General features: G+C 65.0%; 58 protein-coding genes and 1 rRNA gene (2 of these 59 running past the window's edge). 32 read left to right on the plus strand and 27 right to left on the minus strand.

The window, feature by feature from the left end; all coding sequences use genetic code 11:
• Window positions 1-991 carry the 5' portion of an MATE family efflux transporter gene (locus NED97_RS10510; RefSeq protein WP_252486998.1) on the minus strand. The gene continues 521 nt to the left of window position 1, outside the view, so only the first 991 of its 1,512 coding nucleotides appear in the window; the start codon lies at window positions 989-991; its stop codon lies beyond the left edge, outside the window.
• A gap of 97 nt (window positions 992-1,088) precedes the next feature.
• Window positions 1,089-1,490, minus strand: a complete 402-nt coding sequence (locus NED97_RS10515) for a universal stress protein (RefSeq protein WP_252486999.1) — start codon at window positions 1,488-1,490, stop codon at window positions 1,089-1,091.
• Between the two features lie 160 nt (window positions 1,491-1,650).
• Between NED97_RS10515 and NED97_RS10520 the strand changes: the two genes are divergently transcribed.
• The 6 genes from NED97_RS10520 (at window position 1,651) to NED97_RS10545 (ending at window position 7,910) form a co-directional block, all read left to right on the plus strand.
• A complete protein-coding gene (locus NED97_RS10520; protein WP_252487000.1) occupies window positions 1,651-2,856 on the plus strand; it encodes a DegT/DnrJ/EryC1/StrS family aminotransferase in 1,206 nt (401 codons plus the stop codon).
• A gap of 118 nt (window positions 2,857-2,974) precedes the next feature.
• Window positions 2,975-4,387 (plus strand): NAD-dependent epimerase/dehydratase family protein, encoded by a 1,413-nt coding sequence (locus NED97_RS10525; RefSeq protein ID WP_252487001.1) that lies wholly within the window; start codon window positions 2,975-2,977, stop codon window positions 4,385-4,387.
• Between the two features lie 490 nt (window positions 4,388-4,877).
• Window positions 4,878-4,999: ribosomal RNA gene (gene rrf / locus NED97_RS10530) — 5S ribosomal RNA — on the plus strand.
• 419 nt (window positions 5,000-5,418) lie between these two features.
• A complete protein-coding gene (locus tag NED97_RS10535) occupies window positions 5,419-5,859 on the plus strand; it encodes an ester cyclase (RefSeq protein ID WP_252487002.1) in 441 nt (146 codons plus the stop codon).
• Window positions 5,860-5,932: 73 nt separating this feature from the next.
• A complete protein-coding gene (locus NED97_RS10540) occupies window positions 5,933-6,436 on the plus strand; it encodes a pyridoxamine 5'-phosphate oxidase family protein (RefSeq protein WP_252487003.1) in 504 nt (167 codons plus the stop codon).
• A gap of 61 nt (window positions 6,437-6,497) precedes the next feature.
• Window positions 6,498-7,910, plus strand: coding sequence for an FAD-binding oxidoreductase (locus NED97_RS10545; protein ID WP_252487004.1), 1,413 nt, complete (start codon window positions 6,498-6,500; stop codon window positions 7,908-7,910).
• Between the two features lie 46 nt (window positions 7,911-7,956).
• Here the strand turns inward: NED97_RS10545 and NED97_RS10550 are convergent, their stop codons facing one another.
• Window positions 7,957-8,358, minus strand: a complete 402-nt coding sequence (locus NED97_RS10550; protein ID WP_252487005.1) for an RDD family protein — start codon at window positions 8,356-8,358, stop codon at window positions 7,957-7,959.
• 681 nt (window positions 8,359-9,039) lie between these two features.
• Here NED97_RS10550 and NED97_RS10555 point away from each other — a divergent pair.
• Window positions 9,040-9,849: a class I SAM-dependent methyltransferase gene (locus NED97_RS10555; RefSeq protein ID WP_252487006.1), complete on the plus strand. Its 810-nt coding sequence runs from the start codon at window positions 9,040-9,042 to the stop codon at window positions 9,847-9,849.
• A 501-nt stretch (window positions 9,850-10,350) separates the two neighbouring features.
• Here the strand turns inward: NED97_RS10555 and NED97_RS10560 are convergent.
• The 7 genes from NED97_RS10560 to NED97_RS10590 all read right to left on the minus strand — a co-directional run bounded on the left by NED97_RS10560 (window position 10,351) and on the right by NED97_RS10590 (window position 14,772).
• Window positions 10,351-11,118 (minus strand): ABC transporter permease, encoded by a 768-nt coding sequence (locus tag NED97_RS10560; RefSeq protein WP_252487007.1) that lies wholly within the window; start codon window positions 11,116-11,118, stop codon window positions 10,351-10,353.
• Between the two features lie 53 nt (window positions 11,119-11,171).
• A complete protein-coding gene (locus NED97_RS10565) occupies window positions 11,172-11,834 on the minus strand; it encodes an ABC transporter ATP-binding protein (RefSeq protein ID WP_252487008.1) in 663 nt (220 codons plus the stop codon).
• Window positions 11,835-12,218: 384 nt separating this feature from the next.
• On the minus strand, window positions 12,219-12,641 hold the full coding sequence (locus NED97_RS10570) for a VOC family protein (protein WP_252487009.1): 423 nt from the start codon (window positions 12,639-12,641) through the stop codon (window positions 12,219-12,221).
• Between the two features lie 270 nt (window positions 12,642-12,911).
• On the minus strand, window positions 12,912-13,196 hold the full coding sequence (locus tag NED97_RS10575) for a type II toxin-antitoxin system RelE family toxin (protein WP_252487010.1): 285 nt from the start codon (window positions 13,194-13,196) through the stop codon (window positions 12,912-12,914).
• On the minus strand, window positions 13,189-13,473 hold the full coding sequence (locus NED97_RS10580) for a ribbon-helix-helix domain-containing protein (protein ID WP_252487011.1): 285 nt from the start codon (window positions 13,471-13,473) through the stop codon (window positions 13,189-13,191). The genes NED97_RS10575 and NED97_RS10580 overlap by 8 nt, the downstream gene beginning before the upstream one ends.
• Before the next feature lie 103 nt (window positions 13,474-13,576).
• On the minus strand, window positions 13,577-13,903 hold the full coding sequence (locus tag NED97_RS10585) for a chorismate mutase (RefSeq protein WP_252487012.1): 327 nt from the start codon (window positions 13,901-13,903) through the stop codon (window positions 13,577-13,579).
• Entirely contained in the window at window positions 13,900-14,772 is an 873-nt protein-coding gene (locus tag NED97_RS10590; RefSeq protein WP_252487013.1) for a shikimate kinase, read from the minus strand. The genes NED97_RS10585 and NED97_RS10590 overlap by 4 nt, the downstream gene beginning before the upstream one ends.
• A 141-nt stretch (window positions 14,773-14,913) precedes the next feature.
• Here NED97_RS10590 and NED97_RS10595 point away from each other — a divergent pair, with 141 nt between their 5' ends.
• Window positions 14,914-15,345 (plus strand): DUF5796 family protein, encoded by a 432-nt coding sequence (locus NED97_RS10595; RefSeq protein WP_252487014.1) that lies wholly within the window; start codon window positions 14,914-14,916, stop codon window positions 15,343-15,345.
• Window positions 15,345-15,590 (plus strand): DUF7508 domain-containing protein, encoded by a 246-nt coding sequence (locus tag NED97_RS10600; RefSeq protein WP_148858990.1) that lies wholly within the window; start codon window positions 15,345-15,347, stop codon window positions 15,588-15,590. The genes NED97_RS10595 and NED97_RS10600 overlap by 1 nt, the downstream gene beginning before the upstream one ends.
• Before the next feature lie 18 nt (window positions 15,591-15,608).
• Here the strand turns inward: NED97_RS10600 and NED97_RS23100 are convergent, their stop codons facing one another.
• Window positions 15,609-15,743, minus strand: a complete 135-nt coding sequence (locus NED97_RS23100; RefSeq protein ID WP_013880488.1) for a DUF7128 family protein — start codon at window positions 15,741-15,743, stop codon at window positions 15,609-15,611.
• Window positions 15,744-15,852: 109 nt separating this feature from the next.
• On the opposite strand from NED97_RS23100, the gene NED97_RS10605 reads away from it, so the two are divergent.
• Window positions 15,853-18,054: an AAA family ATPase gene (locus NED97_RS10605; protein WP_252487015.1), complete on the plus strand. Its 2,202-nt coding sequence runs from the start codon at window positions 15,853-15,855 to the stop codon at window positions 18,052-18,054.
• Between the two features lie 292 nt (window positions 18,055-18,346).
• Here NED97_RS10605 and NED97_RS10610 read toward each other — a convergent pair whose 3' ends face one another.
• The 3 genes from NED97_RS10610 to NED97_RS10620 all read right to left on the minus strand — a co-directional run bounded on the left by NED97_RS10610 (window position 18,347) and on the right by NED97_RS10620 (window position 22,639).
• The gene (locus NED97_RS10610) at window positions 18,347-19,096 is read right to left on the minus strand and encodes a protein sorting system archaetidylserine decarboxylase (RefSeq protein ID WP_252487016.1); all 750 of its coding nucleotides are present in this window, start codon (window positions 19,094-19,096) and stop codon (window positions 18,347-18,349) included.
• Between the two features lie 147 nt (window positions 19,097-19,243).
• A complete protein-coding gene (locus tag NED97_RS10615) occupies window positions 19,244-22,069 on the minus strand; it encodes a DEAD/DEAH box helicase (protein ID WP_252487017.1) in 2,826 nt (941 codons plus the stop codon).
• A 72-nt stretch (window positions 22,070-22,141) separates the two neighbouring features.
• Window positions 22,142-22,639: a hypothetical protein gene (locus NED97_RS10620; protein ID WP_252487018.1), complete on the minus strand. Its 498-nt coding sequence runs from the start codon at window positions 22,637-22,639 to the stop codon at window positions 22,142-22,144.
• Between the two features lie 196 nt (window positions 22,640-22,835).
• Between NED97_RS10620 and NED97_RS10625 the strand changes: the two genes are divergently transcribed.
• From NED97_RS10625 to NED97_RS10635, 3 genes are all read left to right on the plus strand, one after another.
• A complete protein-coding gene (locus NED97_RS10625; protein ID WP_252487019.1) occupies window positions 22,836-22,988 on the plus strand; it encodes a hypothetical protein in 153 nt (50 codons plus the stop codon).
• Between the two features lie 3 nt (window positions 22,989-22,991).
• Window positions 22,992-23,948, plus strand: a complete 957-nt coding sequence (locus NED97_RS10630; RefSeq protein WP_252487020.1) for a PGF-CTERM sorting domain-containing protein — start codon at window positions 22,992-22,994, stop codon at window positions 23,946-23,948.
• A 121-nt stretch (window positions 23,949-24,069) separates the two neighbouring features.
• Window positions 24,070-24,333 (plus strand): helix-turn-helix domain-containing protein, encoded by a 264-nt coding sequence (locus NED97_RS10635; protein ID WP_252487021.1) that lies wholly within the window; start codon window positions 24,070-24,072, stop codon window positions 24,331-24,333.
• 15 nt (window positions 24,334-24,348) lie between these two features.
• Here the strand turns inward: NED97_RS10635 and NED97_RS10640 are convergent, their stop codons facing one another.
• Window positions 24,349-24,702, minus strand: coding sequence for a thioredoxin family protein (locus NED97_RS10640; RefSeq protein ID WP_252487022.1), 354 nt, complete (start codon window positions 24,700-24,702; stop codon window positions 24,349-24,351).
• Between the two features lie 240 nt (window positions 24,703-24,942).
• Here NED97_RS10640 and NED97_RS10645 point away from each other — a divergent pair, with 240 nt between their 5' ends.
• The 3 genes from NED97_RS10645 (at window position 24,943) to NED97_RS10655 (ending at window position 27,334) form a co-directional block, all read left to right on the plus strand.
• Window positions 24,943-25,263: a phage terminase large subunit family protein gene (locus tag NED97_RS10645; RefSeq protein WP_252487023.1), complete on the plus strand. Its 321-nt coding sequence runs from the start codon at window positions 24,943-24,945 to the stop codon at window positions 25,261-25,263.
• 244 nt (window positions 25,264-25,507) lie between these two features.
• On the plus strand, window positions 25,508-26,863 hold the full coding sequence (glnA, locus tag NED97_RS10650; RefSeq protein ID WP_252487024.1) for a type I glutamate--ammonia ligase: 1,356 nt from the start codon (window positions 25,508-25,510) through the stop codon (window positions 26,861-26,863).
• Window positions 26,864-27,025: 162 nt separating this feature from the next.
• Window positions 27,026-27,334, plus strand: a complete 309-nt coding sequence (locus NED97_RS10655) for a hypothetical protein (RefSeq protein ID WP_252487025.1) — start codon at window positions 27,026-27,028, stop codon at window positions 27,332-27,334.
• Window positions 27,335-27,358: 24 nt separating this feature from the next.
• Here NED97_RS10655 and NED97_RS10660 read toward each other — a convergent pair whose 3' ends face one another.
• The 4 genes from NED97_RS10660 to NED97_RS10675 all read right to left on the minus strand — a co-directional run bounded on the left by NED97_RS10660 (window position 27,359) and on the right by NED97_RS10675 (window position 31,551).
• Window positions 27,359-27,661 (minus strand): hypothetical protein, encoded by a 303-nt coding sequence (locus tag NED97_RS10660; protein WP_252487026.1) that lies wholly within the window; start codon window positions 27,659-27,661, stop codon window positions 27,359-27,361.
• A gap of 65 nt (window positions 27,662-27,726) precedes the next feature.
• On the minus strand, window positions 27,727-28,518 hold the full coding sequence (locus tag NED97_RS10665; protein ID WP_252487027.1) for a metallophosphoesterase: 792 nt from the start codon (window positions 28,516-28,518) through the stop codon (window positions 27,727-27,729).
• Window positions 28,519-28,528: 10 nt separating this feature from the next.
• Window positions 28,529-30,280: a hypothetical protein gene (locus NED97_RS10670; RefSeq protein WP_252487028.1), complete on the minus strand. Its 1,752-nt coding sequence runs from the start codon at window positions 30,278-30,280 to the stop codon at window positions 28,529-28,531.
• Window positions 30,277-31,551 (minus strand): Single-stranded DNA binding protein, encoded by a 1,275-nt coding sequence (locus NED97_RS10675; RefSeq protein WP_252487029.1) that lies wholly within the window; start codon window positions 31,549-31,551, stop codon window positions 30,277-30,279. The genes NED97_RS10670 and NED97_RS10675 overlap by 4 nt, the downstream gene beginning before the upstream one ends.
• Before the next feature lie 126 nt (window positions 31,552-31,677).
• On the opposite strand from NED97_RS10675, the gene NED97_RS10680 reads away from it, so the two are divergent.
• Window positions 31,678-31,887, plus strand: a complete 210-nt coding sequence (locus NED97_RS10680) for a hypothetical protein (protein ID WP_252487030.1) — start codon at window positions 31,678-31,680, stop codon at window positions 31,885-31,887.
• Window positions 31,888-31,923: 36 nt separating this feature from the next.
• Entirely contained in the window at window positions 31,924-32,589 is a 666-nt protein-coding gene (locus NED97_RS10685; RefSeq protein WP_252487031.1) for a 2,5-diamino-6-(ribosylamino)-4(3H)-pyrimidinone 5'-phosphate reductase, read from the plus strand.
• A 69-nt stretch (window positions 32,590-32,658) separates the two neighbouring features.
• Here NED97_RS10685 and NED97_RS10690 read toward each other — a convergent pair whose 3' ends face one another.
• Complete coding sequence (locus tag NED97_RS10690; protein ID WP_252487032.1) at window positions 32,659-33,027, minus strand: MFS transporter; 369 nt, start codon at window positions 33,025-33,027, stop codon at window positions 32,659-32,661.
• A 111-nt stretch (window positions 33,028-33,138) separates the two neighbouring features.
• Between NED97_RS10690 and msrA the strand changes: the two genes are divergently transcribed.
• Window positions 33,139-33,672: a peptide-methionine (S)-S-oxide reductase MsrA gene (gene msrA / locus NED97_RS10695; RefSeq protein WP_252487033.1), complete on the plus strand. Its 534-nt coding sequence runs from the start codon at window positions 33,139-33,141 to the stop codon at window positions 33,670-33,672.
• A gap of 129 nt (window positions 33,673-33,801) precedes the next feature.
• On the opposite strand, the gene NED97_RS10700 is transcribed toward msrA, so the two are convergent.
• The gene (locus tag NED97_RS10700; RefSeq protein ID WP_252487034.1) at window positions 33,802-34,041 is read right to left on the minus strand and encodes a DUF7127 family protein; all 240 of its coding nucleotides are present in this window, start codon (window positions 34,039-34,041) and stop codon (window positions 33,802-33,804) included.
• Window positions 34,042-34,234: 193 nt separating this feature from the next.
• Here NED97_RS10700 and NED97_RS10705 point away from each other — a divergent pair, with 193 nt between their 5' ends.
• The 4 genes from NED97_RS10705 to NED97_RS10720 all read left to right on the plus strand — a co-directional run bounded on the left by NED97_RS10705 (window position 34,235) and on the right by NED97_RS10720 (window position 38,243).
• A complete protein-coding gene (locus NED97_RS10705; RefSeq protein WP_252490612.1) occupies window positions 34,235-34,660 on the plus strand; it encodes a CBS domain-containing protein in 426 nt (141 codons plus the stop codon).
• Window positions 34,661-35,009: 349 nt separating this feature from the next.
• Window positions 35,010-35,774: an ABC transporter ATP-binding protein gene (locus tag NED97_RS10710; RefSeq protein WP_382206624.1), complete on the plus strand. Its 765-nt coding sequence runs from the start codon at window positions 35,010-35,012 to the stop codon at window positions 35,772-35,774.
• Window positions 35,764-37,014 (plus strand): ABC transporter permease, encoded by a 1,251-nt coding sequence (locus NED97_RS10715; RefSeq protein WP_252487035.1) that lies wholly within the window; start codon window positions 35,764-35,766, stop codon window positions 37,012-37,014. The genes NED97_RS10710 and NED97_RS10715 overlap by 11 nt, the downstream gene beginning before the upstream one ends.
• Window positions 37,011-38,243 (plus strand): ABC transporter permease, encoded by a 1,233-nt coding sequence (locus tag NED97_RS10720; RefSeq protein WP_252487036.1) that lies wholly within the window; start codon window positions 37,011-37,013, stop codon window positions 38,241-38,243. Before NED97_RS10715 ends, NED97_RS10720 begins: the two co-directional genes overlap by 4 nt.
• A 45-nt stretch (window positions 38,244-38,288) precedes the next feature.
• Here NED97_RS10720 and NED97_RS10725 read toward each other — a convergent pair whose 3' ends face one another.
• Window positions 38,289-38,642 carry a winged helix-turn-helix domain-containing protein gene (locus tag NED97_RS10725; RefSeq protein WP_252487037.1) on the minus strand — a complete coding sequence of 118 codons (354 nt, stop codon included), beginning with the start codon at window positions 38,640-38,642 and terminating at the stop codon, window positions 38,289-38,291.
• Window positions 38,643-38,744: 102 nt separating this feature from the next.
• Between NED97_RS10725 and NED97_RS10730 the strand changes: the two genes are divergently transcribed.
• The 3 genes from NED97_RS10730 (at window position 38,745) to NED97_RS10740 (ending at window position 41,715) form a co-directional block, all read left to right on the plus strand.
• Complete coding sequence (locus tag NED97_RS10730) at window positions 38,745-39,434, plus strand: cob(I)yrinic acid a,c-diamide adenosyltransferase (protein WP_252487038.1); 690 nt, start codon at window positions 38,745-38,747, stop codon at window positions 39,432-39,434.
• An 89-nt stretch (window positions 39,435-39,523) separates the two neighbouring features.
• Complete coding sequence (locus tag NED97_RS10735; RefSeq protein ID WP_252487039.1) at window positions 39,524-40,273, plus strand: ABC transporter ATP-binding protein; 750 nt, start codon at window positions 39,524-39,526, stop codon at window positions 40,271-40,273.
• A complete protein-coding gene (locus NED97_RS10740) occupies window positions 40,270-41,715 on the plus strand; it encodes a hypothetical protein (RefSeq protein ID WP_252487040.1) in 1,446 nt (481 codons plus the stop codon). Before NED97_RS10735 ends, NED97_RS10740 begins: the two co-directional genes overlap by 4 nt.
• A 168-nt stretch (window positions 41,716-41,883) precedes the next feature.
• Here the strand turns inward: NED97_RS10740 and NED97_RS10745 are convergent, their stop codons facing one another.
• Window positions 41,884-42,054 (minus strand): hypothetical protein, encoded by a 171-nt coding sequence (locus tag NED97_RS10745; protein WP_252487041.1) that lies wholly within the window; start codon window positions 42,052-42,054, stop codon window positions 41,884-41,886.
• A 177-nt stretch (window positions 42,055-42,231) separates the two neighbouring features.
• Here NED97_RS10745 and NED97_RS10750 point away from each other — a divergent pair, with 177 nt between their 5' ends.
• The 3 genes from NED97_RS10750 to NED97_RS10760 all read left to right on the plus strand — a co-directional run bounded on the left by NED97_RS10750 (window position 42,232) and on the right by NED97_RS10760 (window position 47,685).
• Window positions 42,232-45,294, plus strand: coding sequence for a PAS domain S-box protein (locus NED97_RS10750; protein ID WP_252487042.1), 3,063 nt, complete (start codon window positions 42,232-42,234; stop codon window positions 45,292-45,294).
• Window positions 45,295-45,561: 267 nt separating this feature from the next.
• Complete coding sequence (locus NED97_RS10755) at window positions 45,562-45,897, plus strand: DUF5789 family protein (RefSeq protein ID WP_252487043.1); 336 nt, start codon at window positions 45,562-45,564, stop codon at window positions 45,895-45,897.
• 186 nt (window positions 45,898-46,083) lie between these two features.
• Entirely contained in the window at window positions 46,084-47,685 is a 1,602-nt protein-coding gene (locus NED97_RS10760) for a cobyric acid synthase (RefSeq protein WP_252487044.1), read from the plus strand.
• A gap of 36 nt (window positions 47,686-47,721) precedes the next feature.
• On the opposite strand, the gene NED97_RS10765 is transcribed toward NED97_RS10760, so the two are convergent.
• Entirely contained in the window at window positions 47,722-48,111 is a 390-nt protein-coding gene (locus NED97_RS10765) for a CopG family transcriptional regulator (protein ID WP_252487045.1), read from the minus strand.
• A 159-nt stretch (window positions 48,112-48,270) separates the two neighbouring features.
• Here NED97_RS10765 and NED97_RS10770 point away from each other — a divergent pair, with 159 nt between their 5' ends.
• A complete protein-coding gene (locus tag NED97_RS10770; protein WP_252487046.1) occupies window positions 48,271-48,522 on the plus strand; it encodes an MTH865 family protein in 252 nt (83 codons plus the stop codon).
• A gap of 282 nt (window positions 48,523-48,804) precedes the next feature.
• Complete coding sequence (locus NED97_RS10775) at window positions 48,805-50,832, plus strand: bacterio-opsin activator domain-containing protein (RefSeq protein ID WP_252487047.1); 2,028 nt, start codon at window positions 48,805-48,807, stop codon at window positions 50,830-50,832.
• Window positions 50,833-51,021: 189 nt separating this feature from the next.
• On the opposite strand, the gene hutH is transcribed toward NED97_RS10775, so the two are convergent.
• Window positions 51,022-52,656, minus strand: a complete 1,635-nt coding sequence (gene hutH, locus NED97_RS10780) for a histidine ammonia-lyase (RefSeq protein ID WP_252487048.1) — start codon at window positions 52,654-52,656, stop codon at window positions 51,022-51,024.
• A 92-nt stretch (window positions 52,657-52,748) separates the two neighbouring features.
• Here hutH and NED97_RS10785 point away from each other — a divergent pair, with 92 nt between their 5' ends.
• Window positions 52,749-53,102: a hypothetical protein gene (locus NED97_RS10785; RefSeq protein WP_252487049.1), complete on the plus strand. Its 354-nt coding sequence runs from the start codon at window positions 52,749-52,751 to the stop codon at window positions 53,100-53,102.
• 89 nt (window positions 53,103-53,191) lie between these two features.
• On the opposite strand, the gene hutI is transcribed toward NED97_RS10785, so the two are convergent.
• Both hutI and hutG read right to left on the minus strand, forming a co-directional pair.
• Entirely contained in the window at window positions 53,192-54,451 is a 1,260-nt protein-coding gene (gene hutI / locus NED97_RS10790) for an imidazolonepropionase (RefSeq protein WP_252487050.1), read from the minus strand.
• On the minus strand, window positions 54,448-55,119 hold the 3' portion of the coding sequence (gene hutG / locus NED97_RS10795) for a formimidoylglutamase (RefSeq protein ID WP_252487051.1). Its footprint extends 345 nt past the window's final position; only the last 672 of its 1,017 coding nucleotides appear in the window; its start codon lies off the right edge, out of view; its stop codon occupies window positions 54,448-54,450. Before hutG ends, hutI begins: the two co-directional genes overlap by 4 nt.

Genomic DNA, 55,119 nt, shown 5'->3' on the forward strand with positions numbered 1-55,119 from the left:
CGCCGCCGCCGAGTTCCTGGCCGACGAGGCTCGAGGCAGCCAGCCCGAAGCCCCAGCCAGGGGTGTTCATCAGCCCCCAGATACGTCGGGCGATGACGTAGGCGGCGACGACCTGCGGGCCGAAGAGCGCGACGATGGCGAGCATCGGGAACTCGGCGATCGTCCAGACCGACTTCGTCCCCAGCACGGGGAGGCCGATCGTTGTCAAATCCCGGACGGTCTCCGCGTGGAAGTAGCTCCCGAAGGGGTCGATGCTGACCGGGAACGTGCCCACGCCGGGGAGCCAGCCCGCGACGAGCCCCAGGGCGAAGGTCGCGGTGACGACGACGTTCGCGAGGACGGTTCCCATCGCCGCGCCGGCGACGCCCAGTCCGAGCCCGAAGATGAGAATCGCGTTGAGCGCGATGTTGGCGACGGCGCCTCCCGCGCGGACGATCATCGGCGTCCAGGCGTCGTCCATCCCGACGAACGTGCGGCTGCCGATGAGGTTGAGACCGGCGAAGGGAATGCCGAGACCGACGATCTGCAGGTACGTCGCGCCCAGATCGATCGTCTCGGGATCGTTACCGATTAGCGAGATTAGCTCGGCCGGATAGGTCCAGAACACGGCCGTAACCGGCAGCGTGAGGAGGATGACCAGAACGGTACTGCAGCGGACGGCCTGTCCGAGCGAATCGAACGATTCGGCGCCGTAGCGCTGGGAAACGAGCGCGATCGTCCCGCCGGCGACGCCGCCGCCGATGGCGAAGGCGAGCCCCCAGAACGGCGAGGCGAAGCCGACGCCGGCGATCGCCGTGGAGCCGACTGCGACGCCGACCATCGCGACGTCGACGGCGTTCTTCGACATCCGCGCGAGCCCGGTGACGACGCGGGGCCACGCGAGGTCCGTCGTACGCTGCGCTCGCTCGGCCTCGATCAGGCCGAGACGGGCAAGCGCGAGCCCGATCCAGAGGATAACCAGCCGGATCGGGTTGGGAACGCGACGAACCACGAGAATCGAGTGTCCGTAACCAGGCCCGATAAAAAGGCCTTCTCGAGCCGGCAGAGGGATCCGGTTTCGAATCGATACACGCTACCGACTCGCACGCTCACTCGACGACGAGCACGGGTCGCGAGGACTCCGTCGCGACCTGGCTGGAGACGCTCTTACGAAGGAATCGTTCGAGACCCCGGTTTCGACCCATAACGATGAGGTCGACGTCCTGTTCGTCGGCGTAATCGAGAATCGCACGGTGACGAAGCCCGTGGGTGACCGTCGTTCGAACGTCGTCGACGTCCGCCTCGCTCGCGCGTGAAGCGACGTACGACACCGCTTCCTCGCCCGCAGGCTCGAGGTCGTCGAAGTCCATTCCGGGCGCGATTTCGGCCGAGTTGATGACGTACAGTGCGTGCAGCGTCGCGTCGTGGACGCGCGCGAGTTCGATCGCCTCCTCGATCGCTCGCTCGGTGTTCTCGCGGCCGTCCGTGGGGATCAGAATCGCGTCGTACATGGGAAGACGTTCGACGGGAACGAACAAAAGCGTCCAGCCGACCGTCGCCCGTTGGCGGGTGCGAAACGGTCGGTAGGCGGCGGACGCCCGATCGAAACCACCGCGTTCGAACGGGTAGCGGACAGCTACTTAATTCAGCGGTTCGTGAACGAATTTCCCGATGAGCGACGAAATCCCGTTGTTCGAAATCGCCTGGGACGAACGTGACGTAAAGAACGCGGTCGACTCGATCACGCGCGGCTCGTTCTGGGCCAACGGTCCCTACATCGAAGAGTTCGAATCCGGTCTCGAGGCCTATCTCGGCGTCGAACACGCGGTGACGGTCAACTCCGGGACGACGGCGCTGGTCGCTGCCCTCGAGGCTCACGGAATCGGGGAAGGCGACGAGGTCATCGTCCCCGCATTCACGTTCATCGCGACGGCGAACGCCGTTCGCCTCGCCGGTGCGCGACCGGTATTCGCGGACATCGAGTCGGAGACGTACGGCCTCGATCCGGCCGCCGTCGCCGAGAACGTCACCGAAGACACGGCTGCCATCATGCCGATTCACCCGTACGGTGCGCCCTGTCGGATCGGCGCCCTCGCCGACATTGCTTCCGACGCGAACGTTCCGCTGATCGAGGACGCGGCCGAGGCGTTCGGGAGCGAGTATCGCGGGCGCGCGCTCGGAACGATCGGCGACACCGCGACGCTGAGTTTCTGCCAGAACAAGGTCCTTCCGACCGGAGAGGGCGGCGCCGTCGTCACCGACGACGACGAACTCGCCCGGCGACTCGAGCGATTCCGCTCGCACGGGCGCGCTTCCGAGGACTACTTCAGTTCAGCCGGGAGCGGCGACTACGTCGCACTCGGCACGAACGTGCGAATGTCCGACCTCGTAGCGTCCGTCGGCTGTGCGCAACTCGAGAAGGTCGACGAACTCATCGCGGAGCGCCGACGGGTCGCAGCGCGCTACACCGCGGGATTGACCGACGCACCCGGCGTCGAACCACACACGGCCGTCGACGGAGATACGCACGTCTACCAGCTCTTTACCGTGACACTTGGCGCGGACGTGGATCGCGACGCCGTTATCGACACGTTAGCCGAACGGAGTATCGCCTCGAAGGTCTACTGGGATCCGCCGGTTCACCTAACGCACGCCTACCGGGAGCGCTACGGTTACGAACGGGGCCTCCTTCCGGTAACGGAAGGGGTTAGTGAGCGCGTTCTCTCCCTGCCGATTCATCCGGAACTTCGGAACCGCGAGGTCGATCGTATCGTCGCCGCCGTTCGCGACGGAGTCGAACGCGGACGAGCCGCATCGGTGACCGCTCGAGCCGCGAGCCAACCCCTCGACGATGACGACGCTCGGACGGAACGGTAACCACCGACTGACACTCACCCCAACCGACGCATAACAAAGGGGACAGATCGGGGTGTTCTGACTATGCCGCGCCGTGTCGTCGTCGGACCGACGAACCGGCGCCGCTGCATCCGTAACTATGAGATGGCCAGTGATCACAGCGGAGGGAGCGTCGATCCGTGACGCGATTGTTCGGATCGATCGATCGGAAGGGAAGGGTATCGTCGTCGTCGACGAGCAACGTCGACCCGTGAGAACCGTGACGAGCGACCGACTCAGGCGAGAACTGTACGAGGGCGCGACGCCGGCGACGCCGATTTCGTCTGTCGTCGACGACGCGCCCCCCGGACGAGCGGCGAGCGACAACCGCTCTCTCGACGTGGCGGCCGGTGGGCTCGAGACCGGAGCGACTGCCGCGCCCGATTCGGGATCGGACGCCGTCGAAACCGTTCTCGTGGTCGGCGGCGCCGGCTACGTCGGCTCGGTGCTCTGTCGAATCCTGCTCGAGGAGGGGTTCGCGGTTCGCGTTCTCGATCCGCTCATGTACGGCGACGCCGGCGTCGCAGAGCTCGCGGATCACGACCGGTTCACGCTCCACCGGGGTGACGCCCGGTCGCTCGAGACGGTGCTGGACGCGATCGAAGGAGTCGATGCCGTCGTCCACCTCGGCGGAATCGTCGGCGACCCGGCGACCGAACTCGATCCCCGAAAGACCCTCGAGTACAACCTCCACTCGACGCGACTGCTCGCGTCCGTCTGCAAGTACCACCAGCTCAACCGGTTCGTATTCGCCTCGACCTGCAGCGTCTACGGAAAGAGCGAGAACGCAGCCGGGCGACTGGCCGAAGACGACGAACTCAATCCGGTCTCGCTGTACGCGCGGATGAAGATCCAGTCCGAGCGACTGCTCCGCGATCTCGCGGACGAACAGTTCTCGCCGACGATCCTCCGCATGGCGACGGTCTACGGCTACTCGCCCCGGATGCGGTTCGATCTCGTCGGAAATATCCTTCCCGCGAAGGCCCACGAGCAGGGTGTCATCCCCGTCTTCGGCGGCGACCAGTACCGGCCGAACGTTCACGTCGAAGACGCCGCGAGCACCTACGTCGACTGTCTGACCGCACCGCTCGAGGACGTCGCCGGCGAGGTGTTCAACGTCGGCTCGAACGAGCAGAACTACCGAATCGACGAACTCGCGACGGTCGTCGCGGACGCGTTCCCGGACGCCGAGATCGAGTATCACGAGGAGCAAACCGACGAGCGAAGCTACCGCGTCGAGTTCGAGAAGATCCGATCGGCCCTCGAGTTCGAACCCGAGCGGACCATCCGCGATCACTGTCTCGAACTGAAGGTGGCGTTTGAGAGCGACGAGTTTCCGGCGCACACCTCGACCCGGTTCAGCAACTACGCGACGCTCGAGAGCGCCCCCTCCTTCGAGGAGACGGAGGCGGTGATCGACGAACACGAACCCCCTACGTTCGACGAACGGGACGAACGGACGCCCACTCCCGACGCGCGGAGTGACGGCAAGCAGTCGACCGGAATGCACTGATCCCGACGGGTTCGAACAGTAGCCGACGACCTCGAACGGCTCAGACCCGCTCGACGATCGTCGCGGCTGGTCCGCCCGTCCGACGACGGCGGTCCTTGGTTACCGCGGTTGGCTGACGGCTCCTCGTTCTCGTCGGTGTGTTTTGTCATCGATTCGCTTCCCGCCTCGCCGCGCGGATGGGTCGAAAAAGCGTCCGACACCGTTCTAACCGCTGGACCGGTTTTCCGGCTCGAGTGCGGAGTATTACTCGCCGACACACCGCCGGTGGTGGTCGACGGTCCGTTTCGCCGTACCACCGCTCGAACTCCGGAAACACAGCCACTGACCGATCGGAACCGATCGGTCTCGGCGATGCGCCCGCTGCCCCTCGACGTCGCCGACGGAAATCCGTGCACTTAAACCTGTGCCCGCGAAATGAGTACTCGAACGATCACGTCGCTCCCGTAACCGACGCTGGTGTTCACGACGGTTCGATTCCGTCGGTCGGCGTTACGGCGGCCACAGCGGCGGGGTTCCTCCCGTACCCATCCCGAACACGGAAGATAAGCCCGCCTGCGTTTCGGTCAGTACTGGAGTGCGCGAGCCTCTGGGAAATCCGATTCGCCGCCCCCACTCATACTCCTATTTCGCGCACCTGCTGAGCGGCCGTACCGGCCCTCGAAGCGCCGGTGTCGTTTCGACGCTCGAGTGTCCTCTCGCGTAGCTGTCCGCCGGCCGAACGAACGACTTGAGAGGCGAGTCCGACTATCGGAACGAGCGACGAACGCGCTCTCCGGGAGCAGCGACGACGCTCTCGGTTTCCGTTCCGAGTTGGCAACCCCTGCAGAAGTGGTGGTGAGTAACTCGAGACGAGAACTCCCATCGGACTCGAGTACCGATACGACAGCCACAGTATACTAACGAAACTATCCTGAAGTACGGATGGGCGGGGAATCGGTTCCGTACTGCGATCGGGTCCTCTACGCTGACTCTCCGTATACTTATCAACACCGAGAAACGTTATTGCCACTGCCGACCTACTAGGTGTTGGCATGGCCGCACAAACACACACCACCGTCGAAGAGAACGAGCGACTCTCCCGCCGGGTTCCGGAAGAGATCGCAACGGAGCGCAATCTCGAGTTGATCGACGAACTGTACGCCGCAGACGCCGTAGAACACCTTCCGATGGGGGACACTCGAGGACTAGACGAGATCCGGGCGGACTTCGAGCGATTCCTCGAGGCGTTTCCGGACTTCTCGGCAACGGTCGAGGACAGCGTCGCCAGCGGGGACACCGTCGCGATGCGCGTCACGCTTCGGGGGACCCACGAGGGACCGTTTATGGGAATAGAACCGACGAACCGCACGTTCAAGGTATCGAACATGGTCTTCACGCGCGTTCGAGACGGGAAGATCGTCGAACGATGGGTGCAGCCGGACATGCACGGGATGCTTCGGCAACTCGGCGTCGTCGAATCGCCGATCGCGTAGTGCGATTCGACGTCCGGTTTTCCGACGGTACCGACCGGGTTGATAGCGCTGCTCAGCCTCCGTAGCCCTGATCATGACGCAGAATCACTCGGAATCCGACGACGAAGCGCGACGGTCGCGACCATCGACCGAGGCGAGTTACGGCATTCCCGAGCGCGAGGACGGAATGCTCCCCTGGACGTTCGTCGAAGAGAAAATGCGCACAGATCAGCGCTACTGGGTGACGACGATCTGTCCTGATGGAGTTCCACACGCGCGGCCGACGTGGGGCGTCTGGGTCGACGGAACGTTCTACTGCGGCGGCGGCGAGCGGACGCGCTGGGTTCGGAACCTCTCGCGGAACAGTGATATCGTGATCCATCGAGAGGATGCAGAGGAGGTCGTCATCATCGAGGGGACCGCATCGCGTCTCGACGCCGAAACGGGAGACTCCGCGCTCGTCGAGCGGATCGACGCGGCGTACGAGGAGAAGTACGATATCGACCACGGAACGCCGTTTTTCGGCGTTCGTCCCGACGTCGTGTTCGCCTGGTCGGAGTATCCCACCGACGCGACTCGATGGACGTTCTCGGAGTAGTGTGTTTGTTATTGCCTAGCAAAGTATTTTCGTTCGGCCGACCACTAGGTGCGTGATCGAGATGGCACGAGGACAGCGGGCCGAAGACAGCGGTGTCGCAGCGCTCGAGGAACGACTCCGCGGTGAACTTCTCCGAGAGGACGACGAGGGCTACGACGAGGCGCGGACGGTCTGGAACGCGATGATCGATCGAGAGCCGGAACTCGTCGCTCGTCCGACGGGGGTAGCGGACGTCGTGGCTGCGGTCGACTTCGCCCGGGAAACAGACCGTCTGGTCTCGATAAAGGGAGGTGGGCACAGCGTCGCCGGAAACGCCGTCTGTGAGGACGGATTGATGATCGATCTCTCCGAGATGAAGGGGGTCCACGTCGATCCGGCAACGCGCACGGTTCAGGTAGGTCCCGGCGCGACGGTAGGCGACATGGACCACGAGACGCAGGCGTTCGGTCTCGCTACCCCGGGCGGTGTCGTCTCGACGACCGGCGTCGCCGGGCTCACGCTCGGCGGCGGTTTCGGCTGGCTCTCCCGGCGGTACGGCCTCGCAGTCGACAACCTGCGGTCGGCCGAGATCGTCACGGCGGACGGTGCCGTAGTGACCGCGAGCGAGGACGAGAACTCTGACCTGTTCTGGGCGATCCGGGGCGGCAGCGGTAACTTCGGGGTCGTCACCTCGTTCGAGTTCGACCTCGTGGAGGTCGGTCCGGAGGTGCTGTTCGGGCCGGGCGTCTACCCATACGAGGACGCGGCCGACGTGCTCCGTCACTATCGCGACTTTTGCCGCGACGCACCGAACGAGTGCTGCGTCTGGGCGGATAGCATGACCGCGCCGCCGCTGCCGTTCCTCCCGGAGGACGTCCACGGAAGCACCGTTCTCGTCCTCATGCAGGCCTACGTCGGCGATCTCGAGGAGGGCGAGCGCGTGCTCGAGTCGCTCCGCGAGTACGGCGACCCTATTGCCGACGCCGTCGGGCCGGCACCGTACGCGACGGCACAGCGCACGTTCGACGACTTGCTCACTCCGGGCGCACGCAACTACTGGAAGTCGCACAATTATACCGAGCTAACCGATGCGACGCTCGACACCGTCGTCGACTACGCTAACCGGGCGCCGACGCCGCAGTCCGAGGTTCTCATCCACCAGGTCGGCGGGGCGATCAACGACGTCGCTCCGGATGCGACCGCGTACCCACATCGGGAAACCGCATTCATCATCACTCCCGGCGCACGGTGGGAAGATCCGGCAAACGACGAGGAGTGCATCGCGTGGGTGCGAGCGTGCCACGACGCGCTCGCCGAGGATGCGACCGGCGGCACGTACGTCAACTTCGAGGGTGAACGCGAGGGTCACGAACGTAACGCCTACGGCGGAAACTACGACAGGCTGGTCGAAATAAAAGTCGAGTACGACCCGACGAACCTGTTCCGGGTGAACCAGAACGTCGAGCCACCGACGGCGCGATCGGACGACGACTGAGCGCTCGAGCGAAGGAAGACTCGTGAACGCGGAAGTCCGACGGCGATCAGGATTTGACGACGGTCGTGTCCGCAAGCATATCTCCGACCCGCTGGCTGTCGTCCGTTACCAGAATCAAAACGATCGCGACGAGCGTTGCGATCAGCGTCCCGCCGAGTAGCTTCGTGAGATTGCGGAGAATCGAGCCACCCCATCCGCACTCGGTTCCGTTCGTCTGCACGACGCGGATCCCGAGCACCATTTTCCCGGGCGTTTGCCCCCACGTCGCTTCGGAATAGATGTAGTACATCGCAACGATCGGGAGTGCAACGAGCTGTGCGCCCTCGCCGATAACCGGAAAGAGAGCGAGCACGACGATGACGACCCCGATAAAGAGGACGATTCCGTCGACAATGTAGGCGAATCCGCGCTCGAGAAGCGAGGCGTGATTTGTCAGCTGTGATTCCATATTAGAATGGTTGAAAGACGTGTGTAAGATAGTTTTCGACTTGTCGCTGCTCGAGTCAGCGGCGAAAACGCCCGCCGTCGGCGACGCTCCAGAAGAAACCGGTCGCAGAGATTCTCGCGCTGCTCGAACTTGTTCAGGTCAATAACCCATGTGACACATTCTCGTATACTTTTCCGGTTTCCGAATACCACCTCTGTATTAGTTTGGCATCACCTGCCGCGGCGGAGTCACCACCGTGAGCCGGTCCCGTCGCAGTTCAATTAGACCATGCTCTCCCGGAGAACTGTCCGGCAACCGGTCACGTCTATCTCGCTGTAACGGTATACGATGCAGAAGTCGAGTTCGACGCACCGACCGGGTTCGATTCGAACTAAAACGGCTGAATCAACCGTGCGACAAATGTATTATTTGTTTACATTATTTCCACCAACTGCTGTAAATGATTCCAAAACCGTGCTGAATACAGGGTAGTATATCAGTTAGATTACCACATTCATCGAAAATCACCGCACTAGCTGAGGGAAAGACACGGTCAACCCATTCGATAGTTCTATGAGGTTCGTTAGCGTGCATCATACCACGTTTCCTCAAGCGACCCATTTTCGCATGGGCGAATCACTGGGACAGGGGAGTGTACCGCGACTGGTGACCGAAGCCGCTCGTGAAGGAAGGTAAGAGAACATGAGTGATACAGACTATGCTGGCATTACAAAAAGCCAGAAAGAGACGTGGGCAACGGGCGATTTCAACGAGATCGCCCGTCAGAACGTGGTCATGGGAGAGGCGCTCTGCGAAGCGGTTGACCCGCATCCCGGGCAACGTGTGCTGGATGTAGCCTGTGGCAGCGGGACAGCAGCACTGGTTGCAGAGCGCCGGTACTGTGAGGTCACAGGCCTCGACTACGTGCCCGAATTGATCGAACGTGCCAAAGCGCGGGCACAGGCCAACGGGCAAGCCGTTGATTTCCGCGTTGGCGATGCGCAGGACATGCCGTTTCCTGACGACAGCTTCGATGTAGTGCTCTCGGTGTACGGAGTGCAATTTGCGCCTGATCAGGAGCAGGCAGCAAGCGAGTTGCTTCGGGTTTGCAGACCAGGAGGCAAAATCGGTCTGGCAGGCCCGATCCCCGAGGGATGGAGTGGCGATTGGTTCGCTGCCCACGCCCAGTACGTCCCTCCACCACCCGACGTACAGTCGCCCCTTCGGTGGGGCACAGACGAGGGACTTGACGAGCTACTCGGTGCTGGCACTCGTTCAATCGAGAGCGAGCGGCGGACAGCACTCCAATACTATCGGTCGGTCGACCATGCAGTGGACGTGTTCAGCACTTACTTCGGCCCGACAATCCGTGCGTTTGAGAAGGTCGAGTCGGAAGCACACGATCGTCTTCGGAACGACCTCAGGGATGTATTCAGCCGCTACAACCGCGCAACAGACGATACTGCAATCGTTGAGAATCAGTATCTTCAAACCATTATAACCAGTGAATAAATAGCTCGAAATTAGTGGAGAGAGATGCACGGTATATCTACGGTCAATACTGGGGGTTTGATCGAGGCGATCTCTATCCAGTGCACCGTTTGTGACAAATCCTAAATAACCCCTTTATCGGCCTGTTACTGCCTTTGCCCGTATTGATCCAGTGGACTGTGATCGTCTCCAGCCATCCACCGTGATAATCGCACCCCGAGTTACCGCTTCCCACGCTGATTTGTTCAGGTCAATAACTCACGTAACATAGTTCCGTGTACTTTACCGGTATCCGAATATTCCCTTTGTAGCAGTGTGTTCGGAATCGCCGCTCTGAAGGGGCCTGTAGGCAGGGGCGATTCCGACGCGTCTCTACGAATCGAGGGAGGGCAGTCGTACTAGCCGCCGACTGCTGATAGGTGCGTACGCGTACTGTATCGTCTGGGCCCGCTAATTAGTGGCGGTGCCGATTCGGGTACTGGGGCACTGCAAACATCTGCTAGCGCAGTGGTCAGTGACGGTTCATTCGTCTTCAGCATAACCGACCTCTCGCAGTTGCTCGGCGTCAGTGAAGACGTACTTCCCGATAAGGAGGCTGCTCGTCATACTCGTCAAGCCCCCTGCACCGAAGATCATCGCCATGATGACGAACTGGTACAGGGCGGCGTAGATCGGGTTCTCACCGGCGAGGATCATCCCCGACATGATACCCGGTATCCACACCCAGCCGAGACTCTTCAACGAGTCGATGACCGGAATAAGTGAGGCCTGAACACCGGTTTCGACGTGACGGGAGATAACTGCGCTGGGCGGTGCACCGAGCGACAACCCAGCTTCGATCTCCGCGCGGTTCGATACAATTTCACTCTTGAACCGGTCGAGTGCGAGTGAGTTGATCTGCATCGCGTTTGCGATGATCATGCTTCCGACGGGTACCAGGTTGCGTACGTTCGCCTCGATGGCACCGGTTACCGTCATCGTGACGATCACCAGCCCAGATCCGAAGACGATTGCAACGAACGACACCCGGACGACACCCGGCAATCCCTCACCGCGATTCTTCGAGATCCACGTCGCCCCACCCATCATACCCAGTAGGATGACACCGCTCCAGACCAGATCGACCGTGAGTAGAAGGCCGACGATCATCCCCATCGCAAGGATCTGGACAAATCCGCGCACGAGTGCGACACCGAGTTCGCGTTCGAGAGCCAATCCACGAAACCGTGAGAGGCCGACGACCATGGCCGCAAGTACCGACGCGGCGGTGACTTGCAGAAGTCCAGTCAACAGAACTGGGTCTCGGAGTTGTTCGAGTAAATCCGAAACCACGGCGATGTTGGTCACGGCAGAACCTCTCCGACAGGCCCGATACGCACCATGCGACCATCACGTAGTTCCATGACACGGTCGCCAATTCGGCGAGCCTGCTCCTCGTCGTGGGTGACGAGAACAACGGTGACATCGAGACCTGAGAGTAGTTCTTCGACACGCGCTTCTGAGGCCGAGTCGAGGCTCGCAGTCGGTTCGTCGAGCAACAGCACCTCTGGGTCGTTCAGGAGGGTACGGGCGAAGGCGACGCGCTGTTTCTCGCCACCGGAGAGGTCTTCGACGTCACGGTCAGCGTATCCGTTGAGGCCGAGTTGAGCAAGCATTCGTTCGGTTCGGGTCTCGTCAACCGGCTCACCACGGAGCGACAGGCCGCGAGTCGCGTTTTCGAAAACCGTGCCTGGAACCAGTGCCGAATCCTGGGGAACGAGGCCCACGCAAACCCTGAGTTCACGAGGCGACAGTACCCGGTAATCCGTCCCATCGATGTACACTGTCCCGTCAGTCGGTTCATCGAGTCGATTGAGTAGACGAAGAAACGAGGATTTCCCAGCACCGGATGGCCCGACGATAACGAGTACCTCACCGGGTTCGATCGACACTGAAACGTCCTCGATGAGTGTCTCATCGTCCACGACCCGGGTGAGGTTTTTCGTCACGAGAGGTGGCGGCGTCATACCCTATACTCTAGTGGTAGCACCGAAAACCTCGATGATTCGTGTACTGCTTGTTTAGTGGCTTCCCAGCATCTTTAATTCCTCTGTGAAGTCATCTCGCTTATTTCGATTCTGTTGAGCGAGAGAAATTGTCGAACCAAACAGCCAATATTTACAACAACCAGATATTTTCCGCTCGCCAATCCGACGACGAATCCGCTGGACAGTAGCCGGGAGCTCCCTGTTTTCTAATCGAGGATAGAAGTTCTAAAAACCCTATTTTGACTACCGACTCTCCCGCTGCTCAATTGTTCAGGTCTCAAACTGACGTTACAGGTTTCGTCTACTTTTCCGCTTTCGGACTCTGTGACGAGAACTTTGATGGAAAGTCGGTGGATCAAGTGTTTACTCTTCGATTTCGAACTGCGGGTTCCAAACAACTTCCCATAGGTGGTCGTCCGGGTCTTGGAAGTGGCCCGAATATCCGCCCCATACACGGTCACGTGGCGGGTCGGTAACTTCTGCTCCTGCTTCTTCCGCCGTCTCCATCACGTCATCGACTTCTTCTTTCGACGCGACGTTGTGGCCGATAGTGAATTCCGCAGGACTTGACGCAGTTTCGTCAACGTATGCATCTTCCGCGATTTGATGTTTAGGGTAGAGTGCAAGCTGCAAACCGTCGTTCAGCGGGAAGAAGGCAACGGCTCCGCCTTCGAACTCTGTTCCGACGATACCCTCCGTTCGCCAACCCAAGCCATCACGATAAAAGCCGAGTGATTCCTCCAAATCGTTGACTCCCAACGTGATGACTGTGATTTGTGGTTCCATGACATGAGCAGTCATTTGGGCTTGACACTTGCCCTGTGACCACCGTATAGAAAGGGCGGTGACGAGAAAGCCTCTCGTATAAAGAGGATTATAGTCCTTATCAACTGAACTTCTCTACCCGATAGGCACAATTTCCGTCTGTTCGCCGTTTTCCGGGGGACTAAACCGGGCAGTGATGTGCGTTACCGCTTATCACGTTGCTCAACTTTGTTCAGGTCTCGGACTGATGTTACAGATATCGTCTACTTTGGCGGTTTCCAGTACATCTACTCAGTCGTCATCAGCTGTATACGCGCCACCACGACGTTTAATTCGAGCAACGACCATTCGGTGCTCGTCTTGGTGGAAGGTGACCGCAAGACGGAATTCACCGATACGCACCTTACGGCGTGAGCTATTCTGGAGCGGTTCGCCATAGTCTGGTGGATCGCGCCACGGAGAATCGACGATTTCGTCGAGTTTGTCGATGATGCGCTGCTGCTCGTTCGAATTGAGCGCATCGAGGTCGTCCTGCGCTTTCGATGCGAGTTCCCACGTCCACTCGTCGTCACTCATTCGTCGCGTCAGTGCCGAATCGTTCGCGTGCTTCTTCGGCACTTATCGTCCGTTGTTTTTGGACATCCTCTTCCGCTTGGAGGAGTGCAACGAGTTCGTCGCGGTCGAACGTGGGATGTTCGACGGCATCGCGTAAGGTATACCGAATAAATTCGCTACGGCTGTTGAATCCCCGTCCTTGCCACGTGTCTTCGATTTCGTCGAGAAACGACCGTGTGACTTTGAAGTTCACCGTGACGATCTCGTCGTCGCCATTGTTTGTGGCCGCTTCAGACATACGCATGTATTACCAGCGTGTTACCGTAGGTGTTTCGGCGTCCGAACGCTGAAGCTCTTGGCGAAAAGAAACAATAGTGAATTCGTGAAATCCGTGTCGTTTACTACCGATTCTCACGCTGCTCTACTTTGTTCAGTTCGATCAACAGCCGAAAGATCGCTTTCACGAGATTCGCGTCGACGTCGAACTGCTCCGCGTTTCGTCCCGCGCGCTCCATCACCTGTTCTTCCTGTTTCTCGTCGGTCGTCGGCAGCCCCTTCTCGTCTTTGACTGCCGCGATCGTATCCGCGACGTAGGTACGCTGGGCGATCAGTTCGACGATCTCGCGGTCGATCGTCTGGATTTCCTCGCGCAGTTCGTCGAGGTTCATCTCCTCCGGTGCTCGCTCTGCCGGCTCGTTTTCGTCGGTATCGATCTCGTCTGTGGTCATGTCGTTCGTGTCCCGTCGGTTCGCGTCGCCAGTAATCGTGTCGTTCCGTCGCGGTCGTTCCACCGATCCCGTACTTCCTCGAGCGTCGCTCGATCCCCGACGGCGACGTAGCTCGGTCCCGTTCCCGAGAGCGAGACGCCCGTCACGTCGGGGAGGGCGTCGATCATCGGCGCCGTCGAGAACTCGAGTGCGCCACAGAAGGCGAAGCCGTTGACCGTCATCGCCTCGCCGTAGCGTCCCGCCAGGGCGAGTTCCTCGACGAGGTCGGCCATCGGCGCGATCCGTTCGCAGGCCGAGGTGTCGGCGTCGGCGCTGTAGGACTGCTCCGGCGGCGTGTAGACGAGTACGTCCCACTCGACCGGCTCGCGGGCGAGCAGTTCGTCGGTGGTGTTGTCGGTGACGGTGACGCCGCCGAGCATGCTCGCGCTGGCGTCGTCGAACGCGCCCGTCACCGTCACGCCGGCCTCGCGGGCCGCCCGGACGCCGAGCCGACAGGCGTCGATGCGGTCGACCGGGTCGCGAATCTCGAGCGCGTCGAGCGTCGCGAGCACCGTCGCGTTCGCCGCGGCGCTGGAACTCTTCAGTCCCGAGGCCATCGGCACCTCGCTGTCCGTTCGCACGCGAGCGCCGACGTCGGTCGACGTCAGTCCCGCGTCCTCGGCGTACTCGTCGATCGTCAGTGCCGCACAGCGCTCGATAAGCGTGGCGTCGGCGTCCGGCTGGTCGGCGATGGTACCGTCGATCTCGCCGTCGGTCGTGAGTTCGACGGTTGCCGTCGTCTCGAGGTCGATCGCGAACGCCGATCCGCGACCGGTCGCGAGCGCGTTCAGTACCGTTCCGGCCGCCGGAGCTACAGCCCGGCCATCCATACCCACCTCTCTGTCGCGGGGTCTATTTACGGCTGGCGGTCACGGCGAGTAGTGGGTGATCCGCCTCCGGAGCGAAGATCCGCGAGCGAACGTCGCTGGCGGAGCACACGGTTTTTCTCCGGTCCGTTCGAATCGGTCCGTATGAGCCAACGCAACAACGTCGCACCCAGCACGATCGGCGTCGACCTCGTGGAGGGTGGCGTCGTCGTCGAGTACCTCGACGGCCGGGACGTCTTCTACCACGGCCCGCCGGAACCCGTCGAGGGCGCCGTGAAGACCCCGCCCGGGAAGGAGGTCCACGTGCTCGTCACCGACCCCGACGGCCTCGAAGGCGTCATGACCTACGTCAACGACCGGAACACCCACGACGACATCCTCGAGTCGACCGGCGTCGGCCGCGTGATGCTCGAGGGAGACGACGAGGAGGTGCTGTTTCCGGGCGTGACCGTCTCCACGACGGCGTACTCGATCCGCGTCGAGGCCGACCTGTCGGTCGTCGACGGTCGCGTCTTCGTCTTCGCGGAGGACGAGATGAGCGAGCACGCCTACGAACTCGTCGAGGAGGCGAACTGATGCCGCTGCAAAAGCCGTGGCGCGACCTCGATCGGGACGCCGTCGCCCGCGCACCCGATCGCCCCGGCGTCTACGAACTCGGCGACGGCTCGGGGACGGTTCTGTCGGTCGACCACGGGGTGTTGCGCGACGAACTCAAGACGGCGCTAGCCTACGGGGACGGCGAGCGCGTTCGCTGGACGGAGACGCACACCCTGGACCAGGCTCGAGAACTCGCGGCCGACCACCGCGACCGGTTCGAGTAGGACGGCAGCTCGGCCGACTCACTGAATGTAGGACGGATCGCTTCCGTCGCAGTGTTTCTCGTGCTCCGTGGCGTCGGACTTCTCGTCGAAGAGGAGGCCACAGGTTTCGCACTCGTACCAGGTGGCGTCGTCCCGTTCGGTCTGGACCACCATGGCAACCGGTGCAACACGGATCCCCAAAGGCGTTTCTCCGGCAGAGGCCGAGGGAGGCCGCGTCGACTCGAGGACAATTCTCAAGACTGCCGGCCGGAAACTACTCCGTATGAGTGGGTCGGATGCGAACGGCGTTCGCCTGTCGGTTCGAGCCGCGGAGAAGCGCGACGCGGGTCGCGGCGTCGCGCGAATCCCGGAGCAGGCACGGCGACAACTGGGCGTGTTGAGCGGCGATACCGTCGTGATCGAGGGGATGAAGGCGACCGTGGCGAAGATGTGGCCGGCCGATCCGTCGGTCCCGGAAACCGTCGTCCAGATCGACGGGGACACCCGCGCGAACGCCGGCGTCCACGTCGGCGACACGGTTGCCGTCAGATCCAAGGACACCTCGACTATCGGGGAGGCAGAGCGGGTCACGCTCGCACCGCCCGCGTCGCTCGCCGCGAGCGAACAGCAGATCGCCGAGCGCGACGCCGCCCAGAAACTCCGGAACAGACCGGTCCGATCGGGTGAGCAGATCCGGATCGAGGGCGTCAGCCAGGACCCGTTCACCGTCGTCGACACCACCCCGGACGGCGACGTGCGGATCACCAGTACGACGACGGTCCGGATCGCGGGCCCCGGGACCGCGACCGACGACGGCTCGAGTAACCAGTCCTCCAGTACTGACACCGGTGCTGCCGGGAGCACCGATTCGGAAGCCGTCGTCGAACCCGAACAGACTGTCGGCCCGACCTACGAGGACATCGGCGGGCTGGACGAGGAACTCGAGCAGGTCCGCGAGATGATCGAACTGCCGCTGTCGGAGCCCGAACTGTTCCGACGACTCGGCGTCGAGCCCCCTTCCGGAGTGCTGCTGTACGGGCCACCCGGCACCGGAAAGACGCTGATCGCCCGCGCCGTCGCGAACGAGGTCGATGCCTCCTTCGAGACGATCTCCGGCCCGGAGATCATGTCGAAGTACAAGGGCGAGTCCGAGGAGCAGCTTCGCGAGGTGTTCGACCGGGCGCGCGAGAACGCGCCGACGATCATTTTCTTCGACGAGATCGACTCCATCGCCGGCGCTCGCGGCGACGACAGCGACGCCGAGAACCGCATCGTCGGCCAGCTACTGACGCTGATGGACGGCCTCGACGCCAGGGGAGAGGTGATCGTCATCGGCGCGACCAACCGGGTCGACGTCATCGACCCCGCGCTGCGCCGCGGCGGCCGATTCGACCGCGAGATCCAGGTCGGCGTCCCCGACGAGTCGGGGCGCAAGGAGATCCTCGAGGTCCACACCCGCGGGATGCCTCTCGCCGACGACGTCAGCGTCGAGACCATCGCCCGACGAACCCACGGTTTCGTCGGGGCGGACCTCGACGCCGTCGCGAGCGAGGCCGCGATGGCCGCGATCCGGGAGCGGCCGACCGACGCCGACGACCGCGAGGAGTGGAACCGCGAACCGAAGGTCACCAAATCCCACTTCGACACCGCGCTCGCGTCGGTCGAGCCCTCCGCGATGCGCGAGTACGTCGCGGAGTCGCCGGAGATCGACTTCACGGACGTCGGCGGCCTCGAGGACGCGAAGGCGACGCTCCGCGAATCGGTCGAGTGGCCGCTCACCTACGATCGACTCTTCGAGGAGACGAACACCGATCCGCCGTCAGGCGTCCTGCTGTACGGTCCGCCAGGGTCGGGGAAGACGCTGCTCGCCCGCGCACTCGCCGGCGAGACGGACGTCAACTTCGTTCGCGTCGACGGACCCGAGATCATCGACCGCTACGTCGGCGAATCGGAGAAGGCGATCCGCAAGGTGTTCGAGCGCGCCCGGCAGGCCGCACCGTCGATCGTCTTCTTCGACGAAATCGACGCTATCACGGCCGCCCGCGGCGAGGGCCACGAGGTCACCGAGCGCGTCGTCTCGCAGTTGCTAACCGAACTCGACGGCATGCGGGAGAACCCGAACCTCGTCGTGCTGGCCGCGACGAACCGCAAGGACCAGATCGACCCCGCGCTGCTTCGACCCGGGCGCCTCGACACCCACGTCCTCGTCGGGGAACCCGACCGCGAGGCCCGGGAGAAGATCCTCGAGGTCCACGCCGGCGACAAACCCCTCGCCGAGGACGTCGATCTCGACGAACTGGCGGACGAACTCGAGGGGTACACCGGCGCCGACCTCGAGGCGCTCGTCCGGACGGCCTCGATGAAAGCGATCCGCGAGGTCGCGGACGCCTACGAGCCCGACGAAGCCAACGAGCGGGCCGACGAGGTCGTCATCGAGCGACGACACCTCGAGGCGGCGCGCGAGGAGACGAACGCGTCCGGCTGAGGTGCACGGTTCGCTACCCGACGGTGTTCCGAGAGGTGTCGTCCCGGTGAACAACTCCTTCGTTGTTCCTCCCGTCGTAACAGCAGCGTTTAGTTAGTCGAGTGAGGGGAAGCGTTGATGAGATGCAACGGGTGTGGGAAATCGATCGAAGGGGTTCGAACGTACAAAGCGGTCGGTGAGGGTGGCAGGGGTCTCGGCGTGTATCGTCCGGAGTGCGCGCCGTGAATCGCCTCGGGGGCGAGCCCCGGGCATTTTCCTCGACCGCTTGTAAACCGCTCGCGCTACCGTCGCGTTACGAAGCCCCGGTCGCGGCGTCTGCGTCGTCGGACTCGTGCTCGAGCCCCGTCTCGAGCAACGATTCCTCGGACGGTTCGAGCACGATCGTCTCCCCTGCGGTCATCGAATCACCTTTTGCGACGGTGATGTCCTCGATATCGACGCCAGGTGGGAAGAGCAGGTCGACGCGGCTCCCGAAGGCGATGTGGCCGAGTCGCTGGCCGCGCTCGAGTTCCTCGCCGGGTTCGACGTAGGGAAAGATGCGCCGGGCGAACGCGCCGGCGATGAGGGTGACGGTTGCCGGCGCCGTCGTCGGCGCGGACGAGGATTCGTCGCTCGAGTCGGTCTCGTCGCCGTCCTCGATCACCAGATCCGGCAGCTGTGGCGACTCGGTCTCGAACTCGACGTGAACGCGTTCGTTGCGGTCCGACTCCTTCGAGAACGCGGGACGATTCGCCCCGGAAACGTGTTCGACGTCGGCGACCGTGCCCGAAAACGGTGCGCGGACGACGTGGACGTGCCAGACGTTCATGAAGATCCCGAGGCGGACGCGGTCGCCCTCCTCGCGGAGGACCGAGACGTTCCCGTCGGCGGGCGCGACGACGCCGGTCGGCGGCGGCGTCCGGTCCGGATCGCGGAAGAAGGCGAGCGTTGCAACCCCGACGACGAGCGCGACGACGCTGACCGCGACGCTGTAGAGCAGCGCGAACGGCGCGGCGAGCAGTGGGACGATGGCGTACTTCCAGGCCCCCGGAGCGAAGTTCATATCGGGTTCCACGCGGCCGAATCGTATTGTCGTTACGGTGAGGCCGGACGGATCAAAACGGGCGTCATACGGACTGCTGTAAGTCATTTTCGGAGCGACCGCGACCCGTCCTGCGGTCGCTCCGGTAAATCGTTACAGCAGACCGTATCAGTCCCAGAACGACTGGGTGCGGGCGTACTCGCGCTCCTTCGAGAGGATGTCCCGGTAGAAGTCCTCCTCGTTCTCCCGAAGCTTGCTGATGATTAGAGCTGCGTTGTGCGGGCCGACGCCGCGGGCGGCCATCGCGACGACGGCCTGCTTGCCGTGGCTCTGGACGAGACTCGCGCTCTTGAAGGCGCGCTCGGTCATCTCCTCCTGTTCCTCGTCTTTCTCCTCGGCGCGGACCGCTTTGACGACCTCGTCGGCCCATGGGTTCAGCGAGGCGATCCGGGTCGAGCCGCACTCCGGACACTCGGGTTGGTCGGCGACGCGTCGTACCTTCGTTTTGACCTTCCACTCGTGACAGTGGGTACACAGTAGAATGACGCGGTCGTCTCGAATGCGTTCTTTGACCGTCTCGATGACGCTGGCGTCCGCGTTCTCGGGAGCCAGCAGCTCCTTGCCCGACGAACGGCCGCCCATCCCGACGGGGGTCCGGCCGCGGTGAGTAATCAGTTCGAGATCGCCCGACTGAATCCCTTCGAGGACGCGGCTCGCGCGTTCGACGTCCAGATCCTCGTGGAACACCTCGCGGATCGCCTCGTCGTACATCGGGGTCTCCTCGAGCGCCGAGAGCAGGCGCTCGTTCGACATCCGACCCGACCCCTGCCAGCGCTTGAGCGTGCCGAACTTCGCGGACACCTGTGCGAGCCGGAAGGCGAGCGCGTCCGATCCCTTGAGTCCGAGTTCGACGATGGTCTCGACGTGGTCCGGATCGGTCTCTTCGAGGATTCCCAGCACGTCGCTCGTCGCGATCGAGTTCGGCACCTCGAGTTCGATCCGGTAGGGGTCCGTCTCGAGACCGACCGACGACCCGGCCTGCTGGCCGAGGAGTGCGGACAGGACCCGGCCGAGCGTCTCGTTCGTCTTGTGACCGAAGCAGGCGTTGAGGACGATCGATCGGCCCTGGCGCTCGAGGAGGAGCCGGTCGGCCGTCGGCATCGGCGCCTCGGCGTCGAGCTGGTCCTCGAGCTGCGAGCAGGCCTCGGTGAGGGTGTGCTCGTCCGCCGGATAGCGGCCCGCGACCTCGCGGCCGACCGCGGCGGCGTCGATTCCGGCCGACAGCTGCGGCTCCGCTACTCCCCGAATCTCGCCGACCTCGCCGGCGACCGCGGCGGGAACGGGGATCTCCTGGCCGATCCAGGACGGGACCTCGCCCGCTGGGTCCTCGATCGGGCTGACCTTCACCTTCCCCTCGTCGTCGTCGATCTCGGCGATGCGCCACATCTCGCCGCGCTGGATGAACACCTCGCCCGGCTGGGCGAAGTTGACGACGAACTGCTCGTCCAGGGTCCCGATTTGGGAGCCCGAGGCGATGTCGTGGACCTCGTAGGTCTCCTCGTCGGGGATCATCGAGAGGTTCGCGTAGACGTACTGCCAGGTTCCGCCCGTCGTTTCGACGCGGTCGTCGGCCTCGTCGGACCAGAGGATCCGGTTGCGGTGCAGTTCCCCGACTATCTCCCGAATCGTCTCCGCGGTGACGTCTCTGAACGGGTACGCACGCGTGATCGTCTCGACGGCCTCGCGGACGGGGGTCGCGCCGCGGCTCTGGACGATCGCCGGGAGCTGATTCGCGACCACGTCGAGACTTCCCTCGTGGATCGTCGCGGGCTCGACCTCGCCGTCTCGAGCGCGGCGCGCGATCGCGAGCGCCTCGAACGTGTCGTCCGGGCGGGTCGTGACGATCGTGCCGCTCGAGACCTCGTCCTGACGGTGGCCAGCGCGTCCGATCCGCTGGAGAAGGCGGGCGACCTGCCGGGGACTCTGGTACTGGATCACGTGGTCGACGCGGCCGACGTCGATGCCCAGTTCCATCGAGGAGGTGCAGAGCAGCCCCTCGAGTTCGCCGGCCTTGAACCGGTCCTCGACGTCGATCCGGGCCTCCTTCGAGAGCGAGCCGTGGTGGATTCCGATCGGCAGGTCGAGTTCGGTGAATCGCGAGCCGAGGGCCTCGGCGGTCTGTCGAGTGTTGACGAAGACGAGCGTCGACTCGTGGGCCGCGACGAGGTCGCGGATCAGCCGGACGTGACTCGCCGTCGAGGCGTCGGTGACGAGTTTGCCGGCGAGCTCCTCGTCCTCCTCGGTACTCTCCGGGCTGCGGACGGTGACGTCGACGTTGCTGCCGACGTCGATCTCGCGAATTTCGCAGGCGCGGCCGCCGGTGAGAAACTGACCGACGGCCTCGGGGTCGCCGACGGTCGCCGAGAGCCCGATGCGCTGCATCCCGCCGGCGAGGTCGTGGAGGCGCTCGAGTCCGACGGAGAGCTGTGCCCCCCGCTTCGAGGCCGCGAGTTCGTGGACCTCGTCGATCACGACGTGGGAGACGTCCTCGAGGCCCTCCCGAAGGCGTTCGCCGGTGAGCATCGCCTGCAGCGTCTCCGGCGTCGTCACGAGGACGTCCGGCGGATTCTCGGCCTGTTTTCCCCGCTGGTACTGGGTCGTATCGCCGTGGCGGACGGCGACCTCGAGGTCCAGGTACTCGCCCCACCACTCGAGGCGTTGGCGCATGTCGCGGTTGAGCGCCCGCAGCGGAGTGACGTAGAGCGCGCCGAAACCGTCCGGCTGCTCGTCCACCAGGTGGTCGAAGACGGGTAACATCGCCGTCTCGGTCTTGCCACTCCCGGTCGGCGCGATCACGAGCGTGTTCTCGCCGGCCGACAGCGGCGGAATCGCGAGTCTCTGCGGTGCCGTCGGCGTCGAGAAACCGCGTTCGGAAAGCGCCCCGCGAACCGTCGTACCGAGGTGTGTAAAGGCGGCGACGTCTCCCTCAGTCATCGAGACGACTATGGGCGAACGGCGGATAAGCGCCACGTTCTCGGTTCGCGCCGCGGCGCGTATACCGTGCCGTTACTCCTCGTCCGCATCGTCAACATCGTCGTGAACTTCGTCGGCGACGCTCTCGTCGATCGTCATCTCTCCCGGCGTCGCCGGTTCGTCCTGCACGTCCGGCTCCGCTCGCTCGTCGATCGCTTCGGACGAGCGTTCCTCGTCGGTCAGATCCACGTTCGTCTGTTCGTCGTCGACGTGTTCGTCGTCCTCTCTCCCGTCGTCGCTTCCGTCGGTCTCGGTCGCCGAATCCGCCCGCTCAGTTCCGTCGGGCGAGCCGATCTCGATCCGCGTCCGTCCCTGCGGCGTGGACCCGCCGCGCTGCTTTCTGACGTCGTCGACTGTGGCCACCGGTCCGATCGACTCGAGATACCGATCGACGAGATTCGCGAGGACGACGAGAGCGGCTCCGACGATTGCGAGGCGGGCGATCCACCCGATTCGAAACGTCCGGAGGAGCGAGTTCGTCGACCGTTCGTTCGAACTGGCCTGGTCGCTGTTGGCGGCTCGAAAGCCCATCGGACCAGCTACACGCGGTACTGGCAAGTTGGTTCGGCGCGCGAAGGCAAGCCCCGACCGGCTCGGTCGCGGTCGCTTTGGCAGTCGTTACCGGATCGAAACGGATCCCTAGCCGGCCGCGCGTAGCCGGTAGACGGCACCTGTCGTCGGGTAGGCTGCGTATAGTATACACCCATCCCCTCGGCGGTACACTCGAATGAGTACTACAAGTTCGAGACAGTCATCGAATCGGACGGCTCGAGAGGAGACGGTTCGCGAAGCGCCGATCGCGCGCCGACGTACGGTCCCGACAGAGCCGCCGCGAACCGCTGCAGCGGAGAACGACCGCGAGACGGTCGTCCGGGAGTGAACCATGGCCCGCGTACCTACCCACCCGGACGGCCGCGCCGCCGTCGCCGCTGCCTTCGCCGTGGTCGCCGGACTCCTCGCGGTCGGTCTCCTCGTCGGTCCCGCGGTCGTCGGGGCGACGATGGCGAGCACCGGTCCCGCCGTCTCCGAAGAGGCCTACGCCGAACCCGTGCCGGAGCCGGGAGATCCGTACTTCGAAGCGGCGGCGAACGACGGTAGCTGGATCAGCTACATCAACCCGCGCGACGAGTACCGCAGTCCGTACCTCGGCGACGGCTCCGGGAAGATCTGCGTCGCGCTGTTCAACGAGGCGGGCGAACCGATCGCCGGCGAGACCGTCCCGAACACGACCGTCACGGTGCCGACCGGGGACACGATCGGATGGCACACGCGGGCGGATCCGATGGTCGTCGAGTACCCGCTGACGGACAACTACGAGCGACCGCTCGATGCCGACCAGTTCGGGACGACGTCCGATCTGCCCCAGGGGGACGGCTACCTGGATTCTCACTGCATCGAGGTACACGGCCTGCCCGAGGACGAGACGGTCGAGTACGGCGAGGCCGAGGTCGACGGTGAGCACGCCGATCGAATCGAGGTCGTCGGCTACGTGCAGCAGGCACACGACACGTGGGACACCGACGTCGATCCGGTCGAAGACGCCGAGCCCTACGAGAACGCCGGCGGCTGGACGTACGAACCCGACGGCTCGCACGGCCAGGCGGTCGTCGTTCTCCAGCTAACGGGCGGCGAGGACGGCGAGATCGGCAACGGCGAGAACGTCACCGATCAGGATGACGAGACGTCGACGGAATCCGAGTCGTCGGACGACGAGAACAGCACGAACCAGGAGGGCGGTCAGGCCGCTGAATCGGGCGGCGCGGACGACGTGCCCGGATTCGGCGCCGCGGCGGCCGTGATCGCGCTGTCGCTGGCGCTACTCGTCGGGTATCGACGGTGAGCGGCGGGTCGATCGGAGCCGAGTGATCGACGGCGGTCCTCGCCTCCCCTCGAGCGCGAACAACAGTCTCAGGTACCGGAACTCCGTGCCATTTACTGAACGCGAGCGCCGATAGACAGACATGACCGACAACCGCGCCGAATGGATGGAGCCCGTGGACGACGAAATTCTCGAGTTGCTGCAGGACGAGGATATCTTCATGCCTGATCAGATCGCCGAGGAGATCGAGCCCCGCGTCCCGCACGTGGCCTACCGGTGTCGCGAACTCGTCGATCACGGTCTCGTGACGAAACACGCGACCGGAATGTACGACATCAACGAGCGGGGCGAGCGGTACCTCGCGGGCGACCTCGATCCGGACGACCTCGAATCCGACGACGCGTAGCCGTTCTTCCGGTCGTTACTTCGTTTCGACGGCCTCGGGTGCGTGTTCGTCTACAAAGGAGACGACGGTCTCCGTTCCCTGGAACCCCTCCGCCATCCGGCCGGTCTCGGAGCCGCCCTCGAAGAGCACGAGCGTCGGAACGGACCTGATATCGAACCGATCGACGAGCGTGATGTCGTTGCCGGGGTTGAGCAGCCCGATAGCGACGTCGGTTACGCGCGCAACGTTTCCGAGTACCGGCTCCATCGCATTACATCGCTCGCAGCCCTTGGTGTAGAACTCGACGAGCGCGAGGTCGTTTCGCTCGACGAACTCGTCGAGATCCGCACCGTCCTCGAGTCGTCCCGGTTTCGGGGTTCGATCGTCCATACCCCGGGTACGGACTACGGCGGGAAACCAGTCGTGCCCGAACGGTCGTTCCAGACAGTCGTCGCTCCCTCGACGGGACGAGACTCGACTGATAATCCGGAGGTTATCGGCTAGAAGAGTGTAAGTCGGACCACGATATACGGATAGAGGACAATATGTTTGTGTAACACGCGCATATAATGTTCGGACAACAATCATCGAGAAAAGGTGCTTTATAACCGGAGCCCCTACGTGCCGATAATGACTCCGCCCACCAGTCGCGACCACGAGAAGCCCGAGCGACGGAAAGCGATGTTCTACTGCTGGGAATGCGACCACGCGGACCCTATCGAGGGAGACTGGATTCGCGACGGACGGGGCCAATCCGTCGCGTACGTCTGTCCCGATTGTAACACCGTCATCGCCGAGCGTCCGAAAGACGACGATTCCGGAAGGGGGCCGCGACCCACCGCCGCGTGGAGTCGAGTCGTCCGAACGTCCGTCTCCGTCTGGCGAGCGAGCTTCGGTGCCGGAATGGCGGCCGTAACGGCGACGACTCGAGATCGGTCGGACGACTACTGAATCGACCGCGTCGACGCAGACGGCTGTGTTCACCTGGCGGGTACGTTTGGTCGGACTGGTCCCGCCGAAACGGATTGATCCACAGTTCTCAACTTTTTGCGGTCGATTCGCGGCCGTCTTTCAGCCCCTTCGCTACCAGCGGCACTGTTGGATGACGAACGTCCAATATTATCCCTATTCGAGTATATTCGCCCACAGCAATAGAGTTTTAATGGATGGTTCCGTTGGATTACTCGAGTAGAAGATGTCAGATGGGAACCTGACCACCGCAGAACAGGAGGTACTGGATCAGATCGAGGCGAAGGACGTCGACTTCCTTCGGCTGCAGTTTACGGACATTCTTGGGACGGTCAAGAACGTCTCCGTTCCGGCACGGCAGGCCGAGAAGGCGTTCACCGAGGGGATCTACTTCGACGGATCGTCGATCGAAGGGTTCGTGCGTATTCAGGAGTCGGACATGCGTCTCAAGCCCGACCCCGAGACGTTCGCCGTCCTTCCGTGGCGGACCAACGGCGAGAGCGCCGCCGCCCGGATGATCTGCGACGTGATCAACACCTCGACGGGCGAGCCGTTCGAGGGCGACCCGCGCTACGTGCTGAAACAGGCCTTAGAGCGCGCCAAGGAGATGGGCTACACGGTCAACGCCGCGCCCGAACCCGAGTTCTTCCTGTTCGAGGAGGACGAAGAGGGTCACGCGACGACCGAGACCAACGACCACGGCGGCTACTTCGACCTCGCGCCCAAGGACCTCGCGAGCGACGTTCGCCGCGACATCATCTACGGCCTCGAGAACATGGGCTTCGAGGTCGAGGCGAGCCACCACGAGGTCGCCGAGGGTCAACACGAGATCAACTTCGAGTACGACGACGCCCTGACGACCGCCGACAACGTCGGCACCTTCCGCACCGTCGTCCGAGCGATCGCCGCCCAGCACGACTACCACGCGACGTTCATGCCCAAACCCATCCCGGAGGTCAACGGCTCGGGCATGCACACCCACCTCTCGCTGTTCACCGAGGACGGCGAGAACGCCTTCCACGACGACGACGACGAGTTCGACCTGAGCGAGGAAGCCCACGCCTTCACCGCCGGCATCCTCGAGCACGCCCCGGCGATCACCGCCATCGCCAACCCCACCGTGAACAGCTACAAGCGCCTCGTCCCCGGCTACGAGGCGCCCGTCTACGTCGCCTGGTCCGACCGCAACCGCTCGTCGTTGATCCGCAAACCCGCCGCCCGCGTTCCCGCAGCCTCGCGGGTCGAACTGCGCTCGCCCGACCCCTCCTGTAACCCGTATCTCGCGATCGCCGCGATGATTCACGCGGGTCTCGAGGGGATCGAGCGGGATCTCGACTGTCCGGATCCCGTCCGGGAGAACATCTACGAGTTCGATCAGCAGAAACGCGAGGAGTACGGCATCGAGACGCTCCCCTCGAACCTCGGCGAGGCCGTCGACGCCCTCGAGGAGGACGAGGTCGTCTACGACGCGCTGGGCGAACACATCGGCGAGAAGTTCGTCGAGGCCAAACGCGAGGAGTTCGAGGAGTACCTGATCGACGTCTCCCAGTGGGAACTCGACCGCTACCTCGAGACGTTCTAGACGCGATCGCCGCGACGACCCGGTCGCCGCTGAACGGTTTTTCTTCTCGAAGCGCCGTCGTCTCCTCGTGCGGTAGCCGGACTCTCGTTTCCGCTCTCTCGGTAGCGAAGACGCGACTCGAGTGACAGCGTTTTAGCCGCATCACACCAACGTCCCGACTGGATGGACGAATCCGATCGACCAGTGCCGCCGAACGATCTCGATCCGGAGCTTCGGGCGGTTCTCGAGGCGCTCGGCGAGGAAGACGCCGAGACCCTCCGGACCGTCGCGAGCCACGTCGACGACCTCGCGACGTGGGCCGAATCCAGCGCCGACCGGGAGTCGAAATCGGCGGCCGACGGCGAGATTTCGTTTCCGGACGACGTCCCGGATCGGGCCACCGTCACGATCACAGAAATCGGTGACGAGGAGTACTACTACTTCCAGTGGCGCGACGGCGACAAGATCAGGTCGAAAACCGAGCGGCAATAAGCGCGGTCGATCGGTCGGTCGATCTCAGGCGAGGTTCCACTCCTCGTCGTCGATCCGAATGACCGTCAACTCGTTGCGATCGCCGAGCAGTCGAACCGTGAAGCCGCCGTCATCGCGCTGCACCTGAAGATTTACTGTCATGACGTCGGCGGTAACCTCCTCGCTCTTGGCCGACGGTTCCTCGCGTCCCTCCGGGACGTCGAAATCGAAGTCGTCGTAGGAGACGTGCGTCGATTCCTCGATCAGGTCGTCGTCACCGTAGACGTCCGCGTCGATTCCCGAGGCATCCGTTTCCCGTACCTCGAGTCGGTACGTTTCCATCGTCATATTCCGAGCTTTTCTCGGCTCGAGAATGGTGATTCGGCTTTCGTGCGCCGGCAGCGCGCCAGGCCTCAGATCGCGTCGTAGGGGCCGAGCCGAGTGCCGTCGAGCAGGTACGCCTCCCCGTTCGCGAGCCCTTCCGGGAGAAACGGCGAGAGAAACGACTGCCCCGGAACGTTCACCCACGTCCCGCCGACGAGTCCGTTGAACGCCGGCAGCACGACCAGCCGCGGCGGCGTTTCGTCGGCCTCGAGCCACGAGACGCCCGCGTACTCGGGACGCTCGCGAAACGGAGCCGGATCGAGCCGTCCCCGAAGCCAGACCTGTTCGACCCGGCTGCCGCCGACCTCGTCTTCGAGACGGACGCAGGGGTGTTCGTGTCCGAGACAGAGCACCTCGCTCTCGAGCGCCGCCGGCGACGGCCAGGTGTGGCCGTGACAGACGCCGACCGAACCGAGCACGGTTCCGGCGCCGGGAAGGATCGTCGCGTCCTCGAGCCAGTCCTCGATGCCGCCGTCGTGGTTCCCCTTGACGACGGTGACGTCGAGCGTCGGCGAAGCCGACTCGAACAGCACCTCGAGTTCGCCGCGCTCGGCGCCGCCGGGATCGCCGATCGAGTGCATGAGATCGCCGAGGACGACCAGCCGATCGGACTCGGTGCGCTCGAGCAGCGCGAGCAGTCTGTCGCGGCGATCGGGGGCGCGGCTGGGGACGTCGACGCCGCGCTCGTAGCGCAGGCCGGCCTCGTAGCCGGCGTGGTAGTCCGCGATCAACAGCGCGCGCTCGTCCCCGGAGGTCGCGACCGCGGCCGGTTCGCCGGGGACGGGTTCGACGGCCGCCGGGCGATGCGCGTCGGGTCCCATTCTCGTCCGTTCAGATCGCCTTCAGCGTCTCGTCGTCCGGTTCATAACACTGGCCGCCCATCAGCGCCTCTTCGATGGCGGCTTCGACGTCCTCCTCGGCGGTTCCGGTGTCGGCGGCGACGGTCTCGACGAGCGTCGATCGATCGGCGCCGTCGCCGTCGTCGAGTTCCTCCATCGTCTCGACGACGTACGCCTGTAGGTCGACGTCGTCCGCGGGCTCGTCCTCGTCGGCCGCCCCCTCGGCCCCGGATTCCTCCGGAGCAGATTCCGACGCTGCGTCCTCGTCCGCCCCCGGTCCGGATTCGACTTCGGTCGCCGTTTCGCCGTCGGCGCTCTCCTCGGCTGGTTCGGCGTCGAGGGTCGACGCCGGCGGCTCGCCGAGGTCGTCCCCGGTGGCGTCGGTTTCGGGTTCGGCCTCGAGATCGCCTTCGGGTTCTCCGTCCGGCACGTCGATGTCGCTCTCCCCGGGGTCGTCGACCTCGGTTCCGGTAGCGAACTCGGCGCCGAACTCCTCCTCGAGCTGTTCGCGCTCGTCGTCGTCCATCTCGTACATGCCGCCGCCGTCGAAGTCGCCGAGGTCGTCGTCCGTCTCGTCCGACGCGTCGGCCGCGTCGGGCCGGTCGTCTTCGTCGAACTCGACGGTCTCCGCGGTCGCATCCGACGGGGAGTCCGCGGTCGCCGCGTCGGTGTCGGCGTCAGCCGTCGTTTCCGCGTCGGTGTCGCTCGTCCCTTCGGCGTCGACGTCGGTCGCTGCGTCACTCGTCTCGGACTCGATCGACGCATCGATCTCGTCGGTTCCCGTCTCCGTCTCCGCGTCGGTTTCGTCGGCGGCTTCGAACGAGGGGTCGTCGCCGGCGGTATCGGTCGGGACGTCGTCCGCTGCGGAAAACTCGTCGGCCGTGGCCGCGGACATCGATTCCGGCTCGCCCCCGCCGGCCGTCGCCGCGACGGGGTCGGGCTGTGAGTCGGACTCGACGGGTTCCGAATCGACGTCGACGTCGGCGAGCGCGGCCAGCGAGTCGAACGTCGTCTCGTCCTCCGGACTCGACTCGCCGGGCCGGAGCGCGAGGCCGCTCACTTGGTCGCGGTCGCCCGCCACGACCTCGACGGCCTCGAGCGCGCAGTCGCGCAGGGCGGCGAGGTACGCCGGCGTCGTTCCGTAATGGTCCTGTGCGAGCGGGATCCCGTCCGCGAGACCGGACTCGACGCCGTCCTCGGACAGCGCATCCGCGAGGGCGTCGCCGTCGGCGTCTCGCGGCTCCGCGCTCGTCTCCGCCGCAGCGGCGTAGGTGCCGATGCGGTCGAGCGTCTGCTCGGCCGCGGTGACGGCCCAGCGGTCGCGCGTCTCGGCGTCGACCGTCGCGATGGACTCCGGTCGGATCGAGGTGTAGACCCTGTCGGAATCGTCCGGCTGGAAGGTGCGCGCCTTCCCGGTTACGGCGACGAATTCCGGGGGTTCGATCGCCTCGAGGGTCGCCAGTTCGTCCGGTTGGTACTGGCCGGCGTAGACGACGAACGCGCCCGTCGGGTCGACGACGCGAGCGCGGACCATCTCGTCGTTGACCGACGTCACTTCCGTGAGGGTTCCGACGGCGAACAGGCGGTTGAGCCGGGCGCCGGTCGGCGTGATGACGTAGTTGGGCGCTCGCTCCTCGTCGCTTTCGGCGTACGAGAGGGAGGCGTCGTCGTACTCGGCTGCGAAGACGCGGTAGGCGATCTCGCGGCCCGGAATCTCCTCCTCGTCGGTGCCGTCGGCGCTCATGCGTCCACCTCCTCGAGGAAGGCCGACGCACGGGCGGCCGGATCGTCGTCGCTCTCCTCGAAGGTTTCGGCGTCGAGATTGGCGCCGTACTCGTCGACCGAGAGGTGACCGCGAACGCGGTACTCGCGGCCGACGATGTGCTCGCGGATCGTGTCCGCGACGACCTCCTGATCCATCGCCTCGCGGGCGGCCTCGAGCGCGTCCTCGAGGGTGCCGCCGTAGACCTTCTGAGTTAACTCGTCATCGAGCACGGCGGTGACCGTCCCGGTGCCGTCGTCGAGGATCGCCTTTACGCGAAGATCGTCGATCCCGTCGACGTCGCCGTGAGTCCGGCACTGGCCCTTCTGGACGACCCGGTAACACTCGGGACAGCGCTGGATCAGCCCGGAGCCGTCCCGGACCGCGATCACGTTGCCGACGAGTTCGACGTCGTAGACGCCGCCAGTTCGGACGGCTTCGCCGACGTCCATCGTCGTCGCGTCGGCGCCGACGTCGATCTCGCGCTCGAGTTCGGTGACCGTCGAGAACTCGGAGACGTTCACCTCGGGAACGCCCCGGAACTCCTGGACATAGGCGTTCTCGATGCGGACCGAACTGCCGTCTTCGATCTCGGGGGCCGGCTCCCAGTTCGTGAACGGGAGCCGGCCGCTCTCGTCGCCGAAGACGCCGCTCAGGATCTCGGTCTCGCCGTCGCGGCCGTCGATCGTCCGGCGCTCACAGTCGGCGACCGTGACCTCGACGGCGACGGCACGGTCGCCGGTCTGGAGGTCGGCGAGCTGCGATTCGCCGCCGATCTCGTGCGGTACCTCGGGCGACTCGTCCTGGAACGAGAGCGCGGTGCTCTCGCCGAGGTTGAGTTCGGGTTCGCCGTCCCACTCGCGGACGCCGGCGTTGCCCGCGGTGATCGTATCGCCGGGGGAGAGACCGAAGTCCTCCCAGGCGGTGTAATCGATCGTCCCGGTCTCGTCGGCGAGTCGTCCTTCGACGATGACGTGCTCGGAGCCCTGATACCGGATCGATCGTTTCCCCGCCGTGAGGACGACGCCGGTTACCGTGACGTTGCCGTCGTCGGGCGTGATGTCGGCGACGTTCTTCGCCGACGGCGTACCGCCGCCGCCGCTGCTCCCGTCGCCGTACTTCCGGCGGAGGCTCTGTTTGGCCTCGTCGACCGGGACGCTGTACTCCACCAGGTTCTGCAGGTCGGATTTGACCTCCTCTTTGTCGACACCGAGGTCGGAGGCGAGATCCTCGGCATGATCATCGAGTTCCATCATCGGGTTTTCGAGTGGCGGGTTCAAAAGCGTTCCCGCAACGTGGTGAAAGTGAAAACGATAGTGCTAGTGGTCGAAACGATGACGAGGCAGTACGTTCATCCCGTACCCGGTCGAACGGCGACTATGGAACGCGTCGGCGCAGCACTCGGTGGGTTGGCGTTCGTCGTGTTGATCTTCGGCGGTCTCGTGGCCGTGCGGATCCTCACACGAGCGCTGTACGCCGTGATCTGGTTCGCCGAAACCGTCGCGACGTTCGGCTTCGCACTCCTGGTGGGGTACGTCGTCTATCGAATCCTGCTCGGCTCGAGCGACGATCCGCGTCGGAGCCGGTGACGAACAATTATCAGACCGAGCATCCAACGTGAGCGCATGCACGTCGTCGTCAACGCCGCCATGAGTGCGGACGGGAAGCTCTCCTCGAGACGCCGCGAACAGATCGCGATCAGCGGCGACGAGGACTTCGCCCGCGTCGATCGGCTTCGGGCCAACAGCGACGCCGTCATCGTCGGTGTCGGAACCGTCCTCGCGGACGATCCGCACCTGACCGTCAAGGACGAGTCGCTGGTCGCGGAGCGCCGCGAGGCCGGCGAAGCCGACCACCCTGCACGCGTCGTCGTCGACTCGAAGGCGCGCACGCCGATCGACGCGGCGATCCTCGACGACGCGGCGGCGAGCTACGTCTGCGTGAGCGAGGTCGCCCCGATCGACAATCGGATGGATCTCGCCGGACGAGCTGAGTTGATCACGGCTGGCGACGACCGCGTCGATCTCCTGCGGGCGTTCGCAACGCTCCAGCAACAGGGTCTCGAGCGGATCATGGTCGAGGGCGGCGGCGAACTCATCTTCTCGCTGTTCGAGGCCGGTCTCGTCGACGAACTGCGGGTGTTCGTCGGTCCCAAGCTGATCGGCGGCCGAGACGCGCCGACGCTGGCCGACGGCGACGGGTTCGTCGCCGAGTTTCCGACGCTCGAGCTCGCCAACCTCGAGCGACTCGGCGACGGCGCGCTGCTGACGTGGCGAGCTGGAGGCCGGTAAGCACTCGCCGAGAGTGTCGTATGAGAGACGAATAGGCATCCGGTCGACCGAACAGCGCCGAGCGTGCCGTTACAGGACGTCGTGTCGTCTCGCTTTCTCGACGAGTCCCGCGCCGAGCGCGAATCCAGTCAGCAGGAACGCGCCGATGTAGAGGTGGACCGGACTGTCGAACGGGCCGGCCGCGGCCTCGAGGTAGATCAGCCAGAGCGTGTATACGGCAGCCCCGCCGGCGAGGAGGAACTGAAGTCGGACGCCCGCGAGCGCCGCAAAGGCCGCGCCGCAGGCGGCACAGATCCCGATTATTCCGAGAATCATCCCGAGTTCGCCGACCCGATCCGAGAGAATTCCCCAGAGCGGGTCGCCGGGAACGAACAGCAGGTAGGTGACGACGAAGACGAAGAGCCCGCCGATCAGCGTCTCTCTCACGTTCCGGTTCATGACAGTCCTTCTACTAGTCCTCGTATAAAATATCGGGTCGGTGAGCGAAGTCTCGTCGCGCGATCCAGTCGTCCCGTCACACCTTTCCTCGCGCAGCGCCTACGAGCGGGCATGGAACGAGCGACCTTCGGCGGCGGCTGTTTCTGGTGTGTCGAGGCGGCCTTCGAGGCACTCGAGGGCGTCGAATCGGTGACCTCCGGCTACGCGGGCGGCCACGCCGAGAATCCGACCTACGAGGCGGTCTGCGCCGGCGAGACCGGCCACACGGAGGTCGTCCAGCTCGAGTACGATCCCGACGCCGTGCGCTACGAGGACCTGCTCGAGGTCTTCTTTACGATTCACGATCCGACCCAGCTCAACCGGCAGGGACCGGACGTCGGCACGCAGTACCGCTCGGCGATCTACGCGCACGACGACGAGCAACTCGAGACGGCCGAAACGTTCGCCGAGGAACTCGAGAGCGAGGGTCTCTACGAGGGGATCGTCACCGAGATCGAGCCGCTCGAGACCTTCTACGAGGCCGAGGAGTACCACCAGAACTACTTCGAAAAGAACCCCAACGACGCCTACTGTACGATGCACGCGGCGCCCAAGGTCGAGAAGGTCAGGGAGAAGTTCACACCGGGGGCGAGCGTCGACGACTAAAATCGACTTCGACGACGGTCCGCCCACAACCGGTCTCGTCGCGCGGATCGATGTTACGTTCGGTACTGCTCGTATCCAGGGAGTGAAAGTTATCGGAGGTGAGTCGATAGCATCCGCGCCGTGCGCTCGTTACTCGCTGATCGTCAGCACGCCGTTTTTGACCGTGACGTCGTTCGCACCGGAGGGGAGTTCGAACTCGAACTGGCGATCGTTCGTGACGACGATCACCGTTTCGCCGACGATATCGATCGACATGTCGGCGGCGTCGGGGCCGAAGTCGACCATAATTGCGCTGGCACCGTCCTCTTCGATCTGGCGAACGACAGCGTCGTCGGTGTGGCCATCGCGGAGTTGTTTGGGGACTCTCATACGCAAGGTAGGTCGCCACCACGTGTAAGCACCACGCACGCAGCATCCGGCCGAACGTCAGATCTGGCAGTTTCGGGGTGAGAGACGGCCCAGATCGAGGAAAGAACCGCCGGTCGACGCCCCTCCACCTCCGGACTGCGCTCAGTAGAAAGCCCTCCATTAACCACCGATCCGGTACTCTATCGAGATGACCATGCCCGTAGGCGATCTCGGCCCGAAAGAAGTGGTAACAGCACGGCCAGACGACGACCTCGAGACCGTGACGAGGCTGTTCGCCGAGGAGAACGTCGGCGCAGTCGTCATCACCGAAGACGAGGAACCGGTCGGCGTCGTTACCGACCGCGACGCGGCGCTGGCGATCCACGGGAACGACGACGTCGGATCGGTCCCGGTCGAGGACGCGATGACCGCGGATCCCGCGACGATCCGGGCGGACGAGGAGGCGATCGAAATCTCTCGCGCGATCAAAGAGTACAACGTCCGTCGCTTCCCGGTCGTCGACGACGACGGCGCGCTGACGGGGATCGTCACGCTCGATGACCTCGTCGCGACGATCGGCGAGCAACTCGACAACGTCGCCGACACGGTCGAGACCCAGTCGCCGGACTACAGTCCGTAACGCTCCGGCGATTCGTTTCGAGTCGGTAGCAAGGGCCTCCGACGACGTTCAGTCGCCGGCGACTGTAGGCAGTTTCTGCGAATCGTTGCACTGGTGAAAACCATCCGTACGGGAACGTTTCGGCTCGGCGGCTCGCCGCTGTTTCCGGCTCAATCTGCCGGGATCACCACCTGGAACACGAGTCTCGTCGGTCGAGAACTGTCTCGAGAGGACGACTGTCCGTTGGTGAATCGCGTCCGTCCGCGACTGATCGATCCGTCAGTAGTGCGACGGTAAATCGTTTCCTGACGGGAATAAGCGTCTCTGAAACAATGGGTGGTGGAGACGTTCGTCGGCGTGAGACACTCCAGTGACGATACTCAACCGGGCAATTCGGAAGACGGTTTCGTCAGCATCAGAGGCACCCGGCGAGCGTGCGTCGACGACCGTTCGGCTCGCGGACGTGACCCACGAGTACGGAACCGGCGGCGGGTTTCGGTCCCGGCGCGAGCGGACGGTAACCGCGCTGCGCGACGTCTCGATCGAGGTCGACCCGGGCGAGATTGTCGGTCTCGAGGGACCGAGCGGCAGCGGCAAGTCGACGGTCCTGCACGCGGTCACCGGACTCCTAGTACCGACGGCGGGAACGGTCGAACTCCACGGGACCGACCTGACGGCGCTGTCCGACCGAGAGCGGACGCGGATCCGTCGTCGCCACGTCGGCATCGTCTTTCAGCGCTTTCACCTCCTCTCGTCGCTGTCGGCGCGGGCGAACGTCGCGCTCCCGCTCGTCCAGACCGGGGTCCCGAAGTCGACGCGCCGGGAACGGGCGACGGCGCTCCTCGAGGAAGTCGGACTCGGCGATCGGATCACCCACCTGCCGAGCGAGTTGAGCGGCGGCGAACAGCAGCGCGTCGCGATCGCGCGGGCGTTAGCGACCGACCCCGACGTGATCGTCGCCGACGAACCGACGGGTGAACTGGATACGGCGACCGGAGAAGCGGTCCTGGATCTCCTGACCGATATCGGCCGGGACAGGGCGATCCTGGTCGCCTCGCACGATGACGCCACGCTCTCCGTTGCCGATCGACTGATCACGCTGCGTGACGGGACGGTGGTCTCGGATGGCGGATGACCGCGAGCGGCGTCACACGCGCTGGCTCGGAATCGCCGGTCTCTCGGCGACGCGGCTCTGGAAGCGAACGGTGCAAACGAGATCGGGACGGCTCGTGGCGACGATCTCCGCCGTCGCGCTGACGATCGCACTCCTGTTGCTCGTCACCGGAATCGCGCTGGGACTCGCCGAGGGTGGGATCGCGACTCAGGACGATGCCGACGTTCGCATCACGCCGGAAGACGAGCGAACGCTGTCGGCCGTCGACGGCGTCGAGGAGCCGAACCTCGGCGCGACGAACGAACGAGCCGAGACGATCCGCTCGCAGGACGGCGTCGAACACGCTTCGCCCGTGCTCGCCGAACCGGTTCGGCTCGAGTCGGCCGACGGCGAGTCCGAGACCGTGCTGCTCGTCGGTATCGTCCCCGACGACGAGCCGCGGACCGTCGCGGGCCTGTCTACCTCCGGCCTCGAGCCGGAAGATCCCCACTACGCCGACGGCTCGTACGACGGGCCACGAGCGGGAGAGATCGTCCTCTCTCGAACGGCTGCCGAGCGACTCGACGCGACGGCGGACGACGATCTGACGCTCTCGAGCGCGCGAACTGACGGGGAGTCGCCGACGGTCTCGGTGACAGCCGTCGACGAGCCCGCAGGCGGTAACACCGAGACGCCGGTCGCGCTCGTCCACCTGAGCGAACTCCAGTCGACGTCCGGCGCGGCCGACGGCGAACTGGCCGATCGAATTCTGGTGTGGGGCGACGCCGATTCGGCGACGGCAGCCGCCACCGACGCGTATCCGGACGCTGCGGTCGAATCGACGGGCAACAGCGATCCGTCGTCGCTGTTCGACGACGGACTGGCGTTCGCGACGAGCGTCCTCGCGCTGATCGTGGGCGTGGCGATCTGTGCGTCGTTCGTCGCGACGACGATGGGGATGACGGTCAACGAGGATCGCGCAACCCTCGCGATCCTCGCGGCGATCGGCTTTCCGACCCACAGCCGGCTCGCGATCGTGGCGTTGTCGACGGCGCTGACGACGCTCTGCGGTGCACTCCTGGGAATCGTACTCGGCGTCGCGGGAATTTACGCCGTCAACGCCGTCGCCGGAGCGACCGTCGCCTCGGGGGCCGTCGCGGCGATGCACCCCCTGTTCGTCCCGTACGCGATCGGGGTCGCGCTCGTCTCGGGACTGGTCGCCGTCCCCTATCCGCTCGCGGTCGCCGCCCGGACGACGATCCTCGCGGAGGTGGAACGATGAGCGGTCGCGAGGCGTTCGCTCGAACCCGCGCCGTCCTCGGACTCGCGCTCGCGCAGTTGCGACGGTCCCCCGGACGCGTGACGCTGACGGTACTCGCGGTGGCGCTCGCGGTGCTGTCGGTAACGCTGCTCGCGAGCCTCGGCGTCGGCGTCGTCGACAAGGGCGAGGAGGGACTCGAGGCGGCCGACCGCGACATCTGGATCTCGAGCGAGCCGGTCGATCCGACCGCCAGCGGGACGCAGAATCCGATCGTCGGCACGCACGGGATCGTAGCCGAGATCGACGCGCGAGACGACGTTCGGAGCGCCACGCCGATCGCGGTTCACGACGTCTACATCGGCTCGGAGCCCGACGAGCTACGGCGCCACTCGGCGGTCGGCGTCGAATCGACCCACAGCGGCTACGACTTCGTGGAGGGCGACGGGTTCTCGATGGACGACGATCCGCACGCGCGACCGCCCGCCGACGAACCCCGGACTGCCGAGATCGTGCTCGATCCGCGGATCGCCGAGGAACTCGACGTCGAGGTCGGCGAGACGGTCTACGTCGGGACCAGCGCGGAGACGGCGTCGGCCGCCGAGTTCACCGTCGTCGGCACCTCCAGACACCACTCACAGTACATGGGCTCGCCCGCGGTGACCGTGCCGTTCGCGGACCTGCAGGCGATCGCCGGAACCTCGGGAACGGACCGATCGACGTTCCTTACCGCCGACGTCGCCGACGACGCCGACCGCGAGGCCGTCGCGGACGATCTCGCCGCGGCATACCCCGAGTACGACGTCAGAACGAGCGATCAGCAGGTCCGGGCCATGCTCGAGGAGCGTCCGCTCGTGCTCGCGAGCGGCGCGACGCTGGTCGGACTCGCCGTCCTCGGCGGGATCGTCCTGACGGTCAACCTCTTCGCGCTCGTCGCCTACCAGCAGCGGGAAGAACTCGCCGCACTCCGGGCGATCGGACTCTCGCGGTGGGTTCTCGCGGGAACGATCGGCGCACAGGGCCTCGTCATCGGGCTGCTCGGCGGACTGCTCGGCGTCGCCGCCACGCCCCTGATCACGCGCGGACTGAACTACCTCGCCGCCGACGTCATCGGCTTCGAACGGCTCCTTCGGACGCCGCTCGAGGTGTACGTCCTCGGCCTCGTTCTCGCGGTCTGCGTGGGGACGGTCGTCGCGGTCGCGACCGGCTGGCGAACCGGCCGATACGCCAGCGTCGAACATCTCGACGGCTGACGGGAGGCGCGGCTTCGGAGCTGCGAGGACGAGTCGGCAGAACGGTCAAAGATCCGTCTTCCAGAGCGCCAGCGAGTTGTCGTTCGAGCGGTCCACGTCGACGCGGAGGTCTCGAGCGTCGTCGAGCTCGATCGCGATCCGCTCGAAGTCGGTGACGTACCGGGACTTCTGCTCGCGACCCGGCCGGACGCCGGCCTCTTTGACCAGCCCCGAGTCGGTCAGCCGATCGAGTTTGCGGTAGGTCGTCGAGAGCGGGCGCTCGATCTCGTCGGCGATCTCCGGGACGGTCAGCGGTTCCTCGAGGACCGTGATGATCTCCCGACACGCGTCGTCGGTCAGTACGCCGATGACGTGCTCCCGCGCTTGGGCCTCGTCCGACGAGGAGAACTCGAGTGGCATACGGGTACCACCGGGTTAGGAACGGAGCCTAAAGACACGTTTGGTCGGATCGCCGGGAGGCGATGTGGCATCTACATGTAGGAGGCGAACGAGGGTCGCCGTATGAGCGACGACCAGTCGCCCGACTCCGTCGTCGAAAACACGCCGGGACAAGGGCGAACGCCCGAACCCGAACGCATCGAAGCCGCCGCACCCGAGGAGTTCGGCCTCGTGCAGGTCTGGTGGGGTGACGGCAAGGGGAAGACGACCGCCACGCTCGGCATGGGAATGCGAGCGGCGGGACACGGCTACCGCGTCCACATGCTCCAGTTCATGAAGGGCGGCGCCTCGAGCGTCGACGCCGTTCGCGGCGAGTACAACGCCATCGCCGCTCTCCCAGGAATGAGCTACGAGAACCTCGGCCACTACGGCTGGCACGGGATGGCCGACGGGAGCGAGGAGGCGGACCACGAGGCCCAGGCGCGGGCCGGCCTCGAGCGCGCACACGAACTGCTCGAGGCGGCCGCGGACGCCGATCTCTCGGCGCCGATCGACCTCAACGCCGACCCCGAAGCGGGCGTGCACATGCTCGTCCTCGACGAGGTGCTGTACGCCGCGGACCGGGGACTGCTCGTGGAGGACGACGTCCACGACCTGATCGACGCCAAACCCGACGGCCTCGAACTGGTGCTCTCCGGGAGCCACGAGGAGCCGACCTACCTCGAGGACCGCGCGGACCTGATCACCAACGTTCGGAAGGTGAAACACCCGATCGAGGACGGCCAGCGCGCGCGTCGCGGAACCGAGTTCTGAGCGGCCGAGATCCGGTCGCGCCCGCCGCAGGTTGGTTCCACGGCTGTCGGCACAGTTATTATCGTTTGTTGTGAAAGTCTCTCCATCAGATGGGTGTCATTCAGGTAGACGGACTCGCGAAGTCCTACGGCGCCGTCCGCGCGGTCGACGGCATGGAATTTCGCGTCGAACGCGGCGAACTGTTCGGCTTTCTCGGTCCGAACGGTGCCGGCAAGACGACGACGATCCGGGCGCTGACCGGGCAGATCGAACCCGACGAGGGTACCGTCCGCGTCCTCGAGACGGATCCGGTCGCGGAGCCGATCGAGACGCGACGCCGGGTCGGCATTCTACCCGAACAGGAGTCGCCGCCGAGCTTTCTCACGCCGCGAGAGTTCCTTGCATTCGTCGGCCGGATTCGCGACCTCGAGCCGGCGACCGTCGAGGAGCGGACCGCGATCTGGGCGGATCGACTCGGGTTCGAGAGCAAGCTCGAGACGCTGCACACGGATCTCTCCCGAGGGCAACAACAGAAGGTGATGTTCGCACAGGCGTTCCTCCACGACCCCGACGTCGTCTTCATCGACGAGCCGCTGGCGAACCTCGATCCGCTCGTCCAGGAGCAGGTCAAGCGGTTTCTCGTCTCCTACACCGCGGACGGCAACGCGGTGTTCGTCTCGACGCACAACATCGACGTCGCCGAGGAGATCTGTACCCGGGTCGGAATCGTCGCCGACGGTCGGCTCGTGACCGAACGATCGATCGAGTCGACCGACGAGTCCCTGCTCGAGGTGTTTCTCGAGCACGTCGAGGACGAGGCCGTTCGCGATACCCCGGCGACGGCTCGGGTCGAACGATGACGACGAGTCGTACTCGTCTCGGCTGGACGCTCTTCCTCGCGCTCGCCCGCGAGGAGTGGCGGCTCCACACCCGGCTGTTCGGCGGCTGGCGGTTCGTCTGCTTTCCGTTCCTGATCGCGGGGCTCGCCCTGGGCGCCTCGGTCGCGCTCGTCGAGACGGGCACCGCGGACCGAACGATCGTCGACGGCCTCCACGTCCTCGCGTTCGGGTTCGGCCTCTACTGCGGCACGGCCGGCTTCGCGGGGTCGGACATGCTCGAGAACGTCTTCGGTCGACTCTCGCTCCTGCTCTCGACGGCGACCGCGCTGCCGCTGTCGCGGCGGCGGCTGCTCGGCGTCTTCCTCCTGAAGGACGCGCTGTTCTACGGCGTCGTCTTCGTGCTGCCGATGGCGATCGCCGTCGTCCCGCTGGTCGGTCTCTCGGCGAGCGTCCCCGCCGCCGTCGGCGCGCTCTGGCTCTCGCTCTCGTTGACCTTTGCCGCCGGGATGGTCCTGACCGTCGCGATGATCGCCGCCCGGACCCGCGGCATTCCGACGTGGGGAATCGCTCTCGCTGGCGGAATCGCGGTCGTCGGTGCGTGGACGACGGGACACTCCGCGAGCGCTCGAGAGGCGCTGGTCCCGCTCCGCGGCTCGCGGCTCGGCGCCGTCGGCCTCGCACTCGCGACCGCTTTCGTCGGCATCGCCTCGCTCGTCGCGTACGATCCCGCCTACAGCCGTCCTTCGCGGACCGCGAGCGATCGCTTCGCGCGGGTCAGCGACGCCCTGCCGGTCGGCCAGGACGCCCTCGTCGCGAAGGCGGTGCTCGACCTGGCGCGCTCCTCGGGCGGCGTCTGGAAGCCGTTCGTCTCGGTGAGCATTCTGTTCGCGCTCGTGGCCGCGCTGGTCGGCGTCGTTCGAGAGATTACCGGAATCGAACCGGCACCGGGAATCTTTTTCGGCGGCGTCCTCGGACTGTCGGCGTTTACGACGTACAACTGGCTCACCCAGTTCGACTCGCTCGAGGCCTACCTCGCCTACCCCGTCTCGATCGCGGCCGTCTTCCGGGCGAAGCGAACCGCGTTCGTCGCCGTCGGCGCGCCGACCGCCGCGGTGCCCTACCTCATTGCGGTCGTCTGGCTCGAGGCGACGCTTCTCGACGCCGTCGCCGGCGCGGTGGTCCTCGCGGGCTACGCGCTGTACTACTACGGCCTCACCGTCTACGTCGCCGGCTTCGATCCCAACGAGTTCCTCTTCGACGCCGTCCGCTTCGCGCTGTTCACCGTCGGCGTCGCCGTCGCGCTCGTGCCGACGCTGGTCGCCGGCTTCGTCGTCGTTCCGCCCTCCCCGTCCATCGCAGCCCTGCTCGTCTGTACCGGGATCGGATTCGGAGTCGTGGGGTACGCCCTCTCGAGCCGAGCGGGGCCGCGCTGGGAGGAGCGCTATCGGGTCGGATTGCAGTGATCCGATCCAGGCCGGTGACCGGGCTCGAAACGGGTCTGAAAGAGTGTCTGCCGTTCGCTCATCGGCGCCGGTTTGCCGACTCTTCGAGCATTCTGTGCCGACCGGGGATCCTCCGCGTCTCGCAGTAGACCTCGCCGTCAGCATAGTCGACGTCGGCTGGACGAACGGCTACGGACCGTCCGCGGGGGTATTCTGGACGTCACCGCCGTCCTCGAGGGTCGTGACCAGGCCGTCGGCGTCGACCTCGAGCGGCGATCCGTCCTCGAGGCAGGGGCAGAGGAGAACGGAGACGAGTAACAGCAGTTGGCTATCCAGATTTGCTCCGAGAGCTATCGACACCGTCGGTTACTGGGGCACCCCTCGATGCCGTTCGTCTGTGCTTTCGATCAGCTTGTGTTTCAGTTTTGTCATACCCGTAGTCGTCTTCGTTATCGTGCGCCGCGACCGACGAGCAGCGTTCGCTCGAGAACCACGACCATCATGGCTTTTATCTCCGTCAACACCAACCGAGTTGGCATGAGTAAACGAGCGGATGTCACAGAAACAGCGTTTTGGGCGGACGACGCTGACGACACTGTAGCGATCCAACGCTACCGGACGCTCGTCAATACGGTCGACGACGGAATCTACCAGCTCGATGCCGCCGGTCGATTCGTTGCCGTCAATAACGTTATCGTCGAGATGAGCGGCTACGCGCGGGACGAACTCCTCGGCGAACACGCCTCGATCCTGCTCGAGGACGACGATATCGAACGAATCACGCGCAAAATCACCGAGAGTCTCACGAACGACGATACTCTAGACGAGACGTTCGAACTCACAGCACGAACTGCTGACGGAAACGAACTCTACTGCGAGCTGCGTCTGAATCTACTCGTCGACGACGGAACGTTTCAGGGGTCGGTCGGTGTCGTTCGTGACGTCACCGACAGGAAACGAGCGAAGGAAACGCTCGACGAACGCGAACGGCAACTCGAGCGCGAACGCGACCTGATCGATCAGATTCTCGAGACTAGCCCCGTCGGCATCCGGGTGCTCGACGACGACGGGGAGATCACCCGAATGAACGAACGTCTCAAGGAGATACTCGAGATTTCCGAGACGGAAGCGGAGACGTACGATCCGTCGGATCGGATGGTCTACGACGAAGACGGTCGCGAGGTTACGGTCGACGAACATCCGTTCGCCCGGACGCTCGAGACGGGCGAACCAGTATACGACGTCGTCTACCGGATCGAACTCCCGAGCGGCGATACGCGCTGGCTGTCGATCAACACTGCCCCTCTTCTGAGCGACGAGGGGGAGGTCGACCGCGTCGTCTCGACCGCGGAGGACGTGACCGACCTCAAGGAGCGCGAGGCCGAACTCTCGACGGAACTGAACGAGGTTTTCGGCCGCATCTCCGACGCCTTCTACGCGCTCGACGAGGAGTTCCGGTTCACCCACGTCAACGAACAGGCCGAGGAACTCCTGCAGCACGCCGAGGAGGAGTTGCTCGGCAAGAGCCTCTGGGACGTCTTCCCCTCCGCCGCGGAGATCGACGACGTCTGGGACGCCTTCCACACGGCACACGAAACACAGGAGGCGACCAGCTACGAACTCTACTACGACACGCTCGGGTTCTGGGTCGAGGCGAATATCTACCCCTCCGAAACCGGCGTTTCGGTCTACTTCCGGGACGTCACCGACCGCAGGGAGCGCGAGCGGGCCCTCGAGGAGTCCGAGCGCCGGTACCGCGCGCTCGCGGAGTACTTCCCGAACGGACTCGTGACGCTGTTCGATCACGACCTCGAGTACACGCTGGCAGCCGGGCAGGGGTTCGATCGGATTCCCGTCGACCCCGACGACCTCGAGGGTCGCCAGCTCCACGACGTCTGGCCGGACGAGACCGCTGTAGACTTAGAGCCAGCGTTTCAGGCGGCACTCGAGGGCGAGGAAACGTCGATCGAACTCGAGTACGCGGACCGGGTGTGGGTGATTCACGCGGTACCGCTCACCGACGAACGGGGCGAGGTCTTCGCCGGGATGACGATGGCCCAGGATATCACCGAGCAGAAAGAACACGAGCGCTACCTCGAGGACGCGAAATCGCAACTCGAGGCGGCGACCGAAGCTGGTGCGGTCGGCACCTGGGAATGGCGGATCCCCGAAGACCAGTTTGTCACTGGCGCGTCGTTCGCCAGAACGTTCGGCATTGATCCGGAGAACGCCCGAGACGGTGTTCCGCTCGAGCGGTTGTTGTCGTCGATCCACGAGGACGATCGGAAACGCGTCGCCGCACAGATCGAGGAGGCAGTCGAAACCCGTAGCGAATACGAGGCGGAGTACCGCGTCTGGAACGCCGACGACGAACTCCGATGGGTCGTTGCCCGCGGTCACGTCGAGTGCGACGAGGAAGGCAACGCTGAGAGGTTCCCCGGCGCACTCACCGATATCACGGAACGAAAGAGAGCCGAACTCGAACTTCAGCGAAACAAAGAGCAGCTGCAGTCGCTGTTCGATATTCTTCCCGTTGGCGTCGTCGTCGCTGACGAGAACGGCGGCCACGTCGAGGCGAACACTGCCGCCAAAGAGATCTGGGGCGGAGATGTGTTCGACGCAGATTCCATCGACGACTACAGCAAGTTCCCGGCCGCGTGGGCCGACACTGGAGAGCCTGTCCAGCGCGACGAGTGGACGACCGCTCGGGTACTACGGGGCGAAGAGGTAACCGATCCGAATATCTTCGAGATCGAGGCCGAGAACGGCGAGAAGCGCGTCATCAGCGTACGAGGGATGCCGGTCAGAGACGAGCGAGGGGCGGTAACTCGCGGAGTAATCACGCTGTCCGACATCACCGAACGTCGTGAGTACCAGCGAAAACTCGAGGAGACCATCGAACGACTCGAGGTCTCCAACGAACGCCTCGAACACTTCGCGTACGCTGCCTCACACGACCTGCAGGAACCGTTGCGGATGGTCTCGAGTTATCTCCAGTTGATCGAGAACAGATACGGCGACGCGCTCGACGAGGACGGCGAGGAGTTCCTCGAGTTCGCCATCGATGGCGCGGATCGGATGCGTAACATGATCGACGGCCTGCTCGAGTACTCCCGCATCGAAACGCAGGGCGATCCGTTCGAGCTGACCGATCTCGGGGCCGTCGTCGACGACGTCCTCGCGGATATCCAGCTTCAGATCGAGGAAAGTAATGCTAACGTCTCTGTCGACGAACTCCCTCGCGTGAACGGCGACCCCAACCAGTTACGACAGCTGTTCCAGAACCTCCTGTCGAACGCGATCGAGTACAGTGGTGACGAGCCGCCGACGATCCGCGTCGACTCCGAGCGACGGGGCGGGAAGTGGACAGTCTCGGTCCACGACGAGGGGATCGGTATCGAGTCTGATGCCCAGGAACGCGTCTTCGAGGTCTTCCAGCGACTCCACAGCCGCGAGGAGCACGAAGGGACCGGTATCGGACTGGCGCTCTGTCAACGGATCGTCGAGCGCCACGGCGGCGAGATCTGGATCGAGTCAGAACCGGGCGAAGGAGCGACGTTCTCGTTTACGCTGCCAGCGGTAACGGATCGAGAGAACTGATTTCGTCCGAACGGGTATCGCCTCCTACCCCGGAACTCGCGACTCCTTCGTCGACTCTATCGCGGTCGTTCGCGACCGTAGTGAGCAATTGGTTCAGTCGGGTCGTCCTGAGCACCGCCCAGGCGTCGTGCTGCACAGCTGCTCCCCGTTCAGCACGCTGTTCTCGACGGGAGTGCGTATCTCCCGACGTAACCGGCAAGTGCGCTCGAGGGAATCGTATCGATAAGTGCCCACAGGACGATTCGGCTCGCTCACCTGGAAGGGATGATGGCAGACGATAAAAAGGGCCGAAACGAGCAAGCGGACGACGAAGAGCGGCGCCAGCGAGAGCGAGAACTCGAGGAAACGCGCGATCGGGGTGACGAACTCGAACCGGTACGCGACGAAACTGGCGAAGGACTCGGTAGCTTCGACGAAGCGCTCGAAAACCGAGAGTATCCGACGACGACGGACGAATTGATCGAGGCCTACGGCGATCGTGAGGTCGAAACACGGGAGGGGCGACGATCCATCGACGAGGTGTTCGCCCCGGTCGATACCGAACAGTACGACTCCGCCGACGACGTTCGAAATCGGATATGGGAACCGTTACGTCGCGAATGAGTGCGTCCAGATCAATCGACACTGTATCCGTATTTCGCTGTCCCTCGCCCCGGTACGCACGTTACCTGTACGTACCAGCGTTTCACGAACGGTGGAGTAACGAGACTGCACTCTCAACGACTGTGAAGTGAAGTTCGCGGATCGAACCGACAGGACGATAGCCCGCGCCGAGCGAGTGGCGCGTGAATGAGCCGGACCCTTCTCGTCGCCGGGACCGCGAGCCACGTCGGCAAGTCGACCGTCGTCGCGGGGCTCTGCCGTCACCTGTCTGATCGCGGCGTCTCGGTCGCGCCGTTCAAGGCCCAGAACATGAGCAACAACGCTCGCGTCGTCGTTCGTGCGGACGCAGGTAACGGGAGCCGAGGCCGCGAAACCGACACGGCGGACGATGGCCCGAACGGGGCGAACGATCGGTGGGGCGAGATCGGTGTCTCCCAGTTCGCTCAGGCTCGAGCCGCCCGCGTGACACCGACGACCGACTACAACCCGGTCCTCCTGAAACCGCGCGGCGAGGGAGAGAGCCAGCTCGTGATCCAGGGCCGAGCCCGCGAGCACGTCCCCGCCGGCAGCTACTACGAGGAGTACTGGGAGGAGGCGCGCCGCGCCGCCGAATCGTCCTACCGCCGGCTGGCCGCCGACCACGAGGTGATCGTCGCCGAGGGCGCGGGCAGCATCGCCGAGATCAACCTCCACGACCGCGACCTCGCGAACCTCGAGACGGCCCGCTTCGCCGACGCCGATATTCTCCTGCTGGTCGATATCGAACGCGGCGGGGCGTTCGCGAGCCTCTACGGAACGATCGAACTGCTTCCCGACGACGTTCGCGAGCGGATCGTCGGCGCGGTCGTCACAAAGTTCCGCGGCGACCCGTCGCTGCTCGAGCCCGGCATCGACGAGATCGAGTCCCGGACGGGCGTCCCGGTACTGGGCGTCCTCCCGTACGACGACCCCGGTCTCCCCGAGGAGGACAGCGTCGGACTCCCGGGGCCAAAAGAGCGCGGCGTGATCGGCGATGACGACGGCGTTCCCGACGAGCGCCGCCTGACGATCGCGGTCCCGCGGCTGCCGCGTATCTCGAACGCGACCGATCTGGAGGCACTCGCCGCCGAACCGGGAGTCGCGGTCGAGTACGTCCCGCTCGAGGGAAGCGACCGCGACGACCCGCTCGCGAACGCGGACGCGGTCGTCCTCCCGGGCACGAAGAACACGGTCGACGATCTGTGCGCGCTCCGCGAGGCACCGGTCGGAACGGCCCTCGAGACGTTTTCGGGCCCCGTAGTCGGCGTCTGCGGCGGCTATCAACTGCTCGGCGAGCGGATCACCAACGCCTCGCTCGAGGGAACCGGCGACGATGACGTCCTCGAGGGACTCGATCTCCTTCCCGTCGAGACGCGCTTCGAACCGGACAAGCGCCTCGAGCGAGCCGCCGTTCCGGTCGACGGAACAGCGTCGCCCCTGCTCGCGGCGGCCGACGGCGCCACTGTCAGCGGCTACGAGATTCACGCCGGCCGGACACGGGCGCTCGAGTCGGTCGGCCGACCGCTCGGCGAGGCGAGTGCAGCCCGCGGGCAGGTGCTCGGAACGTACCTCCACGGGCTGTTCGACAACAAGGCCGTCCGGACGGCGTTTCTCGAGCACGTCGCGGCGTCGGCGGGGCGCGACCGAGTCGTCTCCGACGACGGGGCCGAATCCGGCGCGCTCGCGGACGCGAAGCCGCCGTCGGACCGCGCCGCGCGGCTGGTTCGCGAGAACGTCTCGCTCGATGTGCTCGGCGAACCGTTCCGATGACAGACTGAAGAGAGCGCCGCGGACGGTCGCCCGGTGTTATACGCTGCTGTCGCGGTAGGTACCTAGCAACTCCTCGAGGATGATACACTCCTGGTCCGTCGGATCGTAGTGGGTGTCGATGAACCGTTCGGCGGCCTCGTAGTTGCCCCGAAGCCCCTGTTTGCGGACGGTAATTACTGCGTCGAGGAAGAACGTTCCACCGTCGGTACCCAGCGCCTGCGCGTGGGCCTCCTCGGGGATGTCGAGTTCGGACTTGATCTCGTCGAAGTTGAAGGTCTTCACGTCGTGATCCGAGTCGACGAGCGTGAGGACGTACTCCGCGGAGAACCTGTAGAACTCGGATTTGCTCTCGAACATACCGTCGTCGACGAGTGTATCGATCTTTTCGACGACCTCGTCCGGGTACCTGACGGTATCTTTCGCCATACCGAAACCCTTCATACTGCTGAATCATTACTGTTTCGGGAACAGGGGCGGTCGGTCGCGCGGAACGAGCGGTAGTGCCTAACTGTGAAGACGCGCCCCCCGACCGGTGTCGCAACTACCTACAAATTTATTATTTATTATCCGTAAGCGGAAGACGCAATGGCAGACGAAAACGAACTCCGCAATCAGATGATCGAAGCGTTCGAGGACGCCGATTATCCGATCTCGAGTCCGATGGACCTCGTTCCGGCACTGCCGAACGGCCCCGGAACGAAATTCGAGTCGGGTGACTTCTCCATGACGGCCATGGAACTCAACACCAAAACGTCCGGCGGGGACTTTCCCTACGATGACCCCGAGACGTTCGTCGACGACATCATCGAAGATCTAAAAGAACAGGGCGAAATATAACGTTCTACAGGGGGTAATCGGCCGGCCACCCCCTCGAAGACCCCGTACTCGAGCGACGCGTATCGCGACTCGAGCGACTCCCGTCGGAACCCGATAGCCTACCCGCACCGGTCGCGGTCGACCGGCGACGCGACGCACAGTCCCGAACGAGTGATCGAACTACTGTCTTTTGTTCATCCATTTGTAGATTGTGAGAATAGGAAGGGCTTAACCATTGCCCGATGACAATCGAATAACAGACTTGCTGGTGTGGAACGGCGGACCACTGACCCCGGTGACGTTATGGAACGTGTGAATCGAAGCGAGGCGGTCGTCCTGATCACGGAGCACGAAGAGAGCGAGCTGTCGGCAGCGATCGACGGAGAGCCGTCGCTGGACGTCCGAGCGATATCGCGCGACCGCGCGGTCGACGCCATCTCCGGTTCGCTCGCGGCGGAGACGGACTCCGAGGCGACGGTCGATACTGCGATCGACGAGGACCCGTGCGGCGTCGTCCTCGAGCTCGATCAACCGTCGGCGATCCGGTCGGTCCTGTCGCACGTCAACGCGGATCTGCCCGGCGTGCCGACCATCGTCGTCCCGCGAGAGGGAAGCGAACGGGCCGCGACGGCCGCACTGCGCGCGGGAGCGACCGACTACGTGCCGGCCGACGAGCCGAACCGCGTCGCCGATCGAATCGCCGACACGATCACGAACGCCCCGTCCGCTCCGGCGACCGGAGCGGGGACGGCGTACCACCGCATTCTGGCGAACGAACTCCCCGACGAGGCGTTCGTCATCGACGAGGACGGCACCTACCTCGAGGCGAAGATCCGGCCCGGCTCGGCCTCCCTCTATACGGTCTACGCCGAGGAACTCGTCGGCAGTCGGATCCAGGACGCGTTTCCCGACGACGTCGCGTCGAAACTCCTCTCGTGTCTCGAGCGGGCGATCGAAACCGGCGACGTCCAGTCCGTCGAGTACGGTGCGGAGACGACCGCGGGGCGGCAGCGGTTCGAGGCGCGCGTCGTCCCGATCGACGAGCGAATCGAGGGCCAGCGCGCCGTCGTCTGGCTGGCCAGGGACATCACCGAACGGTCGAAACGCGAACGCCAACTCCAGTCGCGACAGGACCAACTCGAGACGCTCAATCGGATCAACCGGGTGGTCCGGCAGGTGATCGAGACGCTCGTCGAAGCCCCGAGCCAGGACGCCATCGAACGGAAGGTCTGCGAACAGCTCGTCGAGTCCGAGCTGTACTGCGCGTCCTGGATCGCCGAACGAACCGGCGAGGGACAGCTCTCCTACCGAACCGGGGCCGGGCAAGCCGAAACGCTCCTCGAGACCGTCGAGAGCCGTGCGTTCGAAGAACCGCAACTGACCCAGCGCGCCGTCAAGTGCGGCGAGATTCAGGCGGCAAACGACGTTCTCGAGACCGAATCGATCCCCGACGAGCTGCAGGACGCGGCCCGGGAGGACGACGTCAACGCCGCGATCGCCGTTCCGATCAGGCACGGCGACACCATCTACGGCGTGCTCTGCGTACTCGCGAGCCGCAACGACGCTTTCACCGAGAGCGAGCAGGACGGTTTCCAGCTGCTCGGCGAGACGATCGGGTTCACGATCAGCGCCGTGAAGAACCGACAGCTGCTCTTCTCGGACAGCGTTCTCGAACTCGAGTTCCGCATCGAAGACGGAGAGACGTTCTCGTTCGATCTCTCGAGGACGTACGACTGTACGTGTTCGCTCGAGTGGGCGGGATCGACCGCTGACGGTCGCATCTTCCAGTACGTGACCGTCGAGGGGCTCGACGGCGAGACGGTGCTCGAGGAGGCCTCGGCCCACGACTCCGTCGAGGAGTGTCGGCTCATTCACGACGGTGCCGACCAGTGTACGATCGAGATCCGGCTCACCGAGTCGGGCGTCCGCACCCTCGCCAACCACGGCGCGACGATCAGGGACGTGACGGTCGAAGACGGCGTCGGCCACCTGCTGGTCGAGGTGCCGCGAGACGCGGACGTTCGCGAGATCGCCGAAGCCCTGAAACTCGTCTACGAGGATACGGCGCTCGAGGCCCGACGGGAGGTGGATCATCCCGTCACGACGGCCGTCGAGCGGCGCAATCGCGTCCTCGATCAGCTTACGGACCGACAGCTCACGACCCTGCGTCTCGCCTACTACGGCGGCTTTTTCGACTGGCCCAGGGAGAGCACGGGCGAGGACGTCGCGGAGGCGATGGACGTTTCCCCCCCGACGATGCACCAGCACCTCCGGAAGGGACTCAAGACGGTGCTCGGCGAATTTTTCGAAGAAAGCAGCGGAACGATGTGATTGCGCGGCGTTCGTCGCCGCCAAAACCGGTCGAGGGAACGGTAGGTGGTGGCGTTTCGAACGATCCCCCCGTCCCGGCGCCTTCAGAACGAAGGCAGATGCCGGTACGTTCTCAACCCTGATAACCTTACCCGAACCGATCGTCGGCTGACGTGGCCGTCCCCGACGTAATCGATAACTCGGCGGCCGTCACTCCGCCGTTCCAGGACCGTTCGACCCGCCGACGGCGCGTTCGATCGTCTCGTCGACCAGTCCACGCGCGAGGAGTGCGGCGACCTGATCGACGTCAGTGTGGACCGGTCGATCCGCCTCGAGCGACGGGACGACCTCCCGGACCAGGTCGTAGACGGCCGCCGTGCCGACGCCGAGCGACAGGGGGTCGTCGGTCTCGAAGGCGTCGTCCGCGTAGTCGGCGGCCTGCGTCCCACAGACGAGTTCAGCCGCGACGACCTGCGTGGCGTTTTCGACGGCCGTACGGGCGTGGAGCGCCGACTGGGCGCTCATGCTAACGTGATCCTCCTGACCGCCGCTGACCGGCGTGTTGTCCGCCGAGGCGGCCCCGAGCGATCGAAGTTCGTTGACCAGAGACGCGGCCGTGTACTGGGCGATCATGTAGCCCGACTCGACGCCGCTGTTGGCGGCGAGAAACGGCGGAAGGTGTGGCTCCTGCAGGTTCGGGTTCAGCAGCCGATCGATCCGGCGCTCCGAAATCGCCGCGAGATCGGTTAGCGCGAGGCGAACGTACTCGAGTCGCAGCGCCAGCGGCGCCCCGTGGAAGTTGCCTCCGGAGAGGATCGCGGCGTCTTCGGTGCCCGAAGCGCGGTCGTCGACGCGGTCGCCGGCGAAGACGAGCGGGTTGTCCGTCGCGCTGTTGAGTTCGATCTCGACCGCGTCGCGGAGGTGGGCCAGCGCGTCCCGGACGGCGCCGTGGACCTGCGGGAGACAGCGCAGCGAGTAGGCGTCCTGCACGCGGTCGCAGTTGCGGTGTGCCTCGACGATCTCGCTCCCCGCGGTGAGCTCGCGGATCGCCTCGGCGCTCTCCAGTTGACCCGAATGCGGCCGCACCTCGTGGATCGCTCGATCGGCCGTCGCCGTCGTCCCGAGCGTCGTCTCGATAGTTAGCGCGCCCGCCGCGTCGGCGCCGCGGACGGCCCGTTCGCCGTCGACGACGGCGAGTGCTGCGAGTCCGACCGTCAGCTGCGTGCCGTTGATGAGCGCGAGGCCCTCCTTCGGCGCCAGGGTGAGGGGCTCGAGGTCGATCTCGGCGAGCGCGTCGGCACCCGGCAGTCGCTCGGTTTCCGACGCGTCCGCCGACTCACCGCGAGTCCGATCGACCACGGCCTCGCCCTCGCCGACGAGGACCAGCGACATGTGTGCGAGCGGCGCGAGGTCTCCGCTCGCGCCGAGACTGCCGTGGGATCTGACGACCGGGTGGACGCCCTCGTTGCACATCGCGACGAGGTGGTCGACGACGGTCTCGCGGATCCCCGAGTAGCCCTTGACGAGGGCGTTGATCCGGGCGATCAGCATGGCGCGGACCTCCTCGCGAGTGAGTTCCCGTCCCGCGCCCGCCGCGTGGCTGCGCAGCAGGTTGAGCTGTAACTGTTCGACCTCCTCGGGCGGAATGCGTTCGTCGACCAGTTCGCCGAAGCCGGTGTTGAGCCCGTAGACGGGTTCGCCGCTGTCGATGACGTCCTCGACCCGGGCGCGGGACTCCCCGATCCGGTCTCGAGCGCTCTCGGGGATCTCGATTCGAGCCCCATCTCGTGCGACCGCGACGACGTCTTCGGGAGTCAGTGACTCGCCGTCGACGACGACGGTCATCGGCGATCACCCCCGACCGCGACGATCGGTCGTGGGAAACTCGCACACGAGCGCACAACGGGCATAAGGCTCGTTTCCCAACCGGAGGACGCATGCCAAACGCAGCGATCGTTATTCTCGCCGGTACGGAATCGCCCGCCGAACTCGGCCGCGTCGTCAACGGACTCCAGACCGCCCAGGAGTTCGACGAGGCCGGAGACGACGTCGAGATCGTCTTCGACGGCGCCGGAACGCAGTGGATCCCCGAGCTCGCGGACGAGGACCACGACTACCACTCGCTGTACACCGATCTGACCGGCCTCATGACGGCGTGTCACTACTGTGCGAACGCCTACGACGTCGCCGACGAGGTCGAGGACAGCCCCGCCGAACTGCTCGACGAGCACGAGGGCCATCCGAGCATCCGATCGCTCGTCGAGGACGGCTACGAGATCATCACGTACTAACGCGCGTTCCTGCGGTTGAGTACCGACGTTCGGGGCGGATCGCGGAACGGACGCGCTCGGGACCGAATCCGTCCCGTCGACCGCGACCGTCATTCGCCCATCACCTCCCCGGCCTTGAGCACGGTGTCGACGGCCGGCGTGTCGAACCGGTAGGAGACGTGGACGTACGACGGCGCCTCGAGCACGACGGCGTCGGCCGGCGCTCCCTCGCGAAGCGTGCCGGTGCCGTCCTCGAGGCCGAGCGCCAGCGCGGCGTTGCGCGTCGCCGCGAGCAGCGCCTCGGCCGGCGTCATCCCCATCTCGACCGCGCCGAGCGTCTGTGCGAACCCCATGCTTCGAGCGTGACAGTTGGGGTTGAAGTCGGTCGCGAGGGCGACCGGCGCGCCGGCCTCGAGGAACGCCCGCGCGTCGGCGTACGCCTCGCCGAGGCCGAACGCGGTGCCCGGCAGCAGAACGGGGACGACGCCAGCCTCGACGAGCGCGTGGATGTCGTCCTCGTCTGCGTGCAGCAGGTGGTCGGCGCTCGCGGCCTCGAGGTCTGCTGCGAGCCGTGCACCGCCGAGACGCGTGAACTCCTCGGCGTGGACCTTCGGCGTCAGGCCGTACTCCGCGCCGGCCTCGAGGACGCGCCTCGACTGCTCGACGTCGAAGACCCCTTCCTCGCAGAAGACGTCGCAGAACTCGGCGATCCCCTGGTCGGCGACCGCCGGAAGCTGTTCTTCGACGACGGCGCGGACGTAGTCGTCCGTCTCCTGGCCCTCGGGGACGGCGTGAGCGCCCATGAACGTCGGGACGAGATCGATCGGCTGCGCGTCGTCCGCGCGGTCGATCGCCTCGAGCAGTCGGAGCTCGCTTTCGGTGTCGAGTCCGTAGCCCGACTTCACTTCGACAGTCGTCGTCCCGTGGGCGAGCATGGTTTCGAGGTGGCCGCGGAGGTTCTCGAGCAGTTCGTCGTCGCTCGCCTCGCGGGTCGCCCGGACGGTCCGGAGGATGCCGCCGCCCTCCTCGAGGATCTCCTGGTACTCCTTGCCCCGCAACTTGGCCTCGAACTCGTCGGACCGATCCCCGGCGAAGACGGCGTGCGTATGGGGATCGACGAAGCCGGGAACGACCGCTCGTCCCCGAGCATCGATCGCCGTCTCGGCGTTCTCGGGCGGGTACTCGCGGGTCACGTCCTCGCTCGAGCCGATTGCGACGACCTCGCCATCGACCGCGGCGACGGCGGCGTTCTCGCGGACGTCGAGCGACGAGTTGCCGGGGCCGTCCGCCGCCGGTCCGACGACGAGTTCTCCGATATCGTAAACGACACACGTCTCGCCCGTTTCTGACGGCGCCTTACGTTCGCTCATCGTTTCCCCTCCAGGTAGCCCGACAGGAAGTGAGCGATCGAACGGGCTGCCGCGTCCGTCGTCAGCCCCTCCCGATCGAGCGGCGGGGCACACTCCACGATTTCGAAGCCGGAGATCCGGTCGTCGCTCGCGAGCAGCCGCAGCAGCCGGAACAGCTCCCGCGTCGTCAGCCCGCCCGGGGTCGGCGCGCTCACGCCCGGCGCGGCGGTGGCGTCGAGGACGTCGCAGTCGACGCTGACGTAGAGGTGATCGACGTCGGCCATCGCCTCGAGCGCGCGATCCGCGGCCTCGACGGCGTCGTCACCGACCTCTTCGGCGGTGACGACCTCGCCGCCCCGCTCGCGGAGGAACTCGTGGTACGGCGTCGAGGTTTCGAAGTGGCGCGCGCCGACGCAGGCGTAGCGCTCGAGCCCCGCCTCAACGAGCTGTCGGTAGGGCGTGCCGCTCGTCGGGTCGTCGTCGACCTCGCGAACGTCGAGGTGGGCGTCGAGGTTGACGACACCGACGGATCCCTCGCGAAGCAGCGGCGCGACGTTCGGATAAGTGAGCGAGTTGTCCCCGCCGAGGAAGATCGGGAGCGCGTCGGCCTCGTGGACGAGCCGTGTCGTCTCCTCGAGGTCGGCCTGGACGTCCGCGACCGACTCGTCGGTCCCCTCGGCCTCGAGGCG

The sequence above is a fragment of the Natronococcus sp. CG52 genome (genome assembly GCF_023913515.1).
In the GTDB taxonomy this organism is placed as follows: domain Archaea; phylum Halobacteriota; class Halobacteria; order Halobacteriales; family Natrialbaceae; genus Natronococcus; species Natronococcus zhouii.

Coding starts and splice junctions, on each gene's coding strand:
- NED97_RS10515 (WP_252486999.1), bottom strand. CDS start 1,490: ATGTACGACGCGATTCTGATCCCCACGGACGGCCGCGAGAACACCGAG.
- NED97_RS10735 (WP_252487039.1), top strand. CDS start 39,524: ATGGGTGTCATTCAGGTAGACGGACTCGCGAAGTCCTACGGCGCCGTC.
- NED97_RS10685 (WP_252487031.1), top strand. CDS start 31,924: ATGCACGTCGTCGTCAACGCCGCCATGAGTGCGGACGGGAAGCTCTCC.
- NED97_RS10675 (WP_252487029.1), bottom strand. CDS start 31,551: ATGGAACTCGATGATCATGCCGAGGATCTCGCCTCCGACCTCGGTGTC.
- NED97_RS10755 (WP_252487043.1), top strand. CDS start 45,562: ATGGCAGACGATAAAAAGGGCCGAAACGAGCAAGCGGACGACGAAGAG.
- NED97_RS10585 (WP_252487012.1), bottom strand. CDS start 13,903: ATGACCACAGACGAGATCGATACCGACGAAAACGAGCCGGCAGAGCGA.
- NED97_RS10520 (WP_252487000.1), top strand. CDS start 1,651: ATGAGCGACGAAATCCCGTTGTTCGAAATCGCCTGGGACGAACGTGAC.
- NED97_RS10740 (WP_252487040.1), top strand. CDS start 40,270: ATGACGACGAGTCGTACTCGTCTCGGCTGGACGCTCTTCCTCGCGCTC.
- NED97_RS10615 (WP_252487017.1), bottom strand. CDS start 22,069: ATGACTGAGGGAGACGTCGCCGCCTTTACACACCTCGGTACGACGGTT.
- NED97_RS10690 (WP_252487032.1), bottom strand. CDS start 33,027: ATGAACCGGAACGTGAGAGAGACGCTGATCGGCGGGCTCTTCGTCTTC.
- NED97_RS10700 (WP_252487034.1), bottom strand. CDS start 34,041: ATGAGAGTCCCCAAACAACTCCGCGATGGCCACACCGACGACGCTGTC.
- NED97_RS10590 (WP_252487013.1), bottom strand. CDS start 14,772: ATGGATGGCCGGGCTGTAGCTCCGGCGGCCGGAACGGTACTGAACGCG.
- hutH (WP_252487048.1), bottom strand. CDS start 52,656: ATGACCGTCGTCGTCGACGGCGAGTCACTGACTCCCGAAGACGTCGTC.
- NED97_RS10725 (WP_252487037.1), bottom strand. CDS start 38,642: ATGCCACTCGAGTTCTCCTCGTCGGACGAGGCCCAAGCGCGGGAGCAC.
- NED97_RS10765 (WP_252487045.1), bottom strand. CDS start 48,111: ATGGCGAAAGATACCGTCAGGTACCCGGACGAGGTCGTCGAAAAGATC.
- NED97_RS10785 (WP_252487049.1), top strand. CDS start 52,749: ATGCCAAACGCAGCGATCGTTATTCTCGCCGGTACGGAATCGCCCGCC.
- NED97_RS10525 (WP_252487001.1), top strand. CDS start 2,975: ATGAGATGGCCAGTGATCACAGCGGAGGGAGCGTCGATCCGTGACGCG.
- NED97_RS10760 (WP_252487044.1), top strand. CDS start 46,084: ATGAGCCGGACCCTTCTCGTCGCCGGGACCGCGAGCCACGTCGGCAAG.
- NED97_RS10565 (WP_252487008.1), bottom strand. CDS start 11,834: ATGACGCCGCCACCTCTCGTGACGAAAAACCTCACCCGGGTCGTGGAC.
- NED97_RS10680 (WP_252487030.1), top strand. CDS start 31,678: ATGGAACGCGTCGGCGCAGCACTCGGTGGGTTGGCGTTCGTCGTGTTG.
- NED97_RS10535 (WP_252487002.1), top strand. CDS start 5,419: ATGGCCGCACAAACACACACCACCGTCGAAGAGAACGAGCGACTCTCC.
- NED97_RS10600 (WP_148858990.1), top strand. CDS start 15,345: ATGCCGCTGCAAAAGCCGTGGCGCGACCTCGATCGGGACGCCGTCGCC.
- NED97_RS10555 (WP_252487006.1), top strand. CDS start 9,040: ATGAGTGATACAGACTATGCTGGCATTACAAAAAGCCAGAAAGAGACG.
- NED97_RS10610 (WP_252487016.1), bottom strand. CDS start 19,096: ATGAACTTCGCTCCGGGGGCCTGGAAGTACGCCATCGTCCCACTGCTC.
- glnA (WP_252487024.1), top strand. CDS start 25,508: ATGTCAGATGGGAACCTGACCACCGCAGAACAGGAGGTACTGGATCAG.
- NED97_RS10665 (WP_252487027.1), bottom strand. CDS start 28,518: ATGGGACCCGACGCGCATCGCCCGGCGGCCGTCGAACCCGTCCCCGGC.
- NED97_RS10575 (WP_252487010.1), bottom strand. CDS start 13,196: ATGAGTGACGACGAGTGGACGTGGGAACTCGCATCGAAAGCGCAGGAC.
- NED97_RS10540 (WP_252487003.1), top strand. CDS start 5,933: ATGACGCAGAATCACTCGGAATCCGACGACGAAGCGCGACGGTCGCGA.
- NED97_RS10595 (WP_252487014.1), top strand. CDS start 14,914: ATGAGCCAACGCAACAACGTCGCACCCAGCACGATCGGCGTCGACCTC.
- NED97_RS10655 (WP_252487025.1), top strand. CDS start 27,026: ATGGACGAATCCGATCGACCAGTGCCGCCGAACGATCTCGATCCGGAG.
- NED97_RS10660 (WP_252487026.1), bottom strand. CDS start 27,661: ATGACGATGGAAACGTACCGACTCGAGGTACGGGAAACGGATGCCTCG.
- NED97_RS10545 (WP_252487004.1), top strand. CDS start 6,498: ATGGCACGAGGACAGCGGGCCGAAGACAGCGGTGTCGCAGCGCTCGAG.
- NED97_RS10670 (WP_252487028.1), bottom strand. CDS start 30,280: ATGAGCGCCGACGGCACCGACGAGGAGGAGATTCCGGGCCGCGAGATC.
- NED97_RS10705 (WP_252490612.1), top strand. CDS start 34,235: ATGCCCGTAGGCGATCTCGGCCCGAAAGAAGTGGTAACAGCACGGCCA.
- NED97_RS10635 (WP_252487021.1), top strand. CDS start 24,070: ATGACCGACAACCGCGCCGAATGGATGGAGCCCGTGGACGACGAAATT.
- NED97_RS10580 (WP_252487011.1), bottom strand. CDS start 13,473: ATGTCTGAAGCGGCCACAAACAATGGCGACGACGAGATCGTCACGGTG.
- hutI (WP_252487050.1), bottom strand. CDS start 54,451: ATGAGCGAACGTAAGGCGCCGTCAGAAACGGGCGAGACGTGTGTCGTT.
- NED97_RS10605 (WP_252487015.1), top strand. CDS start 15,853: ATGAGTGGGTCGGATGCGAACGGCGTTCGCCTGTCGGTTCGAGCCGCG.
- NED97_RS10775 (WP_252487047.1), top strand. CDS start 48,805: ATGGAACGTGTGAATCGAAGCGAGGCGGTCGTCCTGATCACGGAGCAC.
- NED97_RS10720 (WP_252487036.1), top strand. CDS start 37,011: ATGAGCGGTCGCGAGGCGTTCGCTCGAACCCGCGCCGTCCTCGGACTC.
- NED97_RS10550 (WP_252487005.1), bottom strand. CDS start 8,358: ATGGAATCACAGCTGACAAATCACGCCTCGCTTCTCGAGCGCGGATTC.
- NED97_RS10715 (WP_252487035.1), top strand. CDS start 35,764: ATGGCGGATGACCGCGAGCGGCGTCACACGCGCTGGCTCGGAATCGCC.
- msrA (WP_252487033.1), top strand. CDS start 33,139: ATGGAACGAGCGACCTTCGGCGGCGGCTGTTTCTGGTGTGTCGAGGCG.
- NED97_RS10570 (WP_252487009.1), bottom strand. CDS start 12,641: ATGGAACCACAAATCACAGTCATCACGTTGGGAGTCAACGATTTGGAG.
- NED97_RS10645 (WP_252487023.1), top strand. CDS start 24,943: ATGACTCCGCCCACCAGTCGCGACCACGAGAAGCCCGAGCGACGGAAA.
- NED97_RS10625 (WP_252487019.1), top strand. CDS start 22,836: ATGAGTACTACAAGTTCGAGACAGTCATCGAATCGGACGGCTCGAGAG.
- NED97_RS10770 (WP_252487046.1), top strand. CDS start 48,271: ATGGCAGACGAAAACGAACTCCGCAATCAGATGATCGAAGCGTTCGAG.
- NED97_RS10620 (WP_252487018.1), bottom strand. CDS start 22,639: ATGGGCTTTCGAGCCGCCAACAGCGACCAGGCCAGTTCGAACGAACGG.
- NED97_RS10730 (WP_252487038.1), top strand. CDS start 38,745: ATGAGCGACGACCAGTCGCCCGACTCCGTCGTCGAAAACACGCCGGGA.
- NED97_RS10640 (WP_252487022.1), bottom strand. CDS start 24,702: ATGGACGATCGAACCCCGAAACCGGGACGACTCGAGGACGGTGCGGAT.
- NED97_RS10750 (WP_252487042.1), top strand. CDS start 42,232: ATGAGTAAACGAGCGGATGTCACAGAAACAGCGTTTTGGGCGGACGAC.
- NED97_RS10630 (WP_252487020.1), top strand. CDS start 22,992: ATGGCCCGCGTACCTACCCACCCGGACGGCCGCGCCGCCGTCGCCGCT.
- NED97_RS23100 (WP_013880488.1), bottom strand. CDS start 15,743: ATGGTGGTCCAGACCGAACGGGACGACGCCACCTGGTACGAGTGCGAA.